This window comes from Brumimicrobium mesophilum (assembly GCF_003025005.1).
GTDB classification, from domain to species: Bacteria; Bacteroidota; Bacteroidia; order Flavobacteriales_D; family Crocinitomicaceae; genus Brumimicrobium; species Brumimicrobium mesophilum.
The window spans coordinates 57,672-115,342 of the sequence record NZ_PVSS01000009.1 but is presented as its reverse complement, the minus strand read 5'-3'; the positions used below and the strand labels follow the sequence as shown (position 1 = coordinate 115,342).

The following is a 57,671-nucleotide window of genomic DNA, read 5'->3' as shown; positions in this document are numbered from 1 at the left end:
GTTTTAGTTTCATATGAGTAAAGCGTTGGTTCCTGTTATGAATTTAGGAATTTCTGCTTAAAAGTTCAAAATTATAATTTGAACGCTAGTTTTTTTTGAGTGTTGTGTTTGAATTGTTGTGTTAAGTGTTCGGTGTTGGTTGATTTAGGTTGCTTGATTTGATAAAGATTTGATCTTGAAAGATTTATTATTCCTGTAAAATCAAAATTTATGTTGATGACAAATTTTAAAATGAAGAAAAACTAATTCTTTGGGTGTTGATATTAATTTTTTTGAAGATAAATAGCATAATTGAAAAATCCCAAAAGCTTGAGCTCTTGGGATTCTAATATCTATAATATAAATGTGAATTGATTTCACCTCTTTACTCGAGTCTCTCCATCGAAACAGTAAAAATTTGAAAAATTTTTACATCCCTGGCATTCCTCCTTTCATTTGTTTCATCATGCTGGCCATGTTTTTCTTATTGCTCATCATCTTCATCATTTTCTTAGTATCACCGAATTGTTTCAAGAGCTTGTTTACTTCAGCTATTTCCTGTCCACTTCCTTTTGCAATTCTTTTCTTGCGACTTTGATCAATGATTTCTGGACGTTCTCTTTCGTCTGGGCTCATTGAATAAATAATCGCTTCAATGTGCTTGAATGCATCATCTTCAATTTCAACATCTTTCATGGCTTTTCCCATTCCTGGAATCATTCCCATTAAGTCTTTAACGTTACCCATTTTTTTAACTTGTTGTAACTGACTTAAGAAATCGTTGAAATCAAATTGATTCTTTTTTATTTTCTTTTGTAATCTTCTAGCTTCCTTTTCGTCGTATTGTTCTTGAGCTCTTTCAACTAAAGAAACAACATCTCCCATTCCTAGGATACGATCAGCCATACGTTTTGGATAGAAAACGTCCAAAGCATCCATTTTTTCACCTGTACCGACAAACTTAATTGGTTTGTTTACGACAGCTAAAATAGAAATGGCAGCACCTCCTCGTGTGTCACCATCTAATTTGGTAAGGATTACACCATCAAAATTAATTTTTTCATTAAAGGCTTTTGCAGTGTTCACAGCATCTTGACCTGTCATTGCATCCACAACAAATAATGTTTCGGTAGGATTAACAGCGTTTTTAACGTCTGCTATTTCACTCATCATTTGTTCATCAATCGCTAAACGCCCTGCCGTATCAATAATAACTACATTGTGACCTTTGCTTTTGGCATGTTGAATAGCTGCTTGTGCAATTTTAACTGGATTTTTTTCTTCCTTATTTGAATATACTTCAACTCCAATTTGTTCACCTAACACATGTAATTGGTCAATCGCAGCTGGACGGTATACATCACATGCAACTAATAAAGGTTTTTTACCTTTCTTTGATTTTAAAAAGTTTGCAAGCTTTCCAGAGAAAGTAGTTTTACCAGAACCCTGAAGTCCTGACATTAAAATGATTCCAGGATTTCCTTGGTAGTTAATTTCTGACTCGTCACCTCCCATTAATTCGACAAGTTCTTCATGACAGATTTTAACCATTAATTGGCCAGGTGAAACTGCATTTAAAACATCTCTACCAAGCGCTTTTTCTTTTACAATATTTGTAAATTCTTTGGCAGTGTTGAAGTTAACATCGGCATCAAGTAAGGCTCGACGCACCTCTTTAAGTGTTTCTGCAATATTGATTTCAGAGATTTGTCCCTGTCCTTTAAGAACCTTAAATGCTTTTTCAAATTTGTCTGTTAAATTCTCGAACATGCTTACAAAATATTAGTTTGAACCGCAAATTTAATAAAAACGCAGCTACTAATCAAGAATTATTTTGTCACTTGTTTTTTATGTGGTTTTAGATTTTCTAGAAGTTGTTAAAATAGATTTTGGAGGTTAGTCTTAATCTGGATTAATATTTTCTGGTTGCCATGTTAAGTTAATGTTATTAAATTCCTTAGGTGAACACTTTTAAAAAGAGTTAAAATCGAATGAAATAATAGTTTAACATATATTTTTAATATTAATCTATGGTTATAAGCTTTTCAGATTTGCGCTTTTTACTTGTACAACAATTTTAATCATTACTTTTTGTTATTTTTGCCTACTTATAACAAAGAGTAAAACCGTCTTTATGAAAAAAATACAAATGGTTGATTTAATTAGCCAGTATGAGAAAATAAAACCACAAGTTCAATATTCTATAAACAATATTCTAGATAATGCTCAGTTTATTAATGGGCCTGATGTTCATAGTTTTAAAGATGAACTAGGGACTTATTTAGAAGCAAAGCACGTTATTCCATGTGCAAATGGAACGGATGCTTTACAAATAGCAATGATGGCACTTGGGTTAAAACCAGGTGATGAGGTGATTACTCCTTCTTATACTTATATTGCTACAACGGAAGTGATGGGCTTGTTGAGATTAAAGCCTGTGTTTGTAGATTGTGAAAAAGATACATTTAATATTTCTCCGAAGGCAATTGAAGCCGCAATTACAGCTAGAACAAAAGCTATTGTTCCTGTTCATTTATATGGACAGTCTTGTGATATGGAAGCAATCATGAAAATTGCAGAGAAATATGATTTAAAAGTAATCGAAGATAATGCACAAGCAATTGGTTCAGATTATACTTTTTCTGACGGGACGGTAAAAAAGACTGGAACTATTGGAGATGTTGGTTGTACAAGTTTCTTTCCTTCAAAAAACTTAGGTTGTTATGGAGATGGTGGAGCAATGTGTACTGACGATGATGATATAGCGGAGAAATTGGCAATGGTTGCAAATCATGGGCAAAGTAAAAGATATTACCATGACGTTGTAGGTTGTAATTCTCGTTTAGATACCATTCAAGCGGCCGTTTTACGCATTAAATTACGTGAATTAGATAACTATATTTATGCAAGAAGAAGTGCAGCTGATTATTATGATGCAGCATTTGCTAATGTTCCTGGGCTAACTACTCCAAAAAGAGTTGAAAATTCTAAGCATGTCTTTCATCAATATACATTACAATTAGATGATGGAATTGACCGTGATGCTTTGGTTGCATATTTAGGTGATCGAGAAATTCCGGCTATGATTTATTATCCAGTTCCAGCGCATAAACAAAAAATGTTTGCAACATTGGAAACTTCTAGTGGAAGTTTAGAAAACACAGATTGGCTAACAACCAGAGTTTTTTCTTTACCTATGCATACTGAATTGGAGTATGATCAATTAGAATATATCTGTTCGTCAGTTAAAGAATTTATTTTAGGGTAATTACAAACTTTCTTAAATCAATTAGAATAATAAAATGAGTAAAAGAGTTTTAATTACTGGGGCGGCTGGTTTCTTGGGTTCACATTTATGTGATCGCTTTGTTAAAGACGGATATCATGTTATTGCCATGGATAACCTAATTACCGGACGACTTTCTAATTTAGAACATCTTTTTCCATTAGAGAATTTTGAATTTTATCATCAAGATGTTTCAAAGTTTATTCATGTTCCTGGAAAACTCGATTATATATTGCATTTCGCTTCTCCTGCAAGTCCTATTGATTATTTAAAAATTCCTATTCAAACTTTAAAGGTTGGATCTTTAGGAATTCATAATTGTTTGGGTTTAGCTAGAGAGAAAAATGCGAGGGTTTTAATCGCTTCAACATCCGAAGTTTATGGAGATCCTGAAGTTCATCCACAAACAGAGGATTATTGTGGGAATGTTAACCCTATTGGACCAAGGGGAGTTTATGACGAAGCAAAACGATTCCAAGAAGCAATGACCATGGCATACCATACTTATCATGGGGTGGAGACAAGAATTGCTCGTATTTTCAACACTTACGGACCAAGAATGCGTTTGAATGATGGAAGAGTGTTGCCAGCCTTTATTGGTCAGTCCTTAAGAGGAGAAGACTTAACAATCTTTGGAGATGGTAGTCAAACAAGGTCATTTTGTTATGTTGATGATTTGATTGAGGGCTTAGTTCGTTTATTGTTTTCTGATTATTCATTACCGGTGAATATTGGAAATCCTGATGAAATAACTATAGGTGACTTTGCTGAAGAGATAATTAAATTAACAGGAACATCTCAAAAGGTCGTTTATCAGGACTTACCAGAAAATGACCCTAAACAAAGGCAGCCAGATATTAAGAAAGCGAAAGAAATATTGAATTGGACTCCAGAATATGACAGGAAAGAAGGTTTGAAACTTACATACGCTTACTTTAAAAGTCTCACTAAAGAAGAATTATTCTTAAAGGACCATAATAATTTTGAAGATTATATAAATTAAATAATGAATTACTTTTCACATTCTACTGCAATTATAGACCAAAATTGTTCCATTGGTGAAGGAACAAAGATTTGGCATTTCTCTCATATTATGTCTAATTGTTCGATTGGAAATGATTGCAATATCGGTCAGAATGTAGTTATTTCACCAGAAGTTATTTTAGGAAACAATGTCAAAGTTCAAAATAACGTTTCAATTTACACTGGAGTAGAATGCGAAGACGATGTTTTCTTAGGCCCTTCAATGGTTTTTACCAATGTTGTTAATCCGAGAAGTGCTGTGGTGAGAAGAGGCCAATACAGTAAAACCTTAGTGAAAAAGGGAGCTTCAATTGGAGCAAATGCTACCATAGTTTGTGGGCATGACATTGGTGAATTTGCTTTTATTGGTGCAGGAGCTGTTGTTACAAAAGAAGTTTTACCTTATGCTTTGGTGGTTGGAAATCCAGCAAAACAAATTGGATGGATGAGTGAGTTTGGTCATCGACTAGAATTTGATGAAAACAATCATGCTATTTGCGATGAAAGTAAAGAGGTCTATGAACTTAATGAAGGTAGGGTAAGTAAGATTTAAAAATAACGATGGAGGAGAAAATTAAATTTGTAATAATTGGTTCTGGGCACATTGGAAAGCGTCACGCCACTATGGTGAAAGAAAATCCAGAAGCAGAGCTTGTTGCATTAATTGATATTCAGCCAAAAGAAAGGCTAGCAATTGAAGATTTTAATGCTCCTTTTTTTAATTCAATTGATGAATTTTTAGCCTCAGAAATTGAATATGATATTGCAAGTATTTGCACACCGAATGGTTTACACGCAGAGCAAAGTATTAAAATATTAGAACAAAATAAACATGTAGTTTGTGAAAAACCAATGGGGTTGACTAAAGATAATTGTGAACGAATTATATTTAAGTCTTTACAAATGTCAAAACATGTATTTTGTGTAATGCAAAATAGGTATTCGCCACCTTCTGAATGGATAAAGTCAATTGTAGACAATGGTATTTTAGGTCAAGTATTTATGGTTCAACTGAATTGCTACTGGAATAGAGATGAACGCTATTATAAAAATGGTGGTTGGAAAGGAACCAAAGATCTTGATGGAGGTACCTTATTTACTCAATTTTCCCATTTTGTAGATATTATGTATTGGTTGTTTGGGGATATTAAAAATATTCAGGGTAAATTTGCAGACTTTACGCATAAAGATTCAACAGATTTTGAAGACTCAGGATTTGTGAGTTTTGATTTTATTCAAGGCGGAATGGGTTCATTAAATTACTCGACATCTGTTGCAGGTCAAAATTTAGAGTCATCAATTACAATAATAGGTGAAAATGGATCGGTGAAAATTGGAGGGCAATATATGAATGAAGTAGAAGTTTGCAATATCGAAGGATATGAAATGCCAGAGTTATCCCCGACAAATCCAGGGAATGATTATGGTGCCTACAAAGGTTCAGCAGCGAATCACCACTACGTAATAAAAAACGTTGTGGATACATTAAAAGGAAGGAACATAGCAACGACTAATGCGTTGGAAGGATTAAAAGTTGTAGAAATTATAGAACGAATTTATAAAGTAAGAGATGAACAATTTGATACACACTAAGTTAATTAACAAAGAAGAGAAATTGGCCGTAATTGGTTTGGGATATGTAGGATTACCTATCGCACTAGAATTTGCTCGTAAAATGGATGTCATAGGGTTTGACATTAACGAAGAGAGAGTCGATATGATGAGAAATAACATCGACCCTAGTAAAGAATTAGAAGCTTCAGACTTTGAAGGGTGTAGTATAGAGTTTACTGCAAAACTTGAAGATTTAAAAGAGGCTACTTTTTATGTAGTTGCAGTTCCAACTCCGATTGATGACTCTAATAGACCAAATTTAGGTCCACTATTAGGTGCATCTTCTACTGTAGGAAAAGTACTTAAAAAAGGGGATTACGTTGTTTTTGAATCAACAGTTTACCCTGGATGTACAGAGGAAGATTGTATTCCTGTTTTAGAGAAAGAATCAGGTTTAAAGTTTGGAATTGATTTTAAAGTAGGTTATTCACCAGAACGAATTAATCCGGGAGATAAGGTTCACACACTTCAAAATGTGGTGAAAGTTGTTTCAGGAAGTGATGACGAATCTTTAGAAGAAATAGCGAAAGTATACGAAGAAGTTGTTGGTGCAGGTGTTCACCGCGCTGCATCGATCAAAGTAGCAGAAGCTGCAAAAATTATCGAAAACACTCAACGTGATGTGAATATTTCATTAATTAATGAACTATCGATCATATTCAATAAATTAGGAATTAATACCTATGAGGTTTTAGAAGCGGCTGGTACAAAATGGAATTTCTTACCATTCCAACCGGGATTAGTAGGAGGACATTGTATTGGAGTAGATCCTTATTACTTGACTTACAAAGCAAAACAAGTAGGTTATCATGCAGAAATAATCAACAGTGGTCGTTCAGTAAACGATTCAATGGGGTTCTATATCGGTAAACAAGCTGTTAAAATGATGATTTCACAAGGTAAAGACATGAACAAGGCGAAAGTTTTGATTATGGGTGCAACTTTTAAAGAAAACGTGAGTGACATCAGGAATTCAAAAGTTATTGATGTTGTGAATGAGCTTAAATCTTTTTCAGTAAAAGTAGATTTAATTGATCCACATGCATCTTCTAAAGAAATGGAACACGAATATGGTGTGCCACTTGCTGATGATTTAGGTAATGATTACGATGCAGTGATTGTAGCGGTGAATCATAAAGAATATGCTGAATTAAAAGAAAATGATTTCAAAAAATATTTGAAAGATGAAAAAGGTGTCTTTGTTGATATCAAAGGTATCTTTAAAAAAGAAATCAAAGATTTAGAATACTGGAGTTTATAATAATTAAACCCAACTCTCTAGATTAATAAATTTGATTTCAATATTAATCTGACCAAAAAGAGAAAAAAAATAAGTGATGCCTCCAATCTAAAATAAAAAATAGGTTGGGGGTTTTATAACAAATGATTGCGGTCATCGTTTCAAGAAAGAGCATTTAGTAATGTCTATATTTAGCAAAAATGTATTTTTGAGCTAAATGACTATATCTACTGAAGTAAACCTTTTATAAAATCAATAATTATATATGGGACTAATTAAATCGTTATTTGGAGGAAATACCAAAGAACCATTAGATTTAAGTGTTCTAGGAGTTGATATGCATAGTCATCTAATTCCTGGAATTGATGACGGATCACAATCTTTGGATCATACAATTGGAATGTTATTGCGTTTTGTTGAGTTAGGATACAAAAAGGTGATTACTACTCCTCATATAATGTACGATTACTACAGGAATACTCCTGAAATTATACTTAGTGGTTTAGAAAAAGTTCGTGAAGAGATTGAGCGACTAAATATTCCAATTGAGATTGACGCTGCAGCTGAATATTTTTATGATGAATTCTTTTTAGAATTAATCGAAAATGAAAAGCTTCTTACTTTTGGAGATAATGAATTGTTATTTGAATTTTCATTTGGAGCAAAACCCAATGAAATCGATGCGCTCATTTTTAAAATGAAAACTAAGGGATATAAACCTGTTTTAGCTCATTATGAAAGATACTTGTTCTTCCTAAACGAAGGGATTGAACCTGCAAAAAAATTCCGTGATCATGGTGTGAGGATTCAATTAAATCTTAACTCACTTTCAGGTCATTATGGTCCTGAGATTAAAAAACAAGCCGAATTATTAGTCGATAATGATCTAGTTGATTATGTTGCAACGGATTGCCATAGAATTGAACACCTTGATATCCTTAAAAGAAACTTAGATAAGAAATACTTCAAGAAATTAAGGGATATGAATTTTAGAAATAAGGATTTGTTGTAAAGGCGGTTTGCCAACCGCCCCTACAGCAAACTTTACTCTCCTATACTTGCACTCGAAGTTGGGAATTTTCTATCTACTTTCTTAAATAAACCTTGTAAAACTTTACCAGGTCCTACTTCAATAACTTCATCACAGCCATCAGCAATCATTTGTTGCATAGTTTGAGTCCAACGAACAGGTGCAGTTAATTGAGCGATTAAGTTATTCTTAATTTCCTCAAGATTACTCACTGCATTAGCTGTAACATTTTGGTATATCGGACAAACTCCTTCAGAAAATGGTGTGTCTTTAATTGCTTTTTCTAATTTTTCTCTAGCTGGCTCCATTAGCGGTGAATGAAATGCTCCACCAACTGGTAAAGGCAATGCTCTTTTAGCTCCTGCTTCTTTTGCCTTTTCACAAGCGATTTCGATTCCTTTGTTAGATCCAGAAATAACTAATTGGCCAGGGCAGTTATAATTTGCGGCAACTACAACTTCGTCAATTTCAGAACAAATTTCTTCTACTTTTTCATCTTCAAGTCCTAAAATAGCAGCCATAGTTGAAGGCTCAGCTTCGCAAGCATCTTGCATAGCTAAAGCACGTTGATAAACTAACTTTAGTCCATCTTCAAAAGATAATACCCCATTTGCCACAAGTGCTGAAAATTCACCTAAGGAGTGACCTGCAACCATATTTGGTTTAAAATCATCACCTAAAACCTTTGCTAAAATTACTGAATGTAAGAATATTGCCGGTTGTGTAACTTTGGTTTCTTTCAATTGCTCATCTGTTCCATTGAACATAATTTCAGTGATGTCAAACCCTAAAATGTCATTGGCTTTTTTAAAAAGTTCTTGAGCAACAGGAGACGTTTCATAAAGGTCTTTCCCCATTCCTATATATTGGGCTCCTTGGCCTGGAAATACGTATGCTTTCATAATTTATCAATTTTGTTGTGCTAATTTAAAATTATTTGACTGATAATGGTATTTTTTAGGTTGAGAAATCAGTTATTACTTTGAAATTTCACTTCATAAATTTTAGCCAAACTATTCAGTTTGAGTCACAGAATTTGTTCTCGTTATTAATGGAGGATTATAGTTACTTACTAAATTTATATCTTTTTTTAAGCTTGTTGAAAACCTCCACACCTGAATTCTTTTCCTAGTGCTTGATCAATTTTATTTAGAGTACAATATACTTTTTGACTTTTTAATATAAAGTTTTTACAATTCAAGCACTTTTTTGGAGTTGGATATGTGTCAGGGTCGATTAGCGTTCCATCATCATTGCGGTAATTTCCTTCTCCCAAGAAATCAAGACTGAATTCTCCCCAATCATCTACAGTGAAAGCATCAGCTTCGGTAAAAGGAGGAACAACGCTATCGATTTCGTAATTGTCAGTTGGTAATAATTCTCCAGTTAAACAATTATAGCAGCCATTTTGGAGTGATGCTGAACCAATAACCCATATATCTTTTCCACAAGAGCATTTGATATTTTTGTTATAATCCGCTGTTATTTTAATATACGAGATGAAACATTAATTTATTCTATGTTTATTAGTGATTCCGTAATTCTAAATTCTTTTAATTTTCGATACTTTTTCCATAACCATTCCATCGATGATCTCGTACATCTTTCCCATAAATGAAAATGATTCCCCTTCTGATTTTTTAATTAAATCCTCCAAATCTTCTTTTAAAGTGTGAACAGAACCTCCAGTCTTTCTTGCTAAGTTTATGTAGTCAAGATTAATTCTATATTTGGTTCCACAAAGAATAACGCGAACAGGAATTGTAATTTGATCAATTAATCGATAATCTCGTATCTCTGAAAAATTATCAGCTATTAAAATAATTTCTTTGGCTTTGGGATTTTCCTTTTGGGCTTTTATTATGGCTTCAAGATCATTTTCTGGAGAGTCTCCTCCGCAACCATAGGAAACCGTTTCTAGAAGGAGTTCTCTGAAGACAGCATATTCTTTTGTTTTAACATTATGAATTCCACCTGTTGAACCAATGGCTTTAAACCTGTTTTTCTTTCCATCGCCATCATTGAATAAGGTTAAATAGACATTCTCTTTCCTATTCATTTTTAGTAGAAACCAGAAGACCATTTGTTTCATGTATGGATACATACTGCCAGTAACATCTGCAACGATTGTTGGTTCCTTCCATTCATTTCGTTCGAATGCCTTTATTATTACTGGATCATTTTTAAACTGTTTTAAACTTTCTTTTGTGATTTCTACACTATCGTTTTTGGGTAGACCTTCATATTGGTTTATTTCATAATCACTCAGGTCCTTATTTTGAGGTGACAAATAATAGATGACCGCACCGTGAAACATTATTTTCGCCTCAGATTCGCTATTACAGTGCATTTGACGTACAACAGACCAGTTTATACTTTCGTTTTTCACTAAATCAGAACGAATATCAAGCATATTTAAAATTCTTTTTTTATTTAAGCTTTTAATGTCTTGACCTTTAGGGTAGTCAGTGTAAATTAAATCTATTTGAATAATTTCTGCTTTTTGTAACAATTCCTGGTCCATAACGGAAAGCACATTTGATTGAGCATAATTCATATTCACGACAGCCGTGTTTAAATAAGTTCCTGAAATTCTATAAATTCCTGCCTTTTTTTCGGTCTGTTCTATGATGTCGTCTGCAGTTCTAATATTATTTTGTGCAATCATGCTAAAGGTTAAGAATCCAAAAATTAAGAGAGTTGTAGTTTTCATAAAGGAAGTATTTTATATGTAATAATAATGTGATATTTTTATTTGGTTACATTTAGGTAAAATACAATAAGTGAAAGCTAAGCAATTCAAAATTGCATTTCTTGGTAGTTTATGGTGGTAATATCATTATGTACTTCGGTTGAACTAATTCATACCCTAATCACCCCGCATTTTCGATAATTTTCGTACATTCGCAACAAATATTTAGATTAATGAAAATATTATTATTTATACTGCTAATTGGGGTACTTTTAATCGGTTGTAGCGATACAGAATCAAAAAAAGATGACAATACGTTTAATATTGTAACAACAACTTCAATGATTACTGATTTAGTGAAAAACATTGGAGGTGACAGCGTTGTTGTACAAGGTTTAATGGGAGCAGGTGTAGACCCGCATTTGTATAAAGCCAGTGAAGGTGATGTCAACAAATTGTCAAGTGCCAATATGATTCTTTACAACGGATTACATTTGGAAGGAAAGTTAGTAGATGTTTTTGAACGTATGAAGAAGCAAAATATCAATGCAATTGCAGTAACTGATATCTTGAAAAAGGAAAATTTAATCGGTTCTACCTATTTTGCATCTAATTATGATCCACATATTTGGTTTGATATCGGATATTGGGAACAAATAACACTTTTTGTTGCCGATAAATTATCAGAAGCGCTTCCTGAAAGTAAAGCGTATTTTCAAAATAATGCCCAAAATTATTTACAGCAATTAAAGGAATTAAGTCAAGAAATAGAAGCTGAAATTGCAACACTATCGAAAGACCAAAGAAGGTTAGTTACGGCACATGATGCTTTTAATTATTTCGGTATGGCTTTTGATTTTGATGTTGTGGGGCTGCAAGGTTTATCTACTGCAACGGAGGCTGGTGTTCAAGATGTGCAAGAAACAGCTAAATATATTTTAGAACACAAAGTGAAAGCGGTATTCATTGAAAGTTCTGTTCCTCGTCGAACAGTTGAAGCACTTCAGGCTTCGGTAAATTCAAATGATCATGCAGTTGCTATCGGAGGAACTTTGTATTCTGATGCACTAGGGGATCCCAATACTGAGGAAGGAACTTATATTGGAATGTTTAGATATAATGTTAAAACCATCGTAAACGCACTGAAATAACAGATAGTATTTATGGAAAAAATAGCAGTAAAAGTAGATGACCTTACTGTAGCTTACAACTACAAGCCTGTGCTCTGGGATATCGATTTGCAAATTCCTGAAGGTGTTTTGATGGCCATTGTTGGTCCAAATGGTGCTGGGAAATCAACTTTGATCAAAGCTATTTTAGGAATTTTGAAACCTATTGCTGGAAGTGTAACTATTTTTGACAAACCTTACAAGTCTCAACGTAAGCATGTGGCTTATGTTCCGCAAAAAGGAAGTGTAGATTGGGATTTTCCAACTACTGCTTTAGATGTTGTCATGATGGGAACTTATGGAGGTTTGGGATGGATAAAACGTCCTGGAATCAAACAAAAGAAGTCGGCTTTAGAAGCACTTGAAAAAGTGGGTATGCTTTCGTTTAAAAGTCGTCAAATTAGTCAACTTTCTGGAGGACAACAACAGCGTATTTTTTTAGCTCGTGCTTTGGTTCAAGATGCTTCAATTTATTTTATGGATGAACCTTTTCAAGGTGTTGATGCAACAACAGAAGTAGCCATTATCAATATTTTAAAAGAATTGCGAAAAGCTGGAAAAACTGTTGTAGTTGTTCATCATGATTTACAAACTGTTCCAGAATACTTTGATTGGGTTACTTTCTTAAATGTGAAAAAAATAGCAACAGGAGCTGTCAAAGATATTTTTAATGATGATAATTTAACTAAAACTTATGGAATTAACTATAAAGTGAGTATTCAGAAATAGTTTATGGAAATAATTGAATTTGTACAATTGGCTTTTAGCGATTACACATTGCGAACCATTACACTTGGAACGGCTGTTTTAGGAGCTGTAACCGGTATGTTGGGTAGTTTTGCTGTGTTGCGAAAAGAAAGTTTGTTAGGTGATGCTATTTCTCATGCAGCTTTGCCAGGAATCGCTATTGCTTTTTTAATTACAGGATCTAAAGACAGTCATATTTTACTTATTGGAGCTTTGGTAAGTGGATTAATAGGTACTTTATGGATTCGTGGAATAACCTCAAAAACTTATTTGAAATCGGATACGGCATTGGGGTTAATCCTCTCATTATTCTTCGGATTCGGAATGTTATTGTTGACTTATATCCAGAAACAACCAAATGCCAATCAAGCAGGATTAGATAAGTACCTTTTTGGTCAAGCAGCAACATTAGTTGAAAGTGATGTTTGGTTGATGACCTTAATTACAGGTTTGTGCTTAATCGTTTTACTGCTCTTTTGGAAGGAGTTTAAAATATTACTTTTCGATAAGGATTACGCCCAAACTTTAGGATTCAATACAAAATTTATTGATATTTTAATCACAAGCTTTATCGTCTTGGCCATTGTTTTAGGTTTGCAAACAGTTGGTGTGGTGTTAATGAGCGCAATGCTGTTAGCTCCTGCAGCAGCGGCTCGACAATGGACAAATAGTTTAGGAAAGATGGTTTTTCTTGCAGCTATTCTTGGTGCTAGTGCTGGGGTTTTTGGTACAGCAATTAGTGCCACTCAGAATAACTTATCCACGGGACCAGTAATTGTCTTAGTGGCTTCAATATTTGTCTTGTTTTCATTCATATTTTCTCCAAAACGTGGTTTATTGTTCAAACGAATTCGATTAATCAAAAATCGAAATGATTTGGAAACTCAGAAAACCTTAGCGTTTATGTATCACATTGTGGAAGATCACGATGATGTAACGCATCCACACACCATAAAAATGCTGAATAATTTCCAAGGATACAGCAGAAAAGGATTGCGAAAATTAGTAGATAAAAATTACGTGGAAGTTGAAGGTGGGATGTGGAGTATGACATCAAAAGGGTTCAAAGCCGCTGAAAATTTGTATAACCAAAACGGAAAGAATGTCTGACGCTCAGTTCGAAATACAATTGATCGCATGTTTGGTCGCTGTGGCTTGTGCGATTCCAGGAACATTTCTTGTACTACGAAAAATGGCAATGATCAGTGATGCAATTAGTCATTCTATTTTGCCTGGAATTGTAGTTGGTTTTTTCTTAACACAAGACTTAAATTCCCCTCTTTTAATTCTTTTGGCAGCAATTACAGGTGTGCTTACCGTTGTTTTTGTCGAGAAAATTCAGCAAACAAAATTAGTAAAAGAAGACACTGCAATTGGATTGGTGTTTCCGGCACTTTTTAGTATTGGTGTTATTCTTATTGCCAAATTTGCAAACGATGTTCACCTAGATGTTGATGCAGTTTTATTAGGTGAATTGGCGTTCACTCCTTTTGATCGGGTTTATTATGGTGAAGTAGATTTAGGACCGAAATCGCTTTGGGTAATTGGGTCAATCTTGTTGGTCACTTTGATACTGTTATTCGCCTTTTTTAAAGAATTGAAGCTTAGTACTTTTGATGCTGGTTTAGCAACTTCTCTGGGTTTTTCCCCTGTAATTTTACACTACGGATTAATGAGTGTGGCTTCTATTACAACTGTCGGAGCTTTTGATGCTGTTGGAGCTATATTGGTTGTAGCATTAATGATAGCTCCTGCGGCTTCGGCCTACTTGTTAACTACCAACTTAAAAAAGATGATAGGATTAGCTTGTTTTTTCGGTGTTTTGAGTGCAATTTCCGGTTATTGGATAGCAAATTTTTTAGATGCGTCAATTGCAGGAAGCATTACCACAATGTTAGGAATTGTATTTTTAATCATATACTTATTCGCTCCAAGCAAAGGTTTAATCGCAGTCTTGTATCGTGAGAAACAACAAAGAATAGAAGTTTCATTGATTACATTTTTGTTGCACTTAAAAAATCATACAGAAAAAAGAGAACGCCACGTCAATCACCTCAACGAACACATCAATTGGCAAAAAGTACGAAGTAAAACCGTGTTAACTTTGGCTTTAAAAAACAATATGATTCTCATTACAGATAACATCGTTTCGTTAACTAAAAAAGGGGAGGAGTTCACTTCAAAAGCGATTGAATATATCTTAACAAACGAAGATAGCTTAATAGAAAATATGAAAGATGATTTTTTCTTGTTTAGAGGATGATGAGCTAAAGCGCAGGGAGAGAGTGCTAATTAAAATAGGTCGAGAGTGGGAGAGTTTGGAATATTTAGCCGAATTCAAATTAAGGCTTTCTGTATGAAAATTATCAGGTAATGGTTCAAGGAAATCTCTTTTCTAGATTCTCTCCCTGAAACCTCTTCCTTTCCTTTTTTTATCATTAATTAAAGCTCCATGCCACAACCCTTGTAACTTTATTTCCAGTACCCATTGGGATTTCTCTTACTTGTTTTGCTCCAATTTTATCTAAGGCATTTAAAATTCCTTTCATATTGGATTGCTTAGAAACCAAAGTTGAAAACCAAGTTACATTTTTGGCGAAAGCTTTACTTTGTTTAATCATTGTATGAATGAAAACGTATTCTCCTCCTTTAAAGATCAATTCATTTGTTTTACCTGCGAAATTAAGTTCTAAAGTTTTTGAGTCTTTACCTTTTAAGTTTTTGACTTTCCTCCGTGTTCCTTTTTGTGCTTCTTCCCTTGAAGAATGAAATGGAGGGTTACAGATGGTAATGTCTATTTTATCCTCTTTTTCAATAATTCCAAAGAAGATATTCAAAGGATTAGGTTGTAAACGTAACTCTACCTTTCCTCTGAGTGAAGGATTGTTTTTTACCAAGTTTTCAGATGAAGCTATTGACTTTGGCTCAACATCAGCACCAATAAAATTCCAATCATATTCTGAAACTCCAAGAATTGGATAGATGCAACTCGCACCCACTCCAATATCCAAACATGTAACCTTGTTTCCTGTAGGAGCTTTTCCTCCGTTACTTTCTGCCAATAAATCAGCGATATGGTGAATGTAATCTGCTCTTCCTGGAATGGGAGGAGTTAGATTCTGAGCAGGAAAATCCCAATTATTTATTCCATAATAATGTTGAAGAATCGCTGTATTCAAAAACTTTACTGCACGAGCATCAGAAAAATTGATAGAATCTTCCCCAAATTTGTTGGGTTGGATGTGTTGTTTCAATTCTGGTTTTGCTTTTACCAAAGCTGATAAATCGTAACGATTTACGTTTTTATTTCTAGGGTGAAGTTGAGATTTCTGTTGTTTTGCTGAAGACATGAATTGTTTTTTGGTAAACTTAAATTTAATTAAGGGAGTTATATGAGATTAAAAGCTTATTATTCTAGAAAACACCGTTTTACAACAAAGAGTTGTTTTCACCCATTTTACAAGATTAAAGTGTTTAGAAAAAAATAATATTTACTTCCAATCAAAAATAAAAACAGGCAAGCGATCAGGAATATTTATATGCATAAATCCGGCGCCATTTCTTAGAACCAAACGATCATCTTCCCAAATATAAACAGTTTCTTCTTTTCCTTCTTTATGAATTAATTCATCAAACCCGTGAAATAGAAATTGATTATCTCCAACAGCAACAGTTCTAGAACCACGAATAGTTGTGCTGATTCCATTTGTAAATTTCAATGAAATCGTATCAGTTAGTTTATTGAAATCTCCTTCAATAATGGAAACTTTTTTACCAACTTCACTATTCGTTGCGAGGAATATGGTTCCTTGACTTTTTTCTAATTTAGCTACGAAATCTTGTGGCATAACATAAATTAATGCGCGTTCGATGTAAGGAAAGTGATCTGTGTCTATTACAATTGCATTTTTATCATTTCCAACAATAATTCTATTGAACACGATAAATGCCAGCATTACACCTGTCATTACAATTAATAGGTTGATTATCACTACTGGAGTTGAGTGAAAATTAGAATACAATAACCACGCGATTGCCACAAATGGAACAATAGTTAGTAAGGATAATGCGAATGCAGTGAACTTTTTCATTTAACAAATGTAATGATTTATTAGCTTTGTATGCAAATGTTAAAATGCGACCCACAAACATATAAGGATTTGGAGCTAGGAAAGCTTCAAGATATATTACGAGAGTACTGTGTTGGCCCTTCTGCGCTCAAAATTGTTGAACAATTGAAACCTGTTCAAAATAATGAGGAATTGATGAAATTTCTTAATCAGACCAATGAATTGGTAGAAATTCGAAGAGAAGGCGAAAGTTTTCCTCGAATAGAGTTTGAAGAACTTCAAAGTGAAATTCGAATGCTGCCTGTTCAAAATGCCAGTTTGCCGCAAGAGAGTTTTGCTAGAATTCGTTTGGCTTCTTCTATGGTAAATTCATTGCTCTTCTTTTTTAATAAGCGTGAAGAAGATTTTCCACAGTTAAGTGATTTAATTTCAAATGTTGAATTCACTAAAGAAATTATAGAGAAAATAGATTTTATTTTTGATAAGCATGGAAAGGTAAAGGATGATGCTTCGACAGGATTACTTTATATACGTCAACAAATGACCTCTGTAAAAAGGCATATTCATTCTACTTTCGATAGAAGTATGCGCAAATACCTAAAGAAAGGATATTTGTCGGACACTAAAGAAGGTTTTTTTGATGACCGCCGTGTATTGGCTGTTGTATCTTCTTATAAAAGAGAAGTGAGTGGACAAGTGGTTAGCAATTCAAAATCTGGGAATGTTACTTTCATTGAACCAAGTGAAACAGTTCCTTTAAATAATGAATATGACCAATTGGTTGATGATGAGCGTAAGGAAATTTTCGTTATTCTTCAACAATTGACAAGAGAAATGTTGGCTTACTTGCCTTTGATTAAAGATTATCAGCAAGTATTAACGAAGTTGGATTTCATAAATGCAAAATGCCGATTGGCTTTGTTACTGGATGCGAACTTACCTGCAATAAATGAAAACAAAGCATTTGATTTAATAGATTGTTTTCATCCTTTATTGAAATTAAACAATGAAGGTTTAGGGAAGAAAACCATTCCTCAGCGCATTTCTATGGACGAAAACTCTAGAATGTTAGTGATTTCTGGACCTAACGCTGGGGGGAAAAGTATAACTTTAAAAACAGTTGGACTTTTACAATTAATGTTGCAATGTGGATTATTGGTACCTTTACATCCGAACAGTAGAATGTGCTTTTTTGACGCTTTATTGACTGATATTGGAGATAATCAATCTATAGTTGATGAATTAAGTACTTATTCTTACCGATTAAAAAGAATGCGACACTTTTTAAATGTGGCCGATAAAAATTCAATGCTTTTATTGGATGAATTTGGAACAGGTTCAGATCCTGATTTAGGTGGTGCGTTGGCAGAAGTATTTTTCGAAACTTTATATGATAGGAAATCTTATGGTGTAATTACTACACATTACAGCAATATTAAATTGAAAGCGGATAAACTACCTGAAGCGATTAATGGCTGTATGTTGTTTGACACAGAAACTTTAAATCCGTTGTTTAAGTTTTCGATGGGGCAACCAGGAAGTTCATTTACATTTGAAGTTGCTCAGATTAACGGAATTCCAAAGAAGTTAATTAATAAAGCCAAATCTAAACTCGATAGTAAAAAAGTGGAGATGGATCAATTACTTCACGAATTGCAAAAGGAGAAGTCTTATTTGAGTCGATTGACTAAAGAACATATACTTGCTCAGGAAACAGCGGATAAACATCGTCAATATTATGAAGTGACGAAAGAAAAGTACGAACGTAAATTAGCTTCACTTCAAAATAAAGCAGAAGAAACGAGTAAACTCGTTAGTCTTGGAAATAAATTACAGCAATCTATTGATGATTTTAAAGTCGGTTCTAAAAAGAAGAATGTAAATGATGCATTACTTCATGATTTGAAGAAATATATTGCAAAAGAAAAAGCAAAGACTGAAGAGGCTAAGCAAGAAATTCGTTTGAAGAAGCAAGCCAATAAGAAAAAAGGTAAACCAAATAAAATCGTTAATGAGTATCAACAAGATAAGATAAAAGTAGGGAGTAAAGTTAAATTAATCGCTACTAAGCAAATAGGTGATGTTGAGGAAATAAAGAATGATGAGGTAACAGTTTTACTTGGCTTTGCTCGAATGAAAGTAAAATTAGCTCAATTGATATGGGTGTCTAATTAATATGAATTCCTATATTTACGGCTATGAGAAGAGACATGAGGAGAGTTGAGAGGGATAAGGAGCTAACCATTGCAATTGATGGTTGGTCATCATGTGGAAAAAGTACCCTTGCCAAAGCATTGGCGAAAGAACTAAATTTTATCTATGTAGACTCAGGAGCGATGTATAGAGGAGCTGCTTTACACGCGATGAGAAAAAATTTAGTTTCCCGTAATCATGTCGATATCAATAGAATTATTGCTTCTTTGGCGGATATTAAAATCACATTTAAACAAAATTCTAAAGGTAAAGCTGAACTTTACCTGAATGAGGAAAATGTGGAAAAAGAAATTCGTTCAATTGAAGTTTCAAATAGCGTGAGCTCTGTTGCTAGAATTAAAGAAGTTCGTTTATTCCTTGTAAAGCAACAAAGAATAATGGGAATCAATGGTGGTGTTGTGATGGATGGAAGAGATATTGGTTCCATCGTTTTTCCATTGGCAGAATTGAAACTATTTATGACCGCAGACCCTGATGTTAGAGCCCAACGAAGATATGAAGAATTAAAAGCCAAAGGTGATGAGATAACTTTAGAGGAAGTTAAAGAAAATTTAAAATTAAGAGATGAAATGGATTCTACACGAGAGGAAAGTCCATTGATTCAAACTGATGACGCCATTGTGTTGGATAATACAAACCTAACACCTCAAGAACAATTAATTAAGACTCTAGAGTTAGTAAAAAAAGCAAGGAAAACGTAACGAAGTTCTCAAATTTCGTTATTATTGTGTGTGTACACTCGCTATTGTGTGTTTTCACTAAACCTTGTAAAGAAAACTATGCTCAAAAACTTCATCCTCGCAGCTTCATGTGCCATTGTAGGATTTGCTCACGCCCATGAAAATGATAGCTTATCCAATTCTAAAAGTGCAAAGGTTCCAAGGGTTAATTTTGTTGAATCTCGTATTCTTAACGATACAGTAAGTTTATTTTATGTAAACAATGTTCAATTGTTTGAGGAAGAATGGAATAATTTAGCACATCCGGTGTTTTGGCGCACAATAATGAAACTTTCACCAGATTCTTGTGTGATTAATATTGGGGCAACGCGTCAAATTATTAAATCAATGTCAGTTGAATCATGGGACAAAAGGTCTGATGACGAAAAAGATGTTTACAGAGATTCTGTAAGATCTGCAAATGGCTTGACAAGCGAAGATAAAGTTTACATGACCACAGGTAAAAGTGATTTTTATACATTTGACAATGTATTGCCTACAATTTCGAAAGGTGTTGAGGTTTTCAAACAACAAGATGTTGACCCGTGGTATGCACAAGCAATTCTAATGATTGAAAGTCCGGGAAGGCTGGCTAAATCTAATGTTGGTGCCTATGGTTCTTTCCAGTTAATGGCTTCCGTAGCAAGAGCGCAAGGATTGACTGTTAACAAGTATAGAGACGACAGAAAAGATTTCGTGAAATCTGCAATTGGAGCAAGTAGCCTAATCGCTAAAGTTTGTATTCCAGAGGCAAAAGTGATTTTAGATGCTAAAGGAATAAAATACAACGAAAATGACTTGTGGTTTCGTTTGTTTGTTCTCCATATTTATCATGCGGGTGCTTATAATGTTGCAGGTGTGGTGAATAAAATTAATCCATCAGAAGGAGGGATGGAGTTGATTCAAAATATGTGGATAACATCAAATGGAAGATTCAGAAACGCTTCACAAAATTATTCTCAATTGGCACTTGCCGCTATGTTGATTTTTGAAGATATGCTTTGGGATTGTTAATGAATGAAGCTTGAAGTTCAACTGAAGAATTATATCGATTGGTTTTGTGTCAGCTTTAAATAATTAATGGTTCCAACCATTGTTAAAAGTACAGGTGCAATTACAACTCCTATAACGGGGATATATAATATTATCGTGAAGATTAGGCCAGTCAAAATCATTTGAAGCGGATTTTGAAAGGCGAATACCCAACTGTCTTTTACTTTAATACCGTGTCTTTCCAAGGAATAATCATAACTATTGAAACCAGTGAAGAATGCAATTAGAATTGCAGATATGAAAGGCGAGAGAAAATTTAGATTAAAAATCCAAGCAAGGAAAGACCACAAAAGAAATAGCGATAAATAAATTATTGCTCCAAGAATTGCAATACCAAGTGTTCGTAAAAGATCATTGAAAAATTTAGAAAAATTAGATTTGTAAGTCTTTCCATTTTTATGCGTCTCCACACGTTCACTTAAAATAGTATGGAACGGAGATAATAGAGTGATAATGGTGAATTGATAGAGATAGATTGAAACACTGTTTACCCCATTGAAAATAGAGTCAACTGCTAGTCCCATATAGCTACCAATCCACGGAATATAAGAAATAAATCCTACAAGACTTCCAACCGAACCGACAATAATGATATATATTAAGTAGAAACTTGCGATGACAAGTCCAGGAATAAAGAAAATTAAGAAATGACCTGATAATAGTAAGGTTAAAGCGTGTTTTAAGGCTAAATAATGATTTTTAAAAGCTTTCATTGTTGTTGATAGACCAATTTCAAAATTAACATGATAATTCCAAAAAAGGCAATTGTTCCCATGAAAAACATCTTTCCACCACGTAAACCATTGTTGTATGCAATCCAGCTATTGATTCCTCCAAGAATTAACCCACCAACAAAAGCATAGATATAAAGGTCTGTTGTCATTTAATAATTTTGTACAAGTTTAATATTTTTTGAATAATTGCAATGTTCGTTTTATTACTTGATTAAGATTCGCGTAAAACAAATTTATCAATTCAGGAGCAAGACGGTTGGCTTTGATTATTTTAGTCCTATTTTTAATTTTAAAAACGGTAACATCTATAATGGCATTTAATATAAGAGTCTACGGCATTTTAATCAATTCAAAAAATGAAGTTTTACTATCTGATGAAAGAAGATTCGGTAAAGAGTTCACTAAATTTCCCGGAGGGGGATTAGAATTGGGCGAGGGATTAAAAGATTGTCTGAAAAGAGAGTTTCAAGAAGAATTACATTTAGAAATTGAAGTGCAGGAGTTAATTTATTTAACAGATTTTTACCAGAAATCTGCATTTCATAAAGATGATCAAATCATTAGCGTTTATTATTCCGTGTCAGCTCATGATCTAGGAATTATTCCAGTGAAAGAAATTCCTTTCGATTTTGAAGTTAATGCTATAGAAGCGCACAGATGGAAAAGGGTTGAAGATTTAAAAGACGAAGATTTAACATTTCCGATTGATAAGCTAGTAGCGGGAATAATTAAAATGAATGAAAAATAATAAATTCAATAATTTGGATTACTGACCTAAGTACAAACGCATCGATCTGTTAATTACAAACGGTGAAAATCCTTTAAACCTAATTACTCAGTTTACTTCTACACCAAACACGTTAATAATTAATCATCAGACAATAGTCATTATTTTTCACCCCAATCTTTTTTGTACGTAAGAATTTATTTTTCCATAAAACTGATCGGGAGTATACGTTCTCCAAGAAACATCTTCTAATTCACCACCCAACACAAAATATTGATCGAGATGAATTTCATTAAATTCTCTCACGACATGTTCATGAAAGTTAACCATTGCAATATATCCATCTTCCAATTCATCGAACCATTCTTCATAATAGCAATCATCAGAGTAGTGGAAATTCAGTACGTTTTCACCAATTAGAATGAATTTATCTATACCTTGTTCCATCATGTGCTCTATGATGTCTCTTTTAAACATCATAATGTCATTATTAATGGCATCGTTCCATTCTCCTATTAATTCTATTACGGTAAAACCTTCATCATAATCAGTGTATAATATTTTAATGAATAGAGTAGTTGAACCAAAGTTGTCCCATTGAGGGTGTAAAAGGAAGTTGTAAACTTGATCAGAAAATTCAAATTCACTATATTCTTTTTCATAAAAAGGAGAACGCTCATCTTCCGACGAAATATAATGATCTCTCCAATTATAATAAGGTTCTAATTCATGCATATGACAAAGTTAAAAATAAGAAATTACAGTAATAGTATTTCCTGTTTTCATTCACTAAAAGAACATAACAATCGGGAATTTGTTTTCTGTCCCACCTAATAATTTAACGTTCATTATTAATCTAATCAGCTCATTATAGAATGTTTTAATTATTTTTGAACCAAATCTAAACGAAATCTATGAATAAGCTATTATTTTATTTTTTATCTGGAATTATATTGTCTTTACTAATAGTAAGTTGTGGAGCTAAGAGTACAAGTGATTTAAATTCTGATGTTGCCGTTTTTGTTAGTTCCTCAGAGGATGTGGTTGGCTATGGATATGTAAATTTAGTTGCGATAAAAGGTAAGGCTCAATTAAGTCAAATACCAACAATTGGAGAGTTTGTAAATGATGAAATGAAATCTATTGAAAACAGTTTGAAACTTTCAGACAAGATTCATTATGCTTTAGAAGGTCCTTTAAATAAGGATGGATTGCCAAAATTCGCTTACATTTTTATGACTGTTGAAAATGAAGACAGTACTTTACAGATGTTTGAGAAAATGGGGTTCTTTTTTGAAAAAGAAAATGATTTAATGGTATCTTATGATATGAATATGGCGGTTGGCTTCAATGAAAATACTGCCGTTTTAGTTTCAGGAAACTTTGGAGATGACCCTAAAGATAAATTGCTAAACGCATTTTCAACTTTTAATGTAAAGAAAAGCGATCAGATAAAAAATGACAATGTTACAGAAATCTTAGCTCAAACGACTGATATATTAGTTGCAGGGAACTTAGAGAATTTATATAAAACGTCAAATACTTCATTGAATAACCTAAAGGCAGAAGAGAAAGCTGAAATCATGGAAATGGTTAAGGATGGCCATGCTTCGCTAACTATTGATTTCAATAATGGAGATTTAACAGCAAAATTAGATTTTTCACGAGTTAACGATAAATTGAAAGCAAAGTCATTCTTTAAAGAAAATGTAGCATCTGATGTTATGAAAAATATTGGACCTGGACAACCAATCTTCGCATTAGCGATGTCGCTTGATATTGAGAAATTAGAAAAAATGATGAAAGAATTTTCTCCAAATTCTGAAAAGTCATTGTATAGTTCATTTGGACCAATGGGTGAAATGTTTTCTACTTTAGCAGAGGATGATATTTCAAATCTTTTGGATGGAAATATTGGAATGATGATCAGCAGTGAAGTTTCAACGGATACAATAATGGGAACTTCAGGAATTCCAAGCTCTCATTTGTATGTTGGTTTAGGGAGAAATCCACAAAACATGAAAGACCTCGTTGAAACCTATGCGAGAGAAAATCAAATTGTTGATTTAGGAGAAGGTTTTTATAAAATTGATAAGTCTATAATGTTGATGAAAGATAAATCTATTGTTTTACATAGCAACGACACTTCAAGATTACAATTTAAAACTGGTGAAATAGAGTATACAGAGTCAATGAAAGACTTTGGAAATACCCCTTTTTCTTTATTTGTTGATTTTAAAAAGCTTTCTGATTCAGAATTGTACAAAGCAAGAAGTGAATTTGATGTAATTCTTTCAATTGCGGATTATATGTCTCTTACAGCGGATAACGAACAAATTGTCATGAAATTGGTTATGAAGAACAAAGGAGATAATATTTTAAAACAGGTTATAGATGCTTATCAAGATGTATTGAAATCTACTATGGGTAATATTCAGATGTAGTTTACTCATCTTCTTTTTTATCGAACCCGCAATAATTTTGATTCGAAGTCAACGTTATAGCGGGTTTCTTTTTATAACATGATTAGAGTAAATGGAAAATCTTTCTTTAATTTGATGTTTTTATTTGGTAGTATAGATTATTATTCTGTATATTTATAACACAAACAATCACACAAAGGTGTTCGATTTGTTTGAGGTCATTCTTTGACCGCCCATATAGCGTTATTTGAGACTTAAAATATCACAATTAGAACTGTACTTGTTTTATCTATGGCGGGCCTCCCTAATTCGTTTACGAAAAGGATAACCCAGAGGATTACAGAAGTAAAACGGAGGTTCTAAAAATGCAAATCTGAAGTTTTCAGAATTCAACTATATGGGTTTTTTTCTTTTTTTATCACAGTTAACCAATTGCGGATGATTATTCATCCGTTTTTTTGTTTTTTAGGCGACCGTCTTTGTTTAAAATAATTTGGAAATTATTAAAGTTATAAAATCTTTTTTTCGCCAATCTCTACTAACTCTTTCCTATTTCACTAATTTTCCTTTTCAAAAGTTTGAGAAATTACAAAGAAATCGGAATGTCATTTTAATAACCTTAACCTAACTAATTTTCTTAGTATCAATAATTTATTAGGATAATTCGTTTTTTTTGTTGTTACTTTACTATTGAATTATCAATCTAAAAGAGCGATTGATATTATTTATTAACTAATTATTTACTTATGATAACAAAAAAAACTCTAGCGGTAATTACACTCGGGCTTTTAACTTTCTTTCATTATGGGAAGGCAGTGGCCCAATGTACCCCGGTTTTAGCTCCGTTCAATGAAAATTTTGATGGATTAGCCTTAACTTCACCTTATACAGCCTTGCCATCATGTTGGGGGGTTCAAACAGGCCCCGATTACTGGGATGTAACAAATGATGTTACTAATGGACCACAATATTTACCTAATATTGGAGATCACACCACAGGAACAAGTAATTTTATGTGGATTGATGCCTCTACAGATATTACTGCGAACGAAATGGTTACACCTGACATAGATATGAGTGGTTTAACAACTCCATATGTTGGTTTTTGGTTTGCTTCAGATAATGTAGATAATGCTTTCAACCATACCATTAATTTAGATGCTTGGGATGGAACTGCTTGGGTAAATATTACTTCATTGGTAGGTAATTTCTCCTCATGGGTAGAAGTTGCAGGTACTTTGCCTGCAGGGGTTCCAACAACTACTAAATTCAGAATTTATGCTACACCAGCAACGGGGACTACATCAGCTAACTACTATCAAAATGATTTGGGAGTTGATGATTTCTTCGTAATGGAGGCTCCAACATGTTTTAAAACAACAAATGAATTAACAACAAATGTCACTGCTGTTTCTGCTGACATTTCATGGAGTCACACTGTAGCAACTTCTTTTGAAGTGACTTACGATGTAACTGGTTTTACACCAGGAACCAGCGTAAACTCTTCAATTTTGTCATCAAACTCTACGACTTTAATTGGCTTAAACCCAATAACTAATTACGACTGGTATGTTAGAGCAATTTGTGCACCTGGCGATACAAGTGATTGGTCCAATGCTAGCTCATTTAAAACCTTATGTTCTTCTTTAACAGCTCCGTACTATAATGGTTTCGAGTTTGACGCACTTGATCTTGCCCCAGACTGTTGGGGATTTTATAATACTACTAGTGGTTTTGTTGAAGTAGAAGACTTTACTGGTACTGCTGCTCCTTATTCAGGATCGCAAGCACTCTACCTTTATAATGGTTCATCATCTACTATTGGTGCAGATACATTAATTGCAATAACACCTCAATTTACAGACTTAATAGGTGGGGATAAGAGAATTCGATTCCAAGCAAATGCTGATAATGTAACAACTAGATTAATTGTCGGTACAATTGCTGCTCCAATTCCATCTTCAACTTTCAATCCAATTGATACGGTAACTTTCCTTGCAGATGATACTTATCAGCAAGTAATAGTTAATTTGGATGCTGCGAATGGCTATAATGGTTCAGATGAATACATAGTATTTGGTCATGAATTAGGCGGTGGAACATTAAAATATATAAGAATTGATGATTTTAATTATGAAGTAATTCCTAGTTGTCTTTCTCCATCAAACGTAATGACTAATTCGATATTAGCTACCACTGCAAGTTTAACATGGACAGAAAATGGTTCAGCAACATCTTGGGAAGTGGATTATGGGTTGTCAGGATATACTGCGGGAACAGGAACAAGCAGTGTGGAATCTGTATCAAGTGCAAATTTAACAGGTTTATCAGCTTTTACTGATTATGACGTTTATGTTAGAGCAATTTGTAGTCCTGGCGACACAAGTGCTTGGTCTTTAATTTCTAGTTTCACTACAACATGTTTACCTTATACAGCTCCTTATTATAATGGATTTGAGAATGATGACTTGGACCTTGCTCCAGGTTGTTGGGATTCTTACGTAACTATAAATAATGGTTTTGTTGAAGTAGAAGATTTCACAGGAACGGCTGCTCCATTTGCAGGAGCACAGGCATTATATTTATATAATGGTTCAGGATTTACAGTTGGTTCAGATACATTAAAGGCCATATCTCCAAACTTCAGTGATTTAACTGCTGGAGATAAGAGAATTAGATTTCAGGCAAATGCAGATAATGTTACTACACGATTAATAATAGGAACGGTTCCATCTGAAGCTCCAACGGCTGTATTTACACCAGTTGATACGGTTACATTCCTTGCGGATGATACGTATCAAGAAGTGATTACTTACTTTGATGCTGCAAATGGATACAATGGAACAGATCAATATATCGCATTTATTCACGAACTAGATGGAGGTACCCTTAAGTACATTAGAATTGATGACTTCAATTACGAGGTTTCTCCTAGTTGTATAGCTCCTACAAATTTGATGGTTAATTCTATTTTAGCCACAAGTGCAAATTTATCTTGGACTCAAATTGGTTCCCCAATTGAATGGGAAGTTGAATATGGCGTTTCTGGATTTACTTTAGGATCAGGAACAAATAGTATTGAAACAACAAGTACTCCTAGTCTAACTGGTTTAAATGATGACACAGCTTATGACTTATATGTAAGAGCAATTTGTGCTCCTGGGGATACAAGTGATTGGTCGAATATTACTACCTTTTCTACTCCATGTAATGCTTTTCTAGCTCCATTTATTGAAAACTTCGATGGATTAGCTTTAGTTTCTCCTTATACTGATCTGCCAAATTGTTGGGAGCCTCAAACATTAGCAGATGATTGGGATGTAACAAATGACGTTGTAAATACTGGTCATGCTTATTTACCAAATATTGGTGATCACACAACAGGTACAGGAAACTATATGTGGATTGATGCCTCAACTGATATTTTAGCTAATGAAATGGTTACGCCATTTATCGATATGAGTGCATTGACAACTCCGCTAATCGGTTTCTGGTTTGCTTCTAACAATGTCGATAATGCAATTAACCATACTATATCATTAGACGCTTGGGATGGTAATGCATGGGTTAATATTACAACTGAATCAGGTAACTTCCCAGGATGGACTGAAGTTTCAGGGCCACTTCCAGCAGGGGTTCCAACTATCGCTAAATTCAGAATTCAAGCGATTGCAGCAACAGGAACTACTTCATCAAATTATTTCCAAAATGATTTGGGTATAGATGACTTTTTCGTTATGGAGACTCCAAGTTGTCCAGATCCTTCTGCTTTAACAGCAGCTAATATCACAGGAACTTCTGCTGATTTAAGTTGGACGGAAAATGGAACTGCAACTACTTATAATGTTGAATATGGTATTTCTGGATTTACACCAGGTACAGGAACTATTGTGGCTGGTGTTTCAAATCCTTTCACTTTAAATGCTTTAACGTCATGTTCAGACTATGAGTATTATGTTCAGTCTGATTGTAGCGCTGGTCTTACTAGTGCTATGGTTGGTCCATTCACATTCTCAACACTTAATGCTCCAGTAATGGAGACAGATGTTATTGTAGCTTGTGAAACTTATACTTGGAGAGATGGGTTAGTTTATACTTCTTCTAACAATACAGCAACATTTACTGTTGTGGGGGCTAGTGTTAATGGATGTGATTCTTTATATTCTTTAGATTTAACTATCAACAACGCAACAACAGGAACAGATGCTCAAGTAGCTTGTGAAACCTATACTTGGATTGATGGAACTACTTATACAGCTTCAAACAACACGGCAACATTTACCTTAATTGGTGGTGCAGCAACAGGTTGTGATTCTATAGTAACTTTAGATTTAACAATCAACAATGCAGCATCAGGAACTGATACCCAAGTTGCTTGTGAAATGTACACTTGGATTGACGGGAATGATTATACAGCTTCAAACAACACTGCTACATTTTCAATCACAGGTGGTGCAGCTAATGGTTGTGATTCAATTGTAACTTTAGATTTAACAATCAACAATTCAGTAACTGGTACAGACGTTCAAGAGGCTTGTAATAGTTTTACTTGGATTGATGGTGTGGAATACACAATGCATAACAACACCGCTACATTTACTATTGTAGGTGGAGCAGCAAACGGTTGTGATTCAATTGTAACCTTAGACTTAACAATTAATACTGTTGATGTTACAACAACTCAAACGAATGGTATAGACTTATCTGCAAATGCAGTTGGAGCAATGTATCAGTGGATTGATTGTGATAACGGAAATGCACCATTACCAGGTGAAACTAATAAAGATTACACTGCTATGGTAAATGGGAACTATGCAGTAATTGTTACTGAAAATGGTTGTACTGATACATCTACTTGTATTATGGTAGATAATGTAGGTTTGGAAGATATTGAGCAAACCTTAGGAGTTAGCTTATATCCTAATCCAACAGATGGAGCGGTAACTGTTCTGTTTGAAAACAATATGGAAGGGAATCAATACTCTTTAGAGGTAATCGATGCAACTGCTCGTAAATTGGCTAAGCAAAACATTACTGATAACTCTACACTAGTAGATTTATCAACTTACGAAAGAGGTGTTTACATTATCCGAATTTCAAATGGAAAAAGTGAAAGTATCCACAGGGTTGTTAAAAAATAATTTAATATAATTTAATTTTTATAGACTGACTTCTAGCAATAGAAGTCAGTCTTTTTTTATAACAACTTTTTTATTTCTCCTACTCCTTAAATAATTGACTCTAATCAATTAATGGAATTCAATTTTTAATCTAGCCTAGAAACCATCAATTCAAATTCATATGCTTAAATTTGGAAAAGAGTTTTCTGTTGGCTTTTCGAGAGGTAAATTATATTATCACGCCCAAGATCAGTTGCAATGCTATGTTAAGCTATTTGAAATTCGATTTAAATTTATTAAACATCTCAATTGAAAAAATACAAAATAATATTTATCCTTATTAGCTTTATACTAAGTTCGAATTCCATTTTTTCTCAAAAAAAAACAATTGAAAAAGAAACACTAGACTCTAAATTAAGCTTAGTAAGATTACTTACCGATACACAACAGTATTCTGAAGCAATGCGTCAACTTAATCTAGTTGAGGAAAAATACAGTGAGGATATTGAGTCATCATTAAAAAATGAAGTGAACTACCGTTTGATGGTGGCAAGAGTTTTACGCTTATCCAATCAACATGATGATGCTATGGAACAAATAAATTTACTTCCTGACTTGGGGGATGAACCTAATTTACATTTAGAGGTAAGTTTCAGAAAAGCAGCATTGTATTTAGAAAGTCCAAAATATTCTATGGAGGAACAGATAAAAATAATTTATCCTATTATTAATAATGGGATTAGAGTTTCAGAAGAATTAAATAATATACCAAGTTTGGCTTCCTTCTATAATTTGAATGCATCAATACATTTTGATGAATGTGCCAGCTTAAAAAAAGATTGTAACAAGCACCTTGAAATTGCTGAAGAATCTTATAGAAAAGCTATGAATTTATTCATGTCCATAAATGACTCATTAAACTACCATAATTCTTTGAATGGACTCTTCAGACTTGCAATAGTTGAAGAGTATAATAATGTAGATTCAATTAAGAATGTGGTATCAAAATATGCGGATGAATCAATTTATTTCCCAAACCTTACAATGTCGAGAAGTTTACTCGGGCAATATTATGTTCGTATAAAAAATGATAGTTTAGGATATTTTCGCCAAACGATCTTAGAGAAAAGCGCTATGATTGACGCTATAAACAAGAATGCCGACAATACTATTGAAAAGCTAAAACTGCTCTATGAGTTTGATTCTTTAAAAGCAGATTTAGACTTAAATTTGAATGTCTTATCTCAAAAAGAATTGGTTATTCTAGAAAAAAATAAACGGATAGATCAAAATAGATTTTATAGTGTAATATTATTCTCATTGGTATTAATTTTAATTTGGCTTCTATACCGACAAAGAGTATTAACAATGGGGATTAGGAAATCCAATTTTGATTTAAATAAATCGAATCTCAATTACCAACTATTGATTAAAGAAAGTAATCATCGAATAAAAAATAATCTTCAAATGATTTTATCGATAATAGAATTTGATAAAGAAGATACAAGTCGTGAAAGTCAGGAATTATTAGAAACTATATCATCTAAGATTTTAACCATTTCATCATTGCATAAAATTCTTGATTTTAAGGTGCATAACCAGAAGGTTGATTTGCAAACTTACTTTATGGAGATTGTCCAAAACTTTCAAAAACTTACAAAACGTGAGTTAAATTTTAACATTGATTTTATAGATTCGAAAATTGAAAGTGAACGAATAGTATACTTTGGGTTAATTTTGAATGAATTGCTATCAAATACGCTAAAACATCGGAAGGAGAAAGATGAAATCTTTATTCAAGTGTTGAAATCGAATAAGTCGCATATCTTTATTTATAGGGATAATTCAAATTTTAAAGATTATGTTAAAAGTAATGGTATTTTTCTTGTTGAAAATTTAATTGTTAGATGTGGAGGTCGAGATTTGAATTTTGAACCTCAACACGGTGAATATAAATTCTATTTTAATGAATAAAAGAGCAGTAATAGTTGAAGATGAATTTTTTGTAGCAAACCACTTGAAAAAAATTCTTGAAAAAAATGGGTACGATGTGGTTTCAATTTTTCATGAAGGTGAAAGTGTTCTTGCAAATATAAATTCATTAAAGGATGTTATTTTTCTTCTGGATATACAACTTTCAACTAATATAGATGGAGTTAATATTGCTCTGGAGCTTAAAAAGAGAAGTATTCCATTTATTTTTATTACTGCTAACACTGAAAGTGATACATTTGATAAAGCAATAGTTACCAACCCTACTGCCTACGTCTCTAAACCATTCAAAGAAATAGATGTTGTTGCTGCCGTTCTATTGGCTTCTCAAAAGTTAGACGTAAAAATAGCAATAGAGTCAGGGAAAGAGAAAATAATGATAGACCCAAATGATGTACTCTATTTTAAATCTGACAATGTTTATGTTGAAGTATATCTTAAAAATAAGACATATATTTTAAGAAAACAACTCAAGGTTTTGGAGAGTGAATTGTCTCAAAACTTCCAAAGATGTCATAAATCATATCTTGTGAACTTCTCTAAGATCTCAAGAATTAAAGGGAATAGTATTTATTTGGATGATATTGAAATTCCATTATCAAGAACTTACAGACGTAATTTTTTAAACTTGTGATTAATTTAATCGTTAAATAAATGTGTTTTGTAGTCGGTTTAGACCTGTTCATGTAGTTTGCAACAAATTTTTGTGTTTCACAACATAATTTAACATTAACAATTATTTCTCATCATATTTGACAACAGATAAGAACGATTGTCATATTTAATAGTAGAATTTTCATTTTACATTAATTATACTAAACATACTTTTGAGATTAAATAGATTTACCTAACACCTATAGATAAATATCTAATAAATCAAATGTAAATTAGCTGAAAATTAATAAGTTAATAGTTTTTTTTAGTTTCTTTGTATAAAAAAAAGGAGGATTTCATGGTCTTCCTTTTTTTTATTACTTTTTTTTCTAATAAGATCAGTTTTCTAAGTGCTTTTACGAGTGTAACCTAACTTTCATTAAACATTATATTGTGAAATATGTTTTATGAATAAAATTCCAATGTATTTCCTATAATTATAAGCTTTAAATCATAAATTTGCTTTCTTTATCATTTGTTGAATTTTTGCCAATAATTAATAGTTCTAAGTGAAATATCCTTTTGCCTTTATTGCGTTGATCTTTTCATTCACTTTGGTGGGTCAAAAGGAATTCTTTTATCAAGAAATGGATTCTATTAAAATTGGTTACAGGTCCGGTGGAACTGAATTAGATTCTATCGATGCTAGTTTCATTGGTGAAATTACACTGCGCCCAGGTTCAGGATTTGGGCAGTTATATGAAAGGAATTTAGCTGAAAATATATTTCTAAGTCCGGCAAGTTTAGCTTATGTATCTTCTCAAAGGAAGATTTCTCCTAAATTTTCTGGGTTACCCTATTTAGGTTTTCAATATGCTTTTGGTTCATCATTAACGCAGGATTTGAATTTAGAATATCATCAATTTTATAGACCCAACTCACATCTTCATTTTCGCTATAACAGAAGAACTAGTAATGGTTTCTTAAGAAATGGAGATTACGGTTTAAATGATTTAAATTTAAGATTCTTTCATTCTAAGGAGAGATATTCAACAAACTTTGAAGGCTCTTATTCAGCGTATGATATTGCTCAGAATGGTGGGATATCAACGGATAGTTTATTAGATGAATTTGAAATTGAATTTACTCCTGTTCAACGAGAAAACGCTCGCTCTGTAGTAAGAAAACTCGATTTAAAATGGGATAATTATCTATTGATGGTTGGAGATTCGTTAATAGGTTCGGGGTTTAAAACGAAGCATCAATATAATATTGTTGGAAGAGAGTATACTGATCAATTAACAGATTTGTCAGTTATTGATACTTTTTATATTGATACAAGTGGGAAAACCCGTGATCAATATCAGACTGCAAAATTTTCAAATGGAGGAGGAGTTTACTTTAATTCACCTGGTCTAAAGATTGACGCCACAATAAATCATCAATATTGGAGAAATCAGAATTTAGGCGCTAATAGAGATACGAATGAAGTTTATTTACATTCAAATTTATTTGCCGCTTTGGGCAGTCGTTTACACTTGAGTAATGAGTTTTATCTTAATTTAATTGGCGCTACTGGAGAAATAAAAAATTACGCCTTTTTGAATTATGAAATTTTCAATGACCTAACTTTGAAAGGCCGACTTAACTTTGAAAATTTATACCCAACTCCTTATCAAAGGTTTCATACTGCTAATTATTACCAATGGAATATAGATGATTTGGAGATGCAGCAAAAGTTGCAAATAGGAGGGGACTTAAAATATGGAGACTCTACTTTTATTCAAGCTTCTGTACTTTGGACAAGTATAAATAATGGACGTTATTTTATGGGAAATGAATGGAGGCAAGATACTTTGGAATTAATTTCTATGGGTTCTTTTCAATTGAAAGGAGGTTTAAAATTGGGTAAATGGTCTTTTTACCCAACAGCAACATTGCGATTTAACTCTGCAAACTTCAGTTTTCAACCTATTTTCGAAACTATGAATAGAATAACTTTTCAAACTAAGCTATTTAAAGCTCAAAAGTTAGGTGCAGCATTTGGTGTAGATTTAGGATATCAATCGGGTTATAATTATCTAGAGTATAATGGTGTTTTAGGGTTGTTACAAATTCCAACCACACCATTAGAAACAGAAGCTATAATTCGTTTAAATGCATTTTTAGCATTGTCAATAGATGAATTTAGATTCTTTGTAAAAGCAGAAAACTTATCTTCTTTAATTAATGATCCTAAAACTAGAATTGACATTGATTATCCAATAATGCCTTTTCTAATTCGATTAGGAATTACCTGGGATTTCTTTAATTAGACCTTGAGATTAAATCAACATTGCCTTATTGGTTAATACGATTAGCTAATTCCTTCTCATTAACAAGAGATTGGTTTTTTAAGTACCATTAAAAATTTTGGTGTGCCAGCATCTAAATATCAGGTTAAGTGTTCGTAAAAACTCTATTTTTAAACTAGAGCCAAGTATTTTTTTTAATAGATATAAAGGGTTTGTTAATTTTTGGAATTACTATTTATTTCCTTTTTCTTGTTTGGATCAGGATAGAAATATAGTAGTAGTAATGGAAGGATAAACAAGTCGGAAACCACTGCAACAACTAAAGTGATACAAATCATAAGTCCCATGTAATAGGTTCCCATAAAATTAGACAATAGCAGCATGCTGAAACCACCAACAAGAATTGCAGAAGTTAAAACAATCGCTTTTCCAGTTCCTAAATAAGTGCTTTTTAAGGCATAAAGTTTTGATTTTCCTTTCTTAAGTTCTAGTTTAAAATTACTTAAAAAATGAATGGTATCATCAATTGCAATTCCAAAAGATATGGTGAAAATAATAGCCGTTGTGATTTTTAAATTGATTCCAAAATATCCCATAATTCCAGCAATAATAATTAATGGAATTACATTGGGAATAATTGAGATAATCAACATTCGAAAAGATCTAAATAAAAGTGCCATTAGAATAGAAACGACAATAATTGCAAATGCTAGTCCTTCTACTAAACTCGAAGACATATAGCTCATATTTCTATCAAGCAAATGGGCCGAACCGGTAACATGAATGTCGAGGTGTTTGTCTAAGCCTTCTTCATTTATAAATGTGAAGAATTTTTTATTTTCTAATGTAGCTTTTTGATTTCCCCAGTCTGGAACTCCTCCATTTATTCTTGTGGTGTTTTCTGTTGAATCTAATACAGAAGCAATAAATTTTCCTTGATCTGCTATTTTCAACATTCTTTTAAATTTCCGAATTTCATTTTTTGAATCGGGAATGCCGTAGTAATCAGTGTTTCCAGCATGGGATGCTCGATTTAAAATACTTAAATATTGAATCAATGAATTATTAATATTGACTTCATATTCATTGGAAAGATAATTCTCAATCTTCTCCATTTCTTTCAATCGATTAACATTCCAAATATCATCTGTACTGTCTTTTAAACTGATTGCTAATTCAAAAGGACGAACTCCACCAAATTTACTATCGAAATAATCAAAGTCTTGTTTTACTGTGCTTTCTTGACTTACGTCATCCATAATAAAGTTGTTCACTACAATCAATTTTGCACCATATGCGAAAATTACAATGAAAGCAATACTAATCCAAGGTATAATTTTTCTGTTTCTCATTGTGATTAGAAACACTTTGCGCATTATAGATTTCCAAAAGTTCCGATCATTTCTTCTTCCAACTTCAGGAACCTTGGTCAGATAAAATAAGAATGGAAGTGATCCATAAGTAATTACGAAGGCAATTAAAACCCCAATTCCAGTGTACAATCCAAAGTCTTGAATAGGAATTACATTTACGAAGAGCAATGAAAAGAAACCAATAGAGGTAGTTAACGATGTTAGAAAAGTGGCCATTCCAATTTCTTTGAATGAAGTTTTTATGGCATCTAATTTACTTGATCCCGACCGGAGTAACTCAAGGTATTTAGACATCAAATGAATGACATCTGACATGGCTACAACAAACATTATAGAGGGTAGAACAATCAATAAAATGTTTATGGGTTTACCAATTAATGCCATAATTCCAACTATCCAAATCATTGAGCCCACAATGACAATTTGAGGAACCATTAATCCCCATAAAGATTTGAAACTTATAATTAAGAATACAATAACAAGTAATATACTCATTCCAACGTATGTTGTCATTTCGGTAATCATGGTGTCAACATAATATAATTGTCCTACAGACCTACCAGCCATTCTTACGTTTTCAAAATCAAATTTTTCACTAACCTGTTTTACATCAGCGACCAACTGTTCACTTTTAGCTTTGCTCAAAAAATCATTGTGCCTTACGAATACTGTTAATGCATTACCTTTTGAATTAACCAAAGTGTTAATGAGTTCCTTGTTCTTATAAATGTTAATGGAGTCTTGTGCAAAATTGGTTGAGTCTAATTGAATATATGGTCTTTCTCCTCTTGTTCCCCCAGTATAAATAAAGGTTTCTTTTTCATGGGTAATATCTCTTGTGAATTTCACATTAGGCAGCGCAGCCAATTCTTTCGAATATTCATTCACTTCATTTAAAAAAAACTTATCAAATATTCCTTTTTCTCTTTCGATAGCAATGAGAATAAAATCGTTGTCTGATTCAAATAATGCACGGTGATTGAAAAAGAAATCAGTTTCTTTATCTTGTGCGGGAAAAAACTCTTCAAAATTGTAATTCAGAGTTGTTTTTGGTAATTGAAATGCAAAGAAAATAGTTGTTATTAGGATGATAGAAATAACAAAATAGGATATTCGTTTTAAATTTTTTTCCAACGCTTAATTTTTATTTATCGTTTAAGACAGTAAAGTTAACCATTATCTACTTCCTATTGTTTTACCACTTATACTTTTATTATGGAAATCAAACTAAAATTGTTTATTTTTGGTTTTAAAACATAAAAATTATGAAGAGAAATTTACTTTTAGTAGCTGCTTTATTTTTTGGAACAGCGACTTTTGCACAGTTTACACAGTCAAATAGCCCATCAATTGGAAATGGTTCGACTTTGTACGTAATTGATAGTATGGCACCTGCTTACGCTAACGAAATAGGTTCAAATGCGAATTGGGATTACAGTTCTACAGATGGATATAATAACGTTTCGAGAAATGTCACTGGATTAGATGCAACTACGACTGCAAACGCATCAAGTTTTCCTAACGCTACTGAAACTATCGATTTGGAAGGATTTTTAAAATCATATTCAACGACCTCAGCAACAGAGATGACTAGCTATGGTTTTGTATTTGATGAGCCAAGTTTGGGAGAGATAATTGCAATTTATGATACAGATCCTGCAACGACGTACAATTATCCTATGGATGAAAATAGTCCTGCAATTACAGATAATTTTTCTGGAACTTTAGAGTATGTTTTGGGGATTCCTCAAACATCTCCATTAACTGGATCTCTTACTGCAGAAGTTGATGGAAAAGGAACTTTAGTTTTGGCTAATAATTCTTATAATAATGTTTTAAGATACAAAATTACTGATACTGTAAATACTACGGTTGCTGTACTGGGAGCTATCCAAATGGTACGCACTCAGTACGAGTATTACGATTTAGCTGCAAGTAATTTACCTATATTTATTCATACTTCAATTGTATTTACGTCAGGTGGAGGTGTGGTGTTATCGAATTCAAACCTTGTATTAAGTTTAGAAGATCCTTCGACTTCTGTTGGGTTAACTATAAATGAATTATCAAAAACATCTGTTTATCCAGTTCCTGCAACCAATGAATTAAATATTCATTTGCCTTCTACAGTAGAAGCTGCAACTGTTACAATTTCTGATGTTTTAGGTCGTAATGTTTATTCTACATCTTTAAATTCAAATGTGAAAACAATCGATGTTTCAGCAATGAAAAAAGGAATGTATATTTTAAATATCACAGATGGTGAAACTTCAGTTTCTAAAAACATTGTGATTAAGTAACTCATCTTATTGCTTAAACTTTAAGCCTGATTCTGATTCTATAATAGAAAATCGGAATCAGGCTTTTTTGTGGCTTCAACTTTTCAAGACCTTAAGTTCTTTTTTTTTAAGTAATATTATTATTGTTTGAGAACATGACTTTCTTCATGTGCTTTCAATTGATTGATTATTAAGGGTTGAACGTTGTCAGTGTAATAAGTATTTCGTTATCGCGTTTAATTTTAATTTAGTTTATTTTTCATTCTGCTTTTGCCCATTGGCTCAATTAATAAAGTCGAATATTAATTTATATTGCTTTTAGAATCCTTCTTTAAATAATCTGTAATAATTTTCTCAGATGATTATTTAAGAGTTGAGTAATACAAATTGATGAAACTTATGTTTCAATATATCCTTCATATTCTGTATTTAAGATATTCTTTAAATACTTGATCTGGACTCCGATAGTTTACAGTATAGATTATTGAATAGTTCAACCCTAAATTTGTCATTGGCCTTTCTGATTTATACTTTGAATTTATTGATTACCGAAATGAAGACCAATACAACGTTGAAGGTTTATGGCACAAAAAAAAGCAATCTAAATTAGATTGCCTTTGAATTAATTTTTCAAAATTTAGAAATCATAACTTAAGCCAACACTTGGTAAAAATGGCAATTGATAAATTTTCTCGTTCGTTACACGATTAACATAAAAGATGTTTTCCCTGTCATAAATATTGGTTACTCCACCTTTCGCTTCTAGAACAGTATTGTTTTTGAATTTGAATTTCTTTTTGACAGTTATGTCGAAACGGTGATAAGTAGGTAGTCTAGCAGAGTTGATGCCACCCAAAAGAATGCTTAGATCATTAGGGTTACTAGTTGTATAATCTGTAGTAACTCCGTCACCGAACTTCTCACCTTGGTAATAGCCTGAAGTAGGAGTGAATGGTAATCCTGAACCAAAGTTCCAGCGCATACTTAATTCCAAACTGTTGTCTTTTAGGAAAGTGTAAGTTGCAACTAGGTTAATATTATGACGACGATCGAAAGAAGGAGCATAGTTCATGAATCCGTCCCATCGTTCAGATTTACCTAGTGAATAAACTGCCCATAAAAATATTCTTTTCTTACTGTATTCTAGCAATACATCAACTCCATACGCAACTCCAGATTCAATTAAGAAGTCCTTTTTGTAAATATCAGAGACCTTGCTAAATTCTGGCGTATCGTCATACAACTTATTCACATTAATGTTACTCAATTGTGGATAATATTTGTAATATCCTTCAACATTCAAGGTTAATTCACGAGTGAAGTCGTATTCTGTACCAATTATACCATGCCATGAGGTTTGAAGTCCATTTTCAGGTTCTACTTCCTCACCATTTTGCTTGGTAAATGTTTGCTGAACATCAGTAGGAGCAGAAATGAAACCATAGAATAATGTTACAATATCTCTATCATTTGCGGCAGAAGTGAAGTTTTGCGAATAATAACCTCCAGACATTTTAAATCTTAATTTTTCAGTAGCATTCACTTTAATTCCAAGACGTGGTTCAGGAACAACTGCTGGAATTGAAGGATAGGCTTGAACTCTCATTCCAGGGTTAAATACCCATCGACCAGCAACCAATCTATAGTTAACGTACCCACTTAATTCAGTATTGTAGTTTTCAATTTTTATTTCTCTACCTAATTCATTGAAAGTTGAGAAATTCGTTGAGAATCCTCCAATGTTGAAACCATAGGTGATTTCAGATTGATTCTTTAAAAAGTATAAGAAATCGAATCCAACATCAAATCCGGTAATACCACTTGTTCGTGGTTCTGCACCATTTTCTTCTTGAAAGAAAATATCGTAATTGGATGCGTTCACATGTCCTTTTATTATCACAGGGTTAGAGCTAGGAATAAGTGTGAAATTTAATCCACCTCCGTAAGACTTCCAATTTAGATCTGCAATGTTTGTGTATTTAACAGCGTCGTTATTACTAAATCCGAATGCTGAGAATTTACTACCTTCTGGACTCTTAACGGTGAATTTCCCATAAATATCTGTAAATGTAAAAGGTAACCCTTGACCATCATTAGCGAACGGATAAAGCACCTCAGAAGTATTATCCAATAAGGAATGTTTTGCTGAGAAAATATAAGATCCACCGCTTCCCTTAGCTTCTTTGTTTCTAAAAACAGGACCTTCTAAAACAGCTTTCCCCATAAAAGGAGAGACAGAAACCAGTCCTCCATGCTTATTTAAATCTCCATCTCTGTAAGTTATGTCCATTATAGAAGAAATTCGACCTCCAAATTCAGAGGAGAAACCACCGGTGTATATATCTGCACTTTTAATTAACTCGGTTTCAAAAACGGAGAAAAAACCAATAGAGTGAAATGGATTGTAAATCGTCATTCCATCTAATAATATTTTATTCTGAATTGGAGTTCCACCACGTACATATAATTGACCTCCTTGGTCACCTGTACTCACAACTCCTGGTGTTATAGAGAATGCAGCGATGATATCATTTTCAGCTCCGAAACTTGGTAAACGTTCTAAACTCTCTTGGTTTAATTTATTTACCGACATATCTACATTGGTACGTTTTGATTGGTCTTGCCCAAAAACGGCAACTTCTTCCATTTCCTTCACCGCTTCGCTTTTAGATAGTTCATATCTAAGCGTTTTGATAACTTTATCGCCAACAATTATGGTGTCAAGAATATCAATATGCTCAGCACTTCTTACTTCAATTGCATATTTTCCTGCTTCAAACGAAGAAAACTGGAAATATCCATCAATATCTGTGGTTGCACCTTTAAATTCAGTATTCGTATTTGCAATAATAGGTTTAATTAAAACCTTGATGTAAGCTGCTGCTTCACCATTGTCTTCATTGTAAACAAACCCCCGAATTGTAAAATCAGCTTGAGCGATTACGGAAGAAGTGGTTATTATTAGAGTTAAGAAAAAAAGTAATTTCTTCAAAATTTTCAGATTTAATATATAAATATCACGCATAGATAAGCATTTTTTTAGCGTTTGTTAACGGGTTTACTTTAAAAAGTAGATACTGTTTATTTTACTGCATATTTTTAGCCTACAACCTGTTTGGCTTTTTCCCAAAATACATCCATTTGAGTTAAATTCATTTCGTCGAATTTCTTTCCCTCAATGTTCATTTGTTCTTCCATATATTGAAATCGTTTAATAAACTTTTTATTGGTTCGTTCTAAAGCTGTTTCTGGATTTACCCCAATAAATCTGGCATAATTTATCATAGAAAACATAACATCCCCAAATTCTTGCTCAACCTGATCTGTCTTGTTGTTGACTTCAACTTCCAGTTCTTCCAATTCTTCATAAACCTTCGCTAATACCTGCTTTGAATCGTCCCAATCAAATCCAATTCCTTTAACTTTTTCTTGTATTCTGGCTGCTTTAACTAGAGAAGGTAAAGATTTAGGAACGCCTTGAAGCACGGATTTTTTACCCTCCTTCAGTTTTAGTTTTTCCCAATTTGCTTTTACTGTTTCTTCATCCTCGGCAACAACATTACCGTAGATATGAGGATGACGATGAACCAATTTGTCGCAAATAGCATTTAATACATCTGAAATGTCAAAAGCACCTTTTTCACTGGCTATTTTGCTGTAAAATACCATATGAAGCATTATATCTCCAATTTCACCTTTCAATTCATCTAAATCATTGTCTAAAATAGCATCAGCTAATTCATAAGTTTCTTCGATTGTAAGGTGTCTTAAAGATTCAAGCGTTTGTTTTTTATCCCATGGGCATTTTTCTCTTAAATCATCCATTATATTTAATAAACGCTCAAATGCCACTAGCCTTTTGTCCATAATTCAATTTTTAACAAAAATAGTCGCTTTAATTGGTCTTACAAATATAATTTTTTAGCCTTTAAATTTTTTATTCGATATTTGTACGGTTATTTGATTTAACAACGTGTGGTAAATTCTTTTGAGTATTGAAAATGAGCAAATTGATAGTGTTGGTGATTGGTTTTGGATTTATTCTTCTAAGTGCTCAATTGTCTGCTCAACAACAGAATATAGGACTGTCTTTATCTTCTCAAGTTGGATATCTGTTACCTCACAGAGCTGCTATGGGCCATTTAAATTTAGGCCATGTAACCGGTGGGCAATTGCGCACTGTAATTCAAACAAATGGAAGTAAGCAATGGCATCATGATTTTAATTTTCCAAGAATAGAATTGAATACCTTCTTTTATGACTTAGGAAATAGTTCTGTTTTGGGACAAACATTTGGGGTTTCTTCCGGAATGTACTTACCGTTTTTTAATTACAGTGGCTGGAGTATAGGAAGTACCCAATTACTAGGAATTGGGTGGGTATCAAAGCACTATGATAAAGTTGAAAATCCCAAAAATAACGCAATAGGATCTCATATAAATGCAATGGTGAATTTAGGCGTTAGAGTTGAGAAGCAATGGGTTAACAATTCAATTGGAATTGAAATAGGTATGACTCATTTGTCAAATGGCGCGTATAAACTCCCTAATTTAGGGTTAAATCTCCCTCTTTTAAGTTTTAATTTTACTCATTTTCTTAATGCTTTGAAATATGAGGAGAATTATTCTGAATTGAGTTCCGGGTTACCTTTAAAAAACTGGGGTTTTTATACTCAGTTAGTAGGTTCTGTTAAGCAAATTTATCCTACAGGTGGTAGTACTTTTGGAATAGTTGCGTTGAACAATTATTTTCAATATAGGTTTAAGCCAAAATTTATTTTTGAAGGGGGAATTGATGCAATTTATAATCAATCTGTTATTAAATACAACAAAGAAGGTCATGGTAGAATGAAGAACTTTCAGATGGGACTCTATGCTGCTTATGTTTTACCTATTCACAAAATTGAATTTTTGGTTGCAATGGGAAGCTATATTGTTGATCCATTAAATCCTGGAGGAAAGTTTTATCATAAGTTTGGGGGTAGATTTCAAATTACAGATAAACTATGGGGGAATTTTACAATTAAATCCCATTGGGCCAAGGCAGACTATTTTGAATATGGAATTAGTTATAGATGGAAATGAAAATATACATAGGCATAATTATAGTTTTGGCATTTCTTTCTTGCAAAAAGGCAGAAGATAGAAGATGCTTAAAATTTGTTGGTGAGGATGCTGAAAGAATTATTGAAACAGATTTAGATATCGATTCACTCTTTTTGTCTGATGATTTATATTATTCACTTGCGCAGGGTAATGAAACTAAAATTGTGTTGACAGGTGGAGAAAATTTGCTTTCACATATAGATGTAAGGATTAATAATGGAGGGCTTTCAATTGAGAATGATAATAAGTGTAAGTTTTTGAGGTCTTACAAGAATAAAATTAATGCTAAGATATATGTTGATTCCATTACTTATATTTATTACGAAGGAAGTAAGAAGTTGACTAGTATAGATACACTTCGTTCAAATGAACTTAGACTAATTATTAGAGATGGTGCAGGGAGCGCAGATTTAACTCTTGTAAACGGCTATACAAGCGCAATAGTATCCAATGGTTTTGGAGATATTACCTTGCGAGGAAAAACAAATTATGGCTTTTTGCATTGTAATTCTAATGGTTTTTGTGATGCTCGAATGTTGAATGTAGATGGTTGGCTAAATGTTTTTTCAAATACTGTAGGAGTGATGAAAATTAATGCGAATGAAACTGTATTAGAGGCCACGATAAAGCAAAGTGGTAATATTGAATATGTCGGAACACCCATTTCTTCAACCGTGCACTTGGAAGGAAGTGGAAAGGTAATAAGTTTGAATAATTGATTGAAATGTTGTAATTTTGTTTCGAATTTAAAGAAATATAAAAATGGATTTAATATTAATAGCAATCGCATTATTGGCTTTAGCATTTGGAGGAATTGCAATAAAAATTTGGGCTAAGAAAGACGGAGAGTTTGCCGGAACTTGCGCAAGTAACAATCCTATATTACAAGAAGAAGGTGCAGCATGTGGAATGTGTGGTGCAAAACCTGAGGAACAATGTTTAAGTGATAAATAAGATTTAAAAGGATGGTTTTTTACCATACAAAAAAAGTGGGTTTGTAGAATTTCTACAAACCCACTTTTTTTTGTACTTAATATTTACTTGATCTCCTCAGTATTTTCATCCATTAAGAATATTTTTTCAGCATCACTAAACCCTTGAAGGTCATCTAAAAATGCTTCAATCTGTGGAATAGTAAGTGACTTTCCAATAATTTGCTTGTCTTTATTCAAAATCCATACTTTAGGTGTTGAGTAAATGTCATAAGTTGCTTGATAATTAATGGATTCATAAGTCGTTTTAGAAGGAATTAATGATCGTGGATCCTCGCTGGCTTTTTCGTAAACATCTCTAGTTACACCAACATTTATAAAAGTTAATTTATTGTCTTTTATAAATTTTTTCCAATCTTCGAAATCATCTCCTGTCGCTTTTCCAACTGAGAAAATTTCAATATTTCTTTCTTTAAACTTCTTCTCATATAATGTTTGAAGTTGTGGTGTTACTTTTTTGCAATGGCCACAACCCGGATCCCAAAAGAAAAGTACAATATAATCTGCTTCTGTTTCATATAAGTTATACCATTTTTGATTTGACGAATCTGGCAGAATTAAATTTGGAGGCATCTCTCCCTGAACTAAACGAATTTGGGTTTTAGTGTTTTCACAAAGTGTTTGCAATTTATCTTCATCCATCCAGTGCGCTTTAGGTTCTCCATTTTTACCTGGAGCACAATAAAAACTATTTACCATGTGCATCTTAACTTTGTCCATTCCCATGTATTTAGATTTCTCAAAATGAGTTGTTACATTCGTGACAAAAAATCTGTACATCATGGATTCTTCTGGAATACTATTAATAACTGGAAATACATATTTAATAATTGAATCGGGGTGCTGTGGTAGTAAGTTTTTAGAGTAGAAATACTCTATTTTATTTTGTAAAACAGGTGTATTTACCAATCGATCATCTTTTAAATCAATATTGTCAAAAAAGTGATCTCTAAAATATTTATATCCAAATGCTTTATCGATAACATTACCTTCTTCATCTTTTGGTGCTTCAGGGATTTGAACATCCGTTGACATTTTAATGATTTTGGAAACCAAAGTTGTAGGGTTGTCTTTTACTACCTTTTGCTGATACGCCAAAATTTCATCTCCAATTTCTTTAATTCGGTTGGTTAATTTAGCCTTACCTTCTTTATCATTTGCGTCTAAAGCTTGAATTTGACCTTGTATTTTATTGGCTTCACTTCTTCCTTCTTTCATGAAGTTCATGTAATCCAGAAATATTTGGTTTTCTACAGACTTTTTAATTACCATATGGTCAACAAAGTTTGGAGATTTTGTTTCCATATGAACTTTTTCATTGTTGTATACAAATTCAAAGTATCGTTGGCCTGGCATCAAGACAGCTAAAATTCCTGGTTCTTGTTTACTTCCGTCAAAGGTAACTTTACTGTCAACTAACTTAGCTGTATCGGTATAGTAAAGTTTGTTTCCAACGTATTTTACTAAATGTACAGTGGTGTCTTTAATTCCTGTAACTTTAAAAGTTAGGTCTTGAGTAATTCCACTGAAAGCGATTAATGCGGTGACGATAAATGTGATAAGTATCTTCATATTATTTGTTCTGTTTGTGCGAATATAAATTGTATTTATTGTTCAGACGATTAATAGCTAAATAGGTGTTTCCTTTTAACAGTATTTTAACGAAATAGTTTATTGTGTCTTTAAAACTCCCCGTTTAGCATTAAAATAATTTACAATCGAATAAATCACAAAGGCTAAAATGACGGCAAGAACACTTAAAAAAGTAAATCCTGAATCAATTTGGATTCCTCCCTTGTCGAGTAATTTGTCTATAAAATACTTCAGTAGTCCAAATGCGATGATGCTGGCCGCGGAAATTACTGCGAAAACCTTAATAAAGTAAAGTAAAATTGAATTAATCACTTTTTTGGGAGAATAACCTTGTCTAAGCAAGGTTCTTATTTCATATTCATTTCTGGAAATTAATAACTGAGCATATTGTACCAATACTAATCCTGCTAGGAAAACGGTGATAACACTAATCGCTATTAAAATTGAAAATAAAGTACCAGCAACACTTTTAAGTTTCCCAACAATCATTGAGTTTTCTTTAGATTCTAAATTGCGTTTATCTAAATAATTCTCAAATTCTCCAAAAAGTCCTTCTTTTACTGTTAACATCAGTTGAGTAATTATTGCAGGTTCACCTTTTGGGAAATTAAGATTCCCATATTTCATAAATGTTTCAGGAACTAAAATTGCAGAAACTTCATTTGTGAATCCCACGATTCTTACTTTTTCGAATTCTTTTTTACCTGGACTAGTTAAAGTGAATTTGAATCCAACAGATTTCGCCAAATCATCAGAGATAGGAGGGATACCTTTAGCACTAGCAAAAGTGTTTAGCATAACCAAGAATTCTCGAGGCAAAACAATTGGTACGAATTCGTCACCTGGAGCCCATTTCCATTTGGCTGAATCTATTTTTGTAAATTCATTGTCCACAGATTGTACAAAAACATCAGTACGTAAATAAGGAACTAATTCACTGTCAGTTTGAAGGGCAACATCAAAATTGTTGCTTAAAATAGGTTGCAAAATTTCAACAAAATTTTCCTTTTGAATACTTTCAATCTCGCGTTCACTAAAATCATTTTTAGTCATTTTCAAACTACTAAAATTGTTTATTTTCTTTTGGATGATCATGGTGTTGTTTCCTAAAATCTCTTCTCCTTCGCCAAATTCATTTACACGAATTAAATAGTGAATTGAAGTAACCAAAAATGTGAAACCTAAAAATGAACCAATCATAGCGATGATCAATTGAGATTTGTTCTGGTAATTAAATAAAATTTTCTTAATCATGGATTATAAATTTAATTCTCTGTCGAAACTAAAATTGTGATTTTCTCCCAATGTGGTTAAAATGAAACCTGAACCAATATTTTTAGTTCTTCTAGCTATTAATGCCAAAGCCTTTTGAGTGTTTTCTTCATCTAAATGGCTGAAGGGTTCATCCATAAATAACCAATCAAAGGGTTGGCACATAGCACGGATTATCGCTACTCTTTGTTGTTGTCCCATGGATAGAATGCCACAAGGAACAGACCATTTGTCAATTATTTCAAGTTCTTCCAGCATTGATTTTAGTTCAGCAGTAGCGAATGTATCGGTTAAATCATTTTTTAAATTCAAGTTTTCCTCAACGGTTAATTGCGGAAACAATTGTAAATCTTGAAAAACAAAGCTCAAATGATTTCTTCTTAAGTTGGCCCATTCTTCCGGAGAGAATGAAGTGATTTCTCGTTCTCCTAATCGAATACTTCCATTAAAATCTTTTCGTATACCCGCAAGGGTATGTGTGAAAGTCGTTTTCCCTTTTCCACTTGAAGCATTCAACATTACTTTTTCACCCTTGAGAAGAGAAAATGAATTTCCCCAAATACTTTTGTTGCTGTGTTGGATTCCATTTAATGGAATGGGAACTACATTATTGAATTGAATTTTCATGTGTTTTTATTTTCTGCTTTGAAATTAGTCAATAATCATTCCAATAGCATGAAAAATTAAAATTGATTTCTCAACATGTTGTGAGTGAGTTTGTTCTGTGGTTTCGCTCTTGAGTACCCCTAAATGATTATGGGGTCATGGTTTCATTGATCAGTTTTTTTATATCTATCATTTATCTAATTAATTGTTAGCTAAAACTTTATGAAAAGTCTCACGAAAATTGTACCTTTCCTAAGTTACTTTTATGAACCATTAAATTCACTGATTTTGGAAACTAAACACGGCTTTACTTTAATGGATATTCAGGAATTTGAAACTTGGGTAAATTCATTAGATATTCACAGGAATATATTGTTTATTCAACAACATCATACTTGGAGTCCATCATATATTCATTTCAAGGAGAATCACTTTACCCTGCAAAAAAACATGAAGCATTATCATGTGAATCAGCGAGGTTGGAGTGACATAGGTCAGCACTTTTCCACATATCCTGATGGTAGAATTTGTACCGGGAGAAGTTTAGAGTTGAATCCGGCTTGTATTTATGGAAACAATAATAGTTCTATTTGCATAGAGCATATAGGAAATTTTGATCAAGGGAAAGACCAGATGACCGATGCTCAAAAGGATGTAGTTGTTAGAATGACTGCAGCATTGGCCAAGCGATTTAATGTTCCAATAAATACAGATAGAATTGTTTATCATCATTGGTTTCATTTGGGTACAGGTGCAAGAAATAACGGGGGACCTCAAACTACCAACAAGACTTGTCCTGGAGAAAACTTTTTTGGTGGAAATACATTAGCAGCTGCAGAGAATAATTTTATACCTTTGGTGAAAGGACTTGCTGATAAAACAACTGATGAATTACCTAGTAAAATGCTGTATTTTGGAGTTGTGGATGTAAATACTCGGTTAAGCGTAAGACTTGGCGCTGGAACTTATCATTCCAAGATTGATTATGTTGAAAATGGTATGGTAATTCGAATTTATGAAGAAAAGAACAACTGGTTTAGGATTTCCCAAAATCAAAAAAGATGGGTTTATGGTAGATTTATTAATAAAATTCGTTTAGCCAGGGTAAATGTAAACACTAAATTAAACGTTCGCTCAGGTCCGAGTTCCAATTATCCAAAAGTAGCTAGTTTAACTAAAAATCATGAAGTATATGTATATGAAATAGAAAATGATTGGGCTAAAATCGATGTAGAAGAACAGTGGGTGTCTGAAGATTTTTTAGAGTATTTAAGCTAAATGAATATCGGTCGTATTCAGAAAGAAACTCGTCGTGATTGAAATAATATTCTATTTCTCGAATGCCATAGGGTTAATTAACATAAAAGTTTTTTGAAAAAAAAGCTCCTAAAATATGTTTAAGGAGCTTTAAAAGTTTGAGGAAAATTTATTCGGAAGGTAGAAATTCATTTGCTTCTGGTGTAATCAATGCTTCTTCATTCTTCTTTAATGCTCTTTTTTCACAGGTTTTACAAAGTTCAGAAATTCCTTTTTGGTCCCAAGATTCTTTAACTGTTCCATTGTTGATTACATCACGTCCTTTAATGTGTTGACAATCTCCCTCAATATGGTATTTATTTCCGGCTTTTGTCCAGTAAACATTGTCAGTATCATGGTTAAGTGATTTAACTACCTCAGTTTGTTCATTGATTTCTTTGGTATATTTTTCAACTGAAGGTGGGTTGAAATCAACACCTGTAATTCCGGCAATAACTAATGCGACCGCGGCGATTGTTCCAGCAATACCTTTCGTTTTTCCATCAATGTTTTTATTCATGAAAATCAGGATTACCAATGGAAGAAAGGACAATACACCCATTATCGCACCCAACTGATTTTGAATAAAGAATTTAGTCTTGTTTTTTTCTGAAGCCGGATCTAATTTGTTGGCTTTTTTCCAAAGTAATGATCCAGTAATGGATAAAATTAGAATAGCTACGATCGCAACGATTAACCAAGTTAAAGTTTCGTTACTGATTAATTTAAAAATAGCAAAGATTTGACCTCCCATTCCAAGAATCCAAGCTAAAATAGCGAACATTCTTAATTGTTTCGCTTTTCCTTTTGCTTCATCACTTGCTTTAAACACTTTTTTTTCTGCCATAATTCTAATTATAAAAACATTTTTTTGCTCATGTTTCGAGAAATCAAAATTAGCAAAACAATTTTAAATAATGGTTTAATTAACTTCTATTCAAGGTTAAATAGAAAATTAGAAAGAGTTTTTGTATCAATTTATTAAAACCAATCTTTCTTTTTTATGCTGAATATATTATAATCTCCACTTCTTTTTTCAAGCGACATTCCATTTTTTTTAGCAACTTTTTCTGAACCAATATTTTCAAAATGAACCATGGATATTAGGGAGTTCGCTAAATTGTTTTTGAAAGCAAATTCTTTACATTTTAAAGCTGCTTCAAAAGCGTAACCATTATTCCAGAATTTAGGTAAAACAGAATAGCCAATTTCTAGTCTTTCTTCATTGTCAATGTTTTGGATGAGTAAGCCACATTGACCAATTAATTGATTCGATTGTTTGTCTATCATAACATTCATTCCACCTGTTTTATCCTCGTATCTTTTAAGTGATTTTTTAAACCAAATTTCACACATTTGTCGAGGTGTTAAATTTGGATCCATATCTAAAAATTTCCCTACATTTTCTGCTGTGAATAACTCTTTCCAAATTTCAAAATCATTTTCATCTAAAAGTCTAAATTTTAGCCTTTTTGTTTCTTGATTAGTGAGTAGATATTTCATAATTTTAAAATTGCTGTGTTTTTTAGCTGAAAAGTACGGAAAAAGCTCGTTTTATAATTATTAATGATTTAGTGTTTATAAAAATATACAAGTCTAATAATTTTCAATTTCTATAAGTTACATTATTTTAGTATTTTTGCAGTCATAAATCAATAATATTCAATTGTTTATATAAATTTTCAAATAAATGAGAGTTTCAATTTTATTTCTTTTGTCAATTCTACTTAGTTCATACGCTTTATCTGCCGATAGGTTTTGGATTGGTATGGGAACAACGAATTGGAATGATCAAAATAATTGGACAGATGTATTTGGTAGTGGAGGCCCAGCATCTGTTCCTGGTTCGGCGGATATTGCAATTTTTACTTCAGGGGTTTGGGCAGATTGTGATTTAGATATTAACGTAAGTATAGCTGGAATTATTACAACTGGCTATGATGGAACAATTGATTTAAACGGTAATACATTTCAACCTGTAGCAGGAGCCACTGGGAATTGTATTTTTGGTGGTGGAACAATAATAAATTCTTCAGGTGTTTCGACTATTAATATTGTAACTTCTGGTGAGATTAGTTTCAATTCGTTTACCTTAGGTTCTGTAGCGTCAAATATTAATTTGAATATAACGGCAAGTGAAGTTCGTTTTGGAAATAGTACTTTCTATAGTGTTATCAATGCAACTCAAACTGGAGGTACAAACACTGCTGGGAGCGGAGGTAATATCTTTCATGACGAAGTTGCATTTACAAATACTGGGTCTGGTTATTTTTATTTTGGTTTTACCAATCCTGATGAGTTTAATGGAGAAGTTAAATTATTCAATACTGGAATTTCTAGTTTGAGGCTGGCAGCTGGTAGTGTAGGAACACAATTTAATGAGGATATTGAAGTAAACTCATCAAATGGAATTGGCGTGGAAATTGGGGGAACATTAGGTGGGTCAGTGATGGCTAATACAAAAACAATTACGGTAGGTTCAAATGGCTTTACATCTGGGGATTTAAATTTGAGAAACTTTACTCAATCAGGTAATACAACCCAAAACATTATTTTAACGGGTACATCAAAATTCTATACAAACTACAATACAACATTCGAAGGAGATTTAAACGTAATTGCACCTCAGATAGAATTGAAAGCTTCAACTTTTATAGGGGTTACAGTCATAGAAAAAACAGGTCCAGGTAATAATGAATCCGGTGGTAATTACTTTCAGGATAGTACAGTGATTAGTAATTCTGGTTCCGGTAATGTTAGGTTCGGAACTGGTTTTCCAGATGAGTTCTATAAGGATTTAATTTTGAATAATTCTGGTTCAGCTACGTTAGAAATAGCGGAAACAAGCCCGGGAAATAGTATTGATGGTGATCTTTTTATTTTTACTTCAGGTATTTCAAAAGATATAGCGGTTAGTAATGAAAGTACTTCGTCTATCAGTATTCTGGGGAATGTCTATGTACTTTCAGCTTCATCTGCAGAGAAAAGTAATATTTATATTGGAAATGAGGGAGATGTAAACATTGGAGGAAGACTAGATATAGTTCAAAATGCTACAGGGGATAGTACAACGATTCGTGTTGCTGAGACCGAACCATCTGCAGTTAGTATTTCTGGCGTTGCAAAGTTCGTAAACAACGGTTCTGGAGATGTGCGAAGGATGTATATGGGATACAGTGGTGATATAACATTTGGCGACTCCCTAATCATCGAAAATAATGCTATAGCTACCCTAAGTGGTATTTATTTAAATCACTTCCCAGGAAGCACTAATTATTATAATGGAGCTATTGTATTGACAAATACAGGTGTTTCTTCCGATGGAATTTATTTTGGAAACGGAAGTGGTATTCCTATTCCAGGTGGGTTTGGAATCTTGGCAGCTGGTCAATCTATTTCTATTGGGGCCGCTGGATTTGATACTGGTGAGTTGTATTTTAGAAATTTCACCCAATTAGGCTCCACACCTCAGGTTGTTATATCAACAGGTACTGATACTGAACTAACAATCTTATTTTGTGATTGGCAAGGAGGAGGAGATTTTATTAGTCCAAGAATTACAACAAGAGACAGTCATTATGGAGATTCTACCCATTTGGAAAAAACGGGTATAAATCCAGATTTAAGCGAAGGAAATAATGTCTTTGATTCTAATTCATCTATGCGTAATACAGGCTCTGGTTCTTTCATAATGGGAAATACCAATCCTGATACTTGGAACGCGAATTTAAAAGTAATAAGTGAAGGTTCAGGTGATTTACATGTAGCTTATAATAGTGCCGGGAATGTAATTAATGGAGATCTTGACGTAGTGACTACGTCTACAGGAGCGTCTCAAAACAGCATTTTTTCATATACTGCTATGTCAACCCTTGAAGTTGGAGGAAGTGCCACTGTGCGTAATAATGCTATTGCTGGCAATGTTGGTGTTATTCTTGGGTATGAAGGTGATATTAACTTTTTAGGGAGTTTGGAAATATTAAATACTGCTATTTCTACTGTAGGAGAATTGATCATAGCTAGAAATCCAAGTTCAGTGGTGAATATAACCGGAATTTCAAATTTAGTCAATTTAGGTAATGGTGGGGATGTCAAGCGGATAGTTGCTGGACTGAAAGGAGATGTTACTTTTAATAATACCCTAAACCTTAACAATTCGGCGACGTCTACCTTAGATTCATATATTCTTCTGAATTCAGATGTCGAAAGTTCAAATGCATATAATGGTGATATATTGCTTAATAGCACGACCAATGGAGCTTCTAGCGTTGATGATGGAATATTCTTTGGTAGAAGAACATCAACCACAGCAGGACAAGGAACTTTGGGTGTCGGTTACTCCATTTCTGTTGGAACTAGCGATTTTATAGGAAAAAGATTATTGTTCAGAAATTTCACACAGTTGGGAACCACGACTCAAAGCTTTGTTCCGTTATTAGGTTTAACGAGATTTGAAAGTAGAGACTCAGAATGGAATGGGCCGGTAAATTTCATTAGTTCGAGAATGTTTTCAAATACATCTATTTACAATTCTCCAGCTTTTCTAGAAAAAACTGGAGCTATTGATGATCTTAGTTCAGGAGGGAATACATTTAATGGGACTGCAATACTTAAAAATTCTGGGGCAGGAAATCTTGTTTTTGCAAATCTTAATGGTAATGATTTCAATGATGACGTTTCATATGTTGAAACCGGTTCAGGTGCAATATTACCAACATATAATGCCTCGAGCACTTATGAAGGAGCGATATCAGTTAATTCTGCTACAATTGTAGTGTTTGGTTCAAATAGTGGCGGTCGTGTTGTTATGGATGGAACAATACCACAATTTATTTCTGCAGTGGGGTCAACTCCAAGGCCAGAGTTTAGGGCACTAGAAACACAAAATCCAAATGAAGAGATTACTTTGGGGACACCGATTATCATTGATAAGGACTTAAGAATGGTACAGGGAAACATTGTGTCGAGCTTAACGAATCTAGTGACAATGGTCGATGGTTCTATTGTTAGTAATGTTTCTGATAATGGGTTTGTGGAGGGGCCAATTTCAAAGATAGGAAAACCTGCTTTTGTTTTTCCAGTTGGTAAACAAGGATATTATAGACCAATTAGCATTTCTGAGCCTAATGTTATTAATGCTGAATTTAGAGCTGAATATTTTCCACAAGATGTTGTGACAAGTGGAACTCCGGATAATCCTGTTGAAACTTCTATTGATCATGTCAGTGATTGTGAGTATTGGATATTGGATAAATTAAACGGTATAAGTACAATAGCTGTGGAAGTCACTCTTTCTTATCGAGATATTCCTACATTTGGTTGTAGTGGAGTTAATATTCCAATTGAATTGTTGGTTAGCAGATGGGATGGTAGTATTTGGAAAGACCATGGTAATGGTGGGAATACTGGAACCGCAGCTAATGGAGCTGTTACTTCAGCAGGAACAATCTCAAACTTCAGTCCATTTACCATAGCTACTACAACTGCAAATAATCCTTTGCCAATTGAATTAATAGAGTTCAAAGTTGAAAAACAGGGATCTGCTGCAATGGTGAATTGGTCAACTGCTTCAGAGTTAAACAATGATTATTTCAACTTAGAAAGATCTACGGATGGTTATAATTTTGAAACAATTACTATAGTTGATGGAGCAGGAAATAGTTCTGAGATAATTGAATATGATTATTTGGATAGAGAACCAAAAACAGGAATAAACTATTATCGATTAAAGCAAATTGATTTTGATGGTCAGTTTTCATTTTCTGATATAAAATCTGTTGAGTTTGATGCTTGGGATTACTTAAATATTTATCCAAATCCATTAATTTCAGGGCGCGACTTATTAATTAGTTCAACAGGTTCTATTTCTAAAGTTGAATTAATTAACGGTACTGGTGAATTAGTGAAAAGTTTCAATTTTACTGAAATTACAAAGGAAGTTAAACTAAAGAATATTAAAGTATCTTCAGGAGTTTACTTTGTAAAGGTTTATACCAATGAGGAAGTTGAGGTTAGGAAGCTAATAGTTAAGTAGTAGCTCTAATTGCATTTCATAAAAAATGGAATGTGTAAACAATAGCATATGTTTATTTTTTACTTGATCGCATTGCTTTGACCTTCTTGATTTTGTCTTCAGCTAAATACTTTTGATACTCATCTGATTCCATTCCGTAAAGCGCTATTCTCCCTTCTTCATCGCTATGAACACCAAATCCATAAGATTTAGTTAGCGGTGAAGCCCTAAAACAAGGTTGACCTTTGGAAAAGAATTTTTCTTTGGCTTCCCCTAATTCTACTTTAGTTAAATCATTTCTTTCTGCAAACACTTGAAAGAATATATCGTCTGATGTGAATTTATATGGATGTTTAGCAATCAATTCATACTGCATTAGAGCCACTGTTTTCTTATCACCTTTCCTTGGTGGAACCGTTCCCGTAGTAGATTTTGTGTCTTCAGCAACTTCAATAAAGGTGTTGACGTAATTTGTTGAGTGAATTTTTGTTTCGTTGGCCATGGAAGTGATGTTATTAATTAATTCTTAAGTATTGATTTTAATTGTTTAATAAAACGATTAATAATACTCAATCCCCATAAAATTATAATAATTAACCAAATCCAAAATAGAATGTATGCTGTTTTATTCATAAAACTTCCTTGGCTAAAAATTGTATCTATATCATTGTTATACAAATCCTCATTGGAAATATTGAAAATAGCAATTATGAAATAAGTTGGTATGAGTAATCCAATAGCAATTAGGATTTCTTTTAGTGTTAATTTCTTATTGATCATTTCCACAACTTTATATTTCAATTAGTTTTTACTTGTCAAAAATCATTTAACATATTTCAAAACTGTAATTCCACAATCATAAGCTTGAGATTCCACTAATTTCAAATCTGTTTTATAATCTACTTTTTCGAAAATTGTCATTCCACTTCCTAAGATCGAAGGATTGATAAAAAAGTAATATTCGTCGATTAAATTTTCTTGAATTAATGATGAAACAAATTCACCTCCTCCATAAGCAATGATGTCATGGCCTTCTGATTTTTTTAATTTTTCGATTTCATTTTTGAGACCACCTTTGGCTATTTCAGTTGACTTCCATTCTGATTTGTCTAAAGTTTTTGAAAATACAACTTTATCAGCTTCAACCATTTTTTGAGCGAATTCATCTTTTTTATCAGACTTTTCGAAGGTATCTGTCCAATGAGGAATAAATCCTTAAGCCAATTTTCTACCCAACAAAATAGTGTCTACTGGTTGGGTTAATTCATTCACAAAAGACTTAAGTTTGTCGTCCCAGTTCCAAACCATCCAGTCCATTTCTCCATTTGGTCCTGTGATATATCCGTCGATTGAAAGTTGAATTTGAAGTTTTAATTTTCTCATTTGATTTTCTTTTAGTTTATTAAGTTTTGGTATTCCTAAAAGTAAGAGATTATCTTGATTCTTAGAACATTTTTATATTCCTAAAGTTGCTTGATCTTTCATTAAATGATAATTTAGTGCAGCTTTTATGCATTGTTTCAATTCCAATTCTGGGATTTTTTGATTCAATTGAAATACAATTGCACGATTTCCTTCAAATTGAAATTGTTTATCAAAAACTAACTTAAAAGTATCTATTAATCTGCTATTGCATTGAAAGTACATTGCATAAAAATTTGGTGATTTCGCTTTCCAATCCATTCTTAATGTGCTTCCATTTTTGGTAACGAAACTTGGTTCTCCCCATTTCAAAGTTTCAGTTAAAATATCAACTCCATTGGATTCCTTGGCAGTCTCAATGACCAATCCCCTTAACATTTGCATTTTATCCCGAACAAAGTCAGGATAATTTGCGAATACAATATCGAATTTCGGTTCGGTTTTAATTTTGGTTTTTCTTAAATCCATAATACCGATTTTTATTTTTTGATTGCTACATAAAAATCGATTTCGGCATCTGCTGGATTTTGAGCTTTTTCACCAAATACTTCAAAGTCTGTGGTGTAAGTTCTATCTAAAGGCATTCCGAATATTTTTGACCAATGATTAACAATTAAACCTTTAGTTAAATCACCTTTAGCGGAAGTTTTATTGAAAGTTCCACCTGATATGTTTTTGCCTATCATTCCTTTAGGGATTTCGTTCAGACTCTCTACTTTACAACCTAATATCGCTGTATATGGTTTAGTGTGGTCATTTTCATAATCGGTATAAAGAGAATATATTTCATTATTTATTTTGTTTGGAATCTGACCTAAAATGTTTTTAGACATGAATTCACCCCATAATTTCCCAATATCCTCAGCGGCTTGGTTATTTTCATTCGTTGTACGGATAGAGATTCCGATGACCTTAAAAGACTCAATTTTCACATTTTCCATTTTGTTGTTTTTAATATTCAATGCAAATATAATTGAGGTGAATGTCAAAGGTGTGTCAG

The 57,671-nt window shown here is 33.0% G+C and carries 46 protein-coding genes and 1 pseudogene (1 of these 47 only partly in view); 25 read left to right on the top strand and 22 right to left on the bottom strand.

Features of this window, described 5'->3' with window-relative positions; all coding sequences use genetic code 11:
* Both C6368_RS10710 and ffh read right to left on the bottom strand, forming a co-directional pair.
* Positions 1-13 carry the beginning of a hypothetical protein gene (locus C6368_RS10710; RefSeq protein WP_107039196.1) on the bottom strand. It extends 1,289 nt beyond the left edge of the window, so 13 of the gene's 1,302 nt are visible here — the first part of the coding sequence; it begins with the start codon at positions 11-13; the stop codon falls past the left edge of the window.
* Positions 14-408: 395 nt separating this feature from the next.
* Complete coding sequence (ffh, locus tag C6368_RS10705; protein WP_107039195.1) at positions 409-1,749, bottom strand: signal recognition particle protein; 1,341 nt, start codon at positions 1,747-1,749, stop codon at positions 409-411.
* Between the two features lie 364 nt (positions 1,750-2,113).
* On the opposite strand from ffh, the gene C6368_RS10700 reads away from it, so the two are divergent.
* The 6 genes from C6368_RS10700 to C6368_RS10675 all read left to right on the top strand — a co-directional run bounded on the left by C6368_RS10700 (position 2,114) and on the right by C6368_RS10675 (position 8,154).
* The gene (locus C6368_RS10700) at positions 2,114-3,247 is read left to right on the top strand and encodes a DegT/DnrJ/EryC1/StrS family aminotransferase (protein ID WP_107039194.1); all 1,134 of its coding nucleotides are present in this window, start codon (positions 2,114-2,116) and stop codon (positions 3,245-3,247) included.
* A 34-nt stretch (positions 3,248-3,281) separates the two neighbouring features.
* The gene (locus C6368_RS10695) at positions 3,282-4,268 is read left to right on the top strand and encodes a UDP-glucuronic acid decarboxylase family protein (RefSeq protein WP_107039193.1); all 987 of its coding nucleotides are present in this window, start codon (positions 3,282-3,284) and stop codon (positions 4,266-4,268) included.
* Positions 4,269-4,271: 3 nt separating this feature from the next.
* Positions 4,272-4,841, top strand: coding sequence for an acyltransferase (locus tag C6368_RS10690; RefSeq protein WP_107039192.1), 570 nt, complete (start codon positions 4,272-4,274; stop codon positions 4,839-4,841).
* Positions 4,842-4,849: 8 nt separating this feature from the next.
* Complete coding sequence (locus tag C6368_RS10685) at positions 4,850-5,881, top strand: Gfo/Idh/MocA family protein (protein ID WP_107039191.1); 1,032 nt, start codon at positions 4,850-4,852, stop codon at positions 5,879-5,881.
* Positions 5,859-7,163 (top strand): nucleotide sugar dehydrogenase, encoded by a 1,305-nt coding sequence (locus C6368_RS10680; RefSeq protein WP_199851627.1) that lies wholly within the window; start codon positions 5,859-5,861, stop codon positions 7,161-7,163. The genes C6368_RS10685 and C6368_RS10680 overlap by 23 nt, the downstream gene beginning before the upstream one ends.
* Before the next feature lie 244 nt (positions 7,164-7,407).
* Entirely contained in the window at positions 7,408-8,154 is a 747-nt protein-coding gene (locus C6368_RS10675; protein WP_107039190.1) for a tyrosine-protein phosphatase, read from the top strand.
* Between the two features lie 32 nt (positions 8,155-8,186).
* On the opposite strand, the gene fabD is transcribed toward C6368_RS10675, so the two are convergent.
* Positions 8,187-9,074: an ACP S-malonyltransferase gene (gene fabD / locus C6368_RS10670; protein WP_107039189.1), complete on the bottom strand. Its 888-nt coding sequence runs from the start codon at positions 9,072-9,074 to the stop codon at positions 8,187-8,189.
* A 641-nt stretch (positions 9,075-9,715) separates the two neighbouring features.
* A complete protein-coding gene (locus C6368_RS10660) occupies positions 9,716-10,885 on the bottom strand; it encodes a hypothetical protein (RefSeq protein ID WP_159038558.1) in 1,170 nt (389 codons plus the stop codon).
* Positions 10,886-11,097: 212 nt separating this feature from the next.
* On the opposite strand from C6368_RS10660, the gene C6368_RS10655 reads away from it, so the two are divergent.
* Genes C6368_RS10655 through C6368_RS10640 form a run of 4 tightly spaced genes read left to right on the top strand, consistent with a single transcriptional unit; the run spans position 11,098 to position 15,043 of the window.
* Entirely contained in the window at positions 11,098-12,015 is a 918-nt protein-coding gene (locus C6368_RS10655; protein ID WP_107039186.1) for a metal ABC transporter solute-binding protein, Zn/Mn family, read from the top strand.
* 12 nt (positions 12,016-12,027) lie between these two features.
* Positions 12,028-12,762, top strand: coding sequence for a metal ABC transporter ATP-binding protein (locus C6368_RS10650; protein ID WP_107039185.1), 735 nt, complete (start codon positions 12,028-12,030; stop codon positions 12,760-12,762).
* A 3-nt stretch (positions 12,763-12,765) separates the two neighbouring features.
* Positions 12,766-13,890 (top strand): metal ABC transporter permease, encoded by a 1,125-nt coding sequence (locus tag C6368_RS10645; protein ID WP_107039184.1) that lies wholly within the window; start codon positions 12,766-12,768, stop codon positions 13,888-13,890.
* Positions 13,883-15,043 (top strand): metal ABC transporter permease, encoded by a 1,161-nt coding sequence (locus C6368_RS10640; RefSeq protein WP_107039183.1) that lies wholly within the window; start codon positions 13,883-13,885, stop codon positions 15,041-15,043. Before C6368_RS10645 ends, C6368_RS10640 begins: the two co-directional genes overlap by 8 nt.
* 175 nt (positions 15,044-15,218) lie before the next feature.
* Here C6368_RS10640 and rlmF read toward each other — a convergent pair whose 3' ends face one another.
* Entirely contained in the window at positions 15,219-16,130 is a 912-nt protein-coding gene (rlmF, locus tag C6368_RS10635) for a 23S rRNA (adenine(1618)-N(6))-methyltransferase RlmF (protein WP_107039182.1), read from the bottom strand.
* Between the two features lie 141 nt (positions 16,131-16,271).
* Positions 16,272-16,871 carry a hypothetical protein gene (locus tag C6368_RS10630; RefSeq protein ID WP_107039181.1) on the bottom strand — a complete coding sequence of 200 codons (600 nt, stop codon included), beginning with the start codon at positions 16,869-16,871 and terminating at the stop codon, positions 16,272-16,274.
* Between the two features lie 36 nt (positions 16,872-16,907).
* On the opposite strand from C6368_RS10630, the gene C6368_RS10625 reads away from it, so the two are divergent.
* From C6368_RS10625 to C6368_RS10615, 3 genes are all read left to right on the top strand, one after another.
* Positions 16,908-19,025, top strand: coding sequence for an endonuclease MutS2 (locus C6368_RS10625; RefSeq protein ID WP_107039276.1), 2,118 nt, complete (start codon positions 16,908-16,910; stop codon positions 19,023-19,025).
* Between the two features lie 23 nt (positions 19,026-19,048).
* Positions 19,049-19,765 (top strand): (d)CMP kinase, encoded by a 717-nt coding sequence (gene cmk, locus C6368_RS10620; RefSeq protein ID WP_234369125.1) that lies wholly within the window; start codon positions 19,049-19,051, stop codon positions 19,763-19,765.
* 78 nt (positions 19,766-19,843) lie between these two features.
* Entirely contained in the window at positions 19,844-20,797 is a 954-nt protein-coding gene (locus C6368_RS10615) for a transglycosylase SLT domain-containing protein (protein WP_107039180.1), read from the top strand.
* A 29-nt stretch (positions 20,798-20,826) separates the two neighbouring features.
* Here the strand turns inward: C6368_RS10615 and C6368_RS10610 are convergent, their stop codons facing one another.
* Positions 20,827-21,549 carry an EI24 domain-containing protein gene (locus C6368_RS10610; RefSeq protein ID WP_107039179.1) on the bottom strand — a complete coding sequence of 241 codons (723 nt, stop codon included), beginning with the start codon at positions 21,547-21,549 and terminating at the stop codon, positions 20,827-20,829.
* Positions 21,546-21,719 (bottom strand): hypothetical protein, encoded by a 174-nt coding sequence (locus tag C6368_RS17305; RefSeq protein ID WP_159038557.1) that lies wholly within the window; start codon positions 21,717-21,719, stop codon positions 21,546-21,548. Before C6368_RS17305 ends, C6368_RS10610 begins: the two co-directional genes overlap by 4 nt.
* A gap of 161 nt (positions 21,720-21,880) precedes the next feature.
* On the opposite strand from C6368_RS17305, the gene C6368_RS10605 reads away from it, so the two are divergent.
* Complete coding sequence (locus C6368_RS10605; protein ID WP_107039178.1) at positions 21,881-22,318, top strand: NUDIX domain-containing protein; 438 nt, start codon at positions 21,881-21,883, stop codon at positions 22,316-22,318.
* A 147-nt stretch (positions 22,319-22,465) separates the two neighbouring features.
* On the opposite strand, the gene C6368_RS10600 is transcribed toward C6368_RS10605, so the two are convergent.
* Positions 22,466-23,032: a hypothetical protein gene (locus C6368_RS10600; RefSeq protein WP_107039177.1), complete on the bottom strand. Its 567-nt coding sequence runs from the start codon at positions 23,030-23,032 to the stop codon at positions 22,466-22,468.
* 179 nt (positions 23,033-23,211) lie between these two features.
* Here C6368_RS10600 and C6368_RS10595 point away from each other — a divergent pair, with 179 nt between their 5' ends.
* From C6368_RS10595 to C6368_RS10575, 5 genes are all read left to right on the top strand, one after another.
* On the top strand, positions 23,212-24,741 hold the full coding sequence (locus C6368_RS10595; protein ID WP_107039176.1) for a hypothetical protein: 1,530 nt from the start codon (positions 23,212-23,214) through the stop codon (positions 24,739-24,741).
* A gap of 725 nt (positions 24,742-25,466) precedes the next feature.
* On the top strand, positions 25,467-29,861 hold the full coding sequence (locus C6368_RS10590) for a fibronectin type III domain-containing protein (RefSeq protein ID WP_107039175.1): 4,395 nt from the start codon (positions 25,467-25,469) through the stop codon (positions 29,859-29,861).
* A gap of 288 nt (positions 29,862-30,149) precedes the next feature.
* Positions 30,150-31,814: a histidine kinase dimerization/phosphoacceptor domain -containing protein gene (locus C6368_RS10585; protein ID WP_107039174.1), complete on the top strand. Its 1,665-nt coding sequence runs from the start codon at positions 30,150-30,152 to the stop codon at positions 31,812-31,814.
* Positions 31,807-32,466, top strand: coding sequence for a LytR/AlgR family response regulator transcription factor (locus tag C6368_RS10580; RefSeq protein ID WP_159038556.1), 660 nt, complete (start codon positions 31,807-31,809; stop codon positions 32,464-32,466). The genes C6368_RS10585 and C6368_RS10580 overlap by 8 nt, the downstream gene beginning before the upstream one ends.
* A gap of 529 nt (positions 32,467-32,995) precedes the next feature.
* Positions 32,996-34,741 carry a putative porin gene (locus tag C6368_RS10575; RefSeq protein WP_107039172.1) on the top strand — a complete coding sequence of 582 codons (1,746 nt, stop codon included), beginning with the start codon at positions 32,996-32,998 and terminating at the stop codon, positions 34,739-34,741.
* Positions 34,742-34,935: 194 nt separating this feature from the next.
* Here C6368_RS10575 and C6368_RS10570 read toward each other — a convergent pair whose 3' ends face one another.
* Positions 34,936-37,227, bottom strand: a complete 2,292-nt coding sequence (locus tag C6368_RS10570; RefSeq protein ID WP_107039171.1) for an efflux RND transporter permease subunit — start codon at positions 37,225-37,227, stop codon at positions 34,936-34,938.
* A gap of 131 nt (positions 37,228-37,358) precedes the next feature.
* Between C6368_RS10570 and C6368_RS10565 the strand changes: the two genes are divergently transcribed.
* Positions 37,359-38,393, top strand: coding sequence for a T9SS type A sorting domain-containing protein (locus C6368_RS10565; protein WP_107039170.1), 1,035 nt, complete (start codon positions 37,359-37,361; stop codon positions 38,391-38,393).
* A 616-nt stretch (positions 38,394-39,009) separates the two neighbouring features.
* On the opposite strand, the gene C6368_RS10560 is transcribed toward C6368_RS10565, so the two are convergent.
* The gene (locus C6368_RS10560; RefSeq protein WP_159038555.1) at positions 39,010-41,364 is read right to left on the bottom strand and encodes a TonB-dependent receptor; all 2,355 of its coding nucleotides are present in this window, start codon (positions 41,362-41,364) and stop codon (positions 39,010-39,012) included.
* A 107-nt stretch (positions 41,365-41,471) separates the two neighbouring features.
* On the bottom strand, positions 41,472-42,239 hold the full coding sequence (gene mazG / locus C6368_RS10555) for a nucleoside triphosphate pyrophosphohydrolase (protein WP_107039168.1): 768 nt from the start codon (positions 42,237-42,239) through the stop codon (positions 41,472-41,474).
* Positions 42,240-42,373: 134 nt separating this feature from the next.
* Between mazG and C6368_RS10550 the strand changes: the two genes are divergently transcribed.
* Genes C6368_RS10550 through C6368_RS10540 form a run of 3 tightly spaced genes read left to right on the top strand, consistent with a single transcriptional unit; the run spans position 42,374 to position 44,431 of the window.
* The gene (locus C6368_RS10550; RefSeq protein ID WP_107039167.1) at positions 42,374-43,456 is read left to right on the top strand and encodes an acyloxyacyl hydrolase; all 1,083 of its coding nucleotides are present in this window, start codon (positions 42,374-42,376) and stop codon (positions 43,454-43,456) included.
* Entirely contained in the window at positions 43,453-44,196 is a 744-nt protein-coding gene (locus tag C6368_RS10545) for a GIN domain-containing protein (RefSeq protein ID WP_159038554.1), read from the top strand. The genes C6368_RS10550 and C6368_RS10545 overlap by 4 nt, the downstream gene beginning before the upstream one ends.
* A gap of 43 nt (positions 44,197-44,239) precedes the next feature.
* A complete protein-coding gene (locus C6368_RS10540) occupies positions 44,240-44,431 on the top strand; it encodes a membrane or secreted protein (RefSeq protein ID WP_107039165.1) in 192 nt (63 codons plus the stop codon).
* An 83-nt stretch (positions 44,432-44,514) separates the two neighbouring features.
* Here the strand turns inward: C6368_RS10540 and C6368_RS10535 are convergent, their stop codons facing one another.
* From C6368_RS10535 to C6368_RS10525, 3 genes are all read right to left on the bottom strand, one after another.
* Positions 44,515-46,041, bottom strand: coding sequence for a thioredoxin-like domain-containing protein (locus C6368_RS10535; RefSeq protein ID WP_107039164.1), 1,527 nt, complete (start codon positions 46,039-46,041; stop codon positions 44,515-44,517).
* A 99-nt stretch (positions 46,042-46,140) separates the two neighbouring features.
* Positions 46,141-47,316, bottom strand: coding sequence for an FtsX-like permease family protein (locus C6368_RS10530; protein ID WP_107039163.1), 1,176 nt, complete (start codon positions 47,314-47,316; stop codon positions 46,141-46,143).
* 3 nt (positions 47,317-47,319) lie between these two features.
* Complete coding sequence (locus tag C6368_RS10525) at positions 47,320-47,961, bottom strand: ATP-binding cassette domain-containing protein (protein ID WP_107039162.1); 642 nt, start codon at positions 47,959-47,961, stop codon at positions 47,320-47,322.
* A gap of 201 nt (positions 47,962-48,162) precedes the next feature.
* On the opposite strand from C6368_RS10525, the gene C6368_RS10520 reads away from it, so the two are divergent.
* Complete coding sequence (locus C6368_RS10520; RefSeq protein ID WP_199851626.1) at positions 48,163-49,218, top strand: SH3 domain-containing protein; 1,056 nt, start codon at positions 48,163-48,165, stop codon at positions 49,216-49,218.
* A 148-nt stretch (positions 49,219-49,366) separates the two neighbouring features.
* On the opposite strand, the gene C6368_RS10515 is transcribed toward C6368_RS10520, so the two are convergent.
* A complete protein-coding gene (locus tag C6368_RS10515; RefSeq protein WP_107039161.1) occupies positions 49,367-50,083 on the bottom strand; it encodes a hypothetical protein in 717 nt (238 codons plus the stop codon).
* A gap of 134 nt (positions 50,084-50,217) precedes the next feature.
* A complete protein-coding gene (locus C6368_RS10510; protein WP_107039160.1) occupies positions 50,218-50,739 on the bottom strand; it encodes a GNAT family N-acetyltransferase in 522 nt (173 codons plus the stop codon).
* Between the two features lie 187 nt (positions 50,740-50,926).
* On the opposite strand from C6368_RS10510, the gene C6368_RS10505 reads away from it, so the two are divergent.
* Positions 50,927-55,270 (top strand): T9SS type A sorting domain-containing protein, encoded by a 4,344-nt coding sequence (locus C6368_RS10505; protein WP_107039159.1) that lies wholly within the window; start codon positions 50,927-50,929, stop codon positions 55,268-55,270.
* 52 nt (positions 55,271-55,322) lie between these two features.
* Here the strand turns inward: C6368_RS10505 and C6368_RS10500 are convergent, their stop codons facing one another.
* The 5 genes and pseudogenes from C6368_RS10500 to C6368_RS10480 form a co-directional block, all read right to left on the bottom strand.
* Positions 55,323-55,751, bottom strand: coding sequence for a DUF6157 family protein (locus tag C6368_RS10500; RefSeq protein WP_107039158.1), 429 nt, complete (start codon positions 55,749-55,751; stop codon positions 55,323-55,325).
* 17 nt (positions 55,752-55,768) lie between these two features.
* A complete protein-coding gene (locus C6368_RS10495; RefSeq protein ID WP_159038553.1) occupies positions 55,769-56,029 on the bottom strand; it encodes a hypothetical protein in 261 nt (86 codons plus the stop codon).
* A gap of 42 nt (positions 56,030-56,071) precedes the next feature.
* A pseudogene (locus C6368_RS17400) lies at positions 56,072-56,632 on the bottom strand (dihydrofolate reductase family protein).
* A 72-nt stretch (positions 56,633-56,704) separates the two neighbouring features.
* Entirely contained in the window at positions 56,705-57,139 is a 435-nt protein-coding gene (locus C6368_RS10485) for a DUF1801 domain-containing protein (protein ID WP_107039156.1), read from the bottom strand.
* Positions 57,140-57,150: 11 nt separating this feature from the next.
* Positions 57,151-57,612, bottom strand: coding sequence for a GyrI-like domain-containing protein (locus C6368_RS10480; RefSeq protein ID WP_107039155.1), 462 nt, complete (start codon positions 57,610-57,612; stop codon positions 57,151-57,153).
* Positions 57,613-57,671 lie beyond the last annotated feature (59 nt).

Coding starts and splice junctions, on each gene's coding strand:
- ffh (WP_107039195.1), bottom strand. CDS start 1,749: ATGTTCGAGAATTTAACAGACAAATTTGAAAAAGCATTTAAGGTTCTT.
- C6368_RS10700 (WP_107039194.1), top strand. CDS start 2,114: ATGAAAAAAATACAAATGGTTGATTTAATTAGCCAGTATGAGAAAATA.
- C6368_RS10695 (WP_107039193.1), top strand. CDS start 3,282: ATGAGTAAAAGAGTTTTAATTACTGGGGCGGCTGGTTTCTTGGGTTCA.
- C6368_RS10690 (WP_107039192.1), top strand. CDS start 4,272: ATGAATTACTTTTCACATTCTACTGCAATTATAGACCAAAATTGTTCC.
- C6368_RS10685 (WP_107039191.1), top strand. CDS start 4,850: ATGGAGGAGAAAATTAAATTTGTAATAATTGGTTCTGGGCACATTGGA.
- C6368_RS10680 (WP_199851627.1), top strand. CDS start 5,859: ATGAACAATTTGATACACACTAAGTTAATTAACAAAGAAGAGAAATTG.
- C6368_RS10675 (WP_107039190.1), top strand. CDS start 7,408: ATGGGACTAATTAAATCGTTATTTGGAGGAAATACCAAAGAACCATTA.
- fabD (WP_107039189.1), bottom strand. CDS start 9,074: ATGAAAGCATACGTATTTCCAGGCCAAGGAGCCCAATATATAGGAATG.
- C6368_RS10660 (WP_159038558.1), bottom strand. CDS start 10,885: ATGAAAACTACAACTCTCTTAATTTTTGGATTCTTAACCTTTAGCATG.
- C6368_RS10655 (WP_107039186.1), top strand. CDS start 11,098: ATGAAAATATTATTATTTATACTGCTAATTGGGGTACTTTTAATCGGT.
- C6368_RS10650 (WP_107039185.1), top strand. CDS start 12,028: ATGGAAAAAATAGCAGTAAAAGTAGATGACCTTACTGTAGCTTACAAC.
- C6368_RS10645 (WP_107039184.1), top strand. CDS start 12,766: ATGGAAATAATTGAATTTGTACAATTGGCTTTTAGCGATTACACATTG.
- C6368_RS10640 (WP_107039183.1), top strand. CDS start 13,883: ATGTCTGACGCTCAGTTCGAAATACAATTGATCGCATGTTTGGTCGCT.
- rlmF (WP_107039182.1), bottom strand. CDS start 16,130: ATGTCTTCAGCAAAACAACAGAAATCTCAACTTCACCCTAGAAATAAA.
- C6368_RS10630 (WP_107039181.1), bottom strand. CDS start 16,871: ATGAAAAAGTTCACTGCATTCGCATTATCCTTACTAACTATTGTTCCA.
- C6368_RS10625 (WP_107039276.1), top strand. CDS start 16,908: ATGTTAAAATGCGACCCACAAACATATAAGGATTTGGAGCTAGGAAAG.
- cmk (WP_234369125.1), top strand. CDS start 19,049: ATGAGAAGAGACATGAGGAGAGTTGAGAGGGATAAGGAGCTAACCATT.
- C6368_RS10615 (WP_107039180.1), top strand. CDS start 19,844: ATGCTCAAAAACTTCATCCTCGCAGCTTCATGTGCCATTGTAGGATTT.
- C6368_RS10610 (WP_107039179.1), bottom strand. CDS start 21,549: ATGAAAGCTTTTAAAAATCATTATTTAGCCTTAAAACACGCTTTAACC.
- C6368_RS17305 (WP_159038557.1), bottom strand. CDS start 21,719: ATGACAACAGACCTTTATATCTATGCTTTTGTTGGTGGGTTAATTCTT.
- C6368_RS10605 (WP_107039178.1), top strand. CDS start 21,881: ATGGCATTTAATATAAGAGTCTACGGCATTTTAATCAATTCAAAAAAT.
- C6368_RS10600 (WP_107039177.1), bottom strand. CDS start 23,032: ATGCATGAATTAGAACCTTATTATAATTGGAGAGATCATTATATTTCG.
- C6368_RS10595 (WP_107039176.1), top strand. CDS start 23,212: ATGAATAAGCTATTATTTTATTTTTTATCTGGAATTATATTGTCTTTA.
- C6368_RS10590 (WP_107039175.1), top strand. CDS start 25,467: ATGATAACAAAAAAAACTCTAGCGGTAATTACACTCGGGCTTTTAACT.
- C6368_RS10580 (WP_159038556.1), top strand. CDS start 31,807: ATGAATAAAAGAGCAGTAATAGTTGAAGATGAATTTTTTGTAGCAAAC.
- C6368_RS10565 (WP_107039170.1), top strand. CDS start 37,359: ATGAAGAGAAATTTACTTTTAGTAGCTGCTTTATTTTTTGGAACAGCG.
- mazG (WP_107039168.1), bottom strand. CDS start 42,239: ATGGACAAAAGGCTAGTGGCATTTGAGCGTTTATTAAATATAATGGAT.
- C6368_RS10550 (WP_107039167.1), top strand. CDS start 42,374: ATGAGCAAATTGATAGTGTTGGTGATTGGTTTTGGATTTATTCTTCTA.
- C6368_RS10545 (WP_159038554.1), top strand. CDS start 43,453: ATGAAAATATACATAGGCATAATTATAGTTTTGGCATTTCTTTCTTGC.
- C6368_RS10540 (WP_107039165.1), top strand. CDS start 44,240: ATGGATTTAATATTAATAGCAATCGCATTATTGGCTTTAGCATTTGGA.
- C6368_RS10535 (WP_107039164.1), bottom strand. CDS start 46,041: ATGAAGATACTTATCACATTTATCGTCACCGCATTAATCGCTTTCAGT.
- C6368_RS10530 (WP_107039163.1), bottom strand. CDS start 47,316: ATGATTAAGAAAATTTTATTTAATTACCAGAACAAATCTCAATTGATC.
- C6368_RS10525 (WP_107039162.1), bottom strand. CDS start 47,961: ATGAAAATTCAATTCAATAATGTAGTTCCCATTCCATTAAATGGAATC.
- C6368_RS10520 (WP_199851626.1), top strand. CDS start 48,163: ATGAAAAGTCTCACGAAAATTGTACCTTTCCTAAGTTACTTTTATGAA.
- C6368_RS10515 (WP_107039161.1), bottom strand. CDS start 50,083: ATGGCAGAAAAAAAAGTGTTTAAAGCAAGTGATGAAGCAAAAGGAAAA.
- C6368_RS10510 (WP_107039160.1), bottom strand. CDS start 50,739: ATGAAATATCTACTCACTAATCAAGAAACAAAAAGGCTAAAATTTAGA.
- C6368_RS10505 (WP_107039159.1), top strand. CDS start 50,927: ATGAGAGTTTCAATTTTATTTCTTTTGTCAATTCTACTTAGTTCATAC.
- C6368_RS10500 (WP_107039158.1), bottom strand. CDS start 55,751: ATGGCCAACGAAACAAAAATTCACTCAACAAATTACGTCAACACCTTT.
- C6368_RS10495 (WP_159038553.1), bottom strand. CDS start 56,029: ATGATCAATAAGAAATTAACACTAAAAGAAATCCTAATTGCTATTGGA.
- C6368_RS10485 (WP_107039156.1), bottom strand. CDS start 57,139: ATGGATTTAAGAAAAACCAAAATTAAAACCGAACCGAAATTCGATATT.
- C6368_RS10480 (WP_107039155.1), bottom strand. CDS start 57,612: ATGGAAAATGTGAAAATTGAGTCTTTTAAGGTCATCGGAATCTCTATC.